51 protein-coding genes and 1 pseudogene are annotated in these 54,797 nt (G+C 45.7%); 32 read left to right on the forward strand and 20 right to left on the reverse strand.

Annotated elements, in window-relative coordinates; genetic code table 11:
* A pseudogene (locus QUB56_RS23660) lies at positions 1–128 on the reverse strand (photosystem II D2 protein (photosystem q(a) protein)); the annotation flags it as partial.
* Positions 129–700: 572 nt separating this feature from the next.
* Here QUB56_RS23660 and QUB56_RS23665 point away from each other — a divergent pair.
* The 8 genes from QUB56_RS23665 (at position 701) to QUB56_RS23700 (ending at position 10,128) form a co-directional block, all read left to right on the forward strand.
* Complete coding sequence (locus QUB56_RS23665) at positions 701–1,267, forward strand: photosystem I assembly protein Ycf4 (RefSeq protein ID WP_332958558.1); 567 nt, start codon at positions 701–703, stop codon at positions 1,265–1,267.
* A gap of 169 nt (positions 1,268–1,436) precedes the next feature.
* Positions 1,437–2,219 (forward strand): peptidylprolyl isomerase, encoded by a 783-nt coding sequence (locus QUB56_RS23670; RefSeq protein WP_445243390.1) that lies wholly within the window; start codon positions 1,437–1,439, stop codon positions 2,217–2,219.
* A 202-nt stretch (positions 2,220–2,421) separates the two neighbouring features.
* The gene (locus QUB56_RS23675) at positions 2,422–3,636 is read left to right on the forward strand and encodes a beta-ketoacyl-ACP synthase (RefSeq protein ID WP_332958560.1); all 1,215 of its coding nucleotides are present in this window, start codon (positions 2,422–2,424) and stop codon (positions 3,634–3,636) included.
* Between the two features lie 337 nt (positions 3,637–3,973).
* On the forward strand, positions 3,974–5,083 hold the full coding sequence (locus QUB56_RS23680) for an ATP-binding protein (RefSeq protein ID WP_332958561.1): 1,110 nt from the start codon (positions 3,974–3,976) through the stop codon (positions 5,081–5,083).
* Positions 5,084–5,266: 183 nt separating this feature from the next.
* Complete coding sequence (mutL, locus tag QUB56_RS23685) at positions 5,267–7,144, forward strand: DNA mismatch repair endonuclease MutL (protein WP_332958562.1); 1,878 nt, start codon at positions 5,267–5,269, stop codon at positions 7,142–7,144.
* A 292-nt stretch (positions 7,145–7,436) separates the two neighbouring features.
* Positions 7,437–8,189 carry an SGNH/GDSL hydrolase family protein gene (locus QUB56_RS23690; RefSeq protein ID WP_332958564.1) on the forward strand — a complete coding sequence of 251 codons (753 nt, stop codon included), beginning with the start codon at positions 7,437–7,439 and terminating at the stop codon, positions 8,187–8,189.
* Positions 8,190–8,323: 134 nt separating this feature from the next.
* Positions 8,324–9,148 carry a transglutaminase family protein gene (locus QUB56_RS23695; protein ID WP_332958565.1) on the forward strand — a complete coding sequence of 275 codons (825 nt, stop codon included), beginning with the start codon at positions 8,324–8,326 and terminating at the stop codon, positions 9,146–9,148.
* Between the two features lie 293 nt (positions 9,149–9,441).
* Entirely contained in the window at positions 9,442–10,128 is a 687-nt protein-coding gene (locus tag QUB56_RS23700) for an alpha/beta hydrolase (protein ID WP_332958567.1), read from the forward strand.
* 122 nt (positions 10,129–10,250) lie between these two features.
* Here QUB56_RS23700 and QUB56_RS23705 read toward each other — a convergent pair whose 3' ends face one another.
* Entirely contained in the window at positions 10,251–10,715 is a 465-nt protein-coding gene (locus QUB56_RS23705; protein WP_332958568.1) for an SRPBCC family protein, read from the reverse strand.
* Between the two features lie 147 nt (positions 10,716–10,862).
* On the opposite strand from QUB56_RS23705, the gene QUB56_RS23710 reads away from it, so the two are divergent.
* From QUB56_RS23710 to QUB56_RS23720, 3 genes are all read left to right on the forward strand, one after another.
* Complete coding sequence (locus QUB56_RS23710) at positions 10,863–11,912, forward strand: transposase (protein ID WP_332958569.1); 1,050 nt, start codon at positions 10,863–10,865, stop codon at positions 11,910–11,912.
* Positions 11,913–12,165: 253 nt separating this feature from the next.
* Positions 12,166–13,842 carry a mechanosensitive ion channel gene (locus QUB56_RS23715; protein WP_332958570.1) on the forward strand — a complete coding sequence of 559 codons (1,677 nt, stop codon included), beginning with the start codon at positions 12,166–12,168 and terminating at the stop codon, positions 13,840–13,842.
* A gap of 153 nt (positions 13,843–13,995) precedes the next feature.
* Complete coding sequence (locus QUB56_RS23720) at positions 13,996–14,757, forward strand: Uma2 family endonuclease (RefSeq protein ID WP_332958571.1); 762 nt, start codon at positions 13,996–13,998, stop codon at positions 14,755–14,757.
* Positions 14,758–14,783: 26 nt separating this feature from the next.
* On the opposite strand, the gene QUB56_RS23725 is transcribed toward QUB56_RS23720, so the two are convergent.
* From QUB56_RS23725 to QUB56_RS23745, 5 genes are all read right to left on the reverse strand, one after another.
* Positions 14,784–17,426 carry a polynucleotide kinase-phosphatase gene (locus QUB56_RS23725; RefSeq protein ID WP_332958572.1) on the reverse strand — a complete coding sequence of 881 codons (2,643 nt, stop codon included), beginning with the start codon at positions 17,424–17,426 and terminating at the stop codon, positions 14,784–14,786.
* Positions 17,427–17,617: 191 nt separating this feature from the next.
* Complete coding sequence (locus QUB56_RS23730; RefSeq protein WP_332958574.1) at positions 17,618–17,941, reverse strand: type II toxin-antitoxin system PemK/MazF family toxin; 324 nt, start codon at positions 17,939–17,941, stop codon at positions 17,618–17,620.
* Positions 17,935–18,195, reverse strand: a complete 261-nt coding sequence (locus tag QUB56_RS23735) for an AbrB/MazE/SpoVT family DNA-binding domain-containing protein (protein WP_332958575.1) — start codon at positions 18,193–18,195, stop codon at positions 17,935–17,937. The genes QUB56_RS23730 and QUB56_RS23735 overlap by 7 nt, the downstream gene beginning before the upstream one ends.
* A gap of 60 nt (positions 18,196–18,255) precedes the next feature.
* A complete protein-coding gene (locus tag QUB56_RS23740) occupies positions 18,256–19,656 on the reverse strand; it encodes a 3' terminal RNA ribose 2'-O-methyltransferase Hen1 (RefSeq protein WP_332958576.1) in 1,401 nt (466 codons plus the stop codon).
* Positions 19,657–19,736: 80 nt separating this feature from the next.
* Complete coding sequence (locus QUB56_RS23745; RefSeq protein WP_332958577.1) at positions 19,737–21,188, reverse strand: GTP-binding protein; 1,452 nt, start codon at positions 21,186–21,188, stop codon at positions 19,737–19,739.
* A 528-nt stretch (positions 21,189–21,716) separates the two neighbouring features.
* Here QUB56_RS23745 and QUB56_RS23750 point away from each other — a divergent pair.
* The 3 genes from QUB56_RS23750 to QUB56_RS23760 all read left to right on the forward strand — a co-directional run bounded on the left by QUB56_RS23750 (position 21,717) and on the right by QUB56_RS23760 (position 23,180).
* Positions 21,717–22,547: a CPBP family intramembrane glutamic endopeptidase gene (locus tag QUB56_RS23750; protein WP_332958578.1), complete on the forward strand. Its 831-nt coding sequence runs from the start codon at positions 21,717–21,719 to the stop codon at positions 22,545–22,547.
* A gap of 92 nt (positions 22,548–22,639) precedes the next feature.
* A complete protein-coding gene (locus tag QUB56_RS23755) occupies positions 22,640–22,858 on the forward strand; it encodes a DUF433 domain-containing protein (protein WP_332958580.1) in 219 nt (72 codons plus the stop codon).
* Between the two features lies 1 nt (position 22,859).
* The gene (locus QUB56_RS23760; protein ID WP_293190105.1) at positions 22,860–23,180 is read left to right on the forward strand and encodes a DUF5615 family PIN-like protein; all 321 of its coding nucleotides are present in this window, start codon (positions 22,860–22,862) and stop codon (positions 23,178–23,180) included.
* A 278-nt stretch (positions 23,181–23,458) separates the two neighbouring features.
* On the opposite strand, the gene QUB56_RS23765 is transcribed toward QUB56_RS23760, so the two are convergent.
* Positions 23,459–25,408: a bifunctional serine/threonine-protein kinase/formylglycine-generating enzyme family protein gene (locus QUB56_RS23765; RefSeq protein ID WP_332958581.1), complete on the reverse strand. Its 1,950-nt coding sequence runs from the start codon at positions 25,406–25,408 to the stop codon at positions 23,459–23,461.
* Positions 25,409–25,464: 56 nt separating this feature from the next.
* Here QUB56_RS23765 and QUB56_RS23770 point away from each other — a divergent pair, with 56 nt between their 5' ends.
* Positions 25,465–25,776: an S-layer protein gene (locus tag QUB56_RS23770; protein WP_332958582.1), complete on the forward strand. Its 312-nt coding sequence runs from the start codon at positions 25,465–25,467 to the stop codon at positions 25,774–25,776.
* Positions 25,777–25,913: 137 nt separating this feature from the next.
* On the opposite strand, the gene QUB56_RS23775 is transcribed toward QUB56_RS23770, so the two are convergent.
* From QUB56_RS23775 to psbH, 4 genes are all read right to left on the reverse strand, one after another.
* Positions 25,914–26,180 (reverse strand): DUF3146 family protein, encoded by a 267-nt coding sequence (locus QUB56_RS23775; protein ID WP_332958583.1) that lies wholly within the window; start codon positions 26,178–26,180, stop codon positions 25,914–25,916.
* Entirely contained in the window at positions 26,177–26,839 is a 663-nt protein-coding gene (pth, locus tag QUB56_RS23780) for an aminoacyl-tRNA hydrolase (protein WP_332958584.1), read from the reverse strand. Before pth ends, QUB56_RS23775 begins: the two co-directional genes overlap by 4 nt.
* Entirely contained in the window at positions 26,840–27,100 is a 261-nt protein-coding gene (locus tag QUB56_RS23785; protein ID WP_332958585.1) for a TatA/E family twin arginine-targeting protein translocase, read from the reverse strand.
* A gap of 151 nt (positions 27,101–27,251) precedes the next feature.
* Positions 27,252–27,455, reverse strand: a complete 204-nt coding sequence (gene psbH, locus QUB56_RS23790) for a photosystem II reaction center phosphoprotein PsbH (RefSeq protein WP_006633692.1) — start codon at positions 27,453–27,455, stop codon at positions 27,252–27,254.
* A 212-nt stretch (positions 27,456–27,667) separates the two neighbouring features.
* On the opposite strand from psbH, the gene psbN reads away from it, so the two are divergent.
* The 13 genes from psbN to QUB56_RS23855 all read left to right on the forward strand — a co-directional run bounded on the left by psbN (position 27,668) and on the right by QUB56_RS23855 (position 38,654).
* Entirely contained in the window at positions 27,668–27,799 is a 132-nt protein-coding gene (gene psbN, locus QUB56_RS23795; RefSeq protein WP_332958587.1) for a photosystem II reaction center protein PsbN, read from the forward strand.
* Positions 27,780–27,977 (forward strand): hypothetical protein, encoded by a 198-nt coding sequence (locus QUB56_RS23800; RefSeq protein WP_332958588.1) that lies wholly within the window; start codon positions 27,780–27,782, stop codon positions 27,975–27,977. Before psbN ends, QUB56_RS23800 begins: the two co-directional genes overlap by 20 nt.
* Positions 27,978–28,225: 248 nt before the next feature.
* Positions 28,226–29,326, forward strand: coding sequence for a chorismate synthase (gene aroC, locus QUB56_RS23805; protein WP_332958589.1), 1,101 nt, complete (start codon positions 28,226–28,228; stop codon positions 29,324–29,326).
* A gap of 1 nt (position 29,327) precedes the next feature.
* On the forward strand, positions 29,328–30,239 hold the full coding sequence (locus tag QUB56_RS23810; RefSeq protein WP_172189691.1) for an MBL fold metallo-hydrolase: 912 nt from the start codon (positions 29,328–29,330) through the stop codon (positions 30,237–30,239).
* A gap of 391 nt (positions 30,240–30,630) precedes the next feature.
* Positions 30,631–31,557: an RNA-guided endonuclease TnpB family protein gene (locus QUB56_RS23815; RefSeq protein WP_332958590.1), complete on the forward strand. Its 927-nt coding sequence runs from the start codon at positions 30,631–30,633 to the stop codon at positions 31,555–31,557.
* Positions 31,558–31,615: 58 nt separating this feature from the next.
* Positions 31,616–31,747 carry a zinc ribbon domain-containing protein gene (locus QUB56_RS23820; RefSeq protein ID WP_332958591.1) on the forward strand — a complete coding sequence of 44 codons (132 nt, stop codon included), beginning with the start codon at positions 31,616–31,618 and terminating at the stop codon, positions 31,745–31,747.
* Positions 31,748–32,132: 385 nt separating this feature from the next.
* Positions 32,133–33,179, forward strand: coding sequence for a hypothetical protein (locus QUB56_RS23825; protein WP_332958592.1), 1,047 nt, complete (start codon positions 32,133–32,135; stop codon positions 33,177–33,179).
* 1,072 nt (positions 33,180–34,251) lie between these two features.
* Complete coding sequence (locus tag QUB56_RS23830; RefSeq protein WP_332958593.1) at positions 34,252–34,845, forward strand: class II aldolase/adducin family protein; 594 nt, start codon at positions 34,252–34,254, stop codon at positions 34,843–34,845.
* A gap of 267 nt (positions 34,846–35,112) precedes the next feature.
* Complete coding sequence (locus tag QUB56_RS23835; protein ID WP_332958594.1) at positions 35,113–35,667, forward strand: Npun_F5560 family protein; 555 nt, start codon at positions 35,113–35,115, stop codon at positions 35,665–35,667.
* Complete coding sequence (locus tag QUB56_RS23840) at positions 35,660–36,310, forward strand: hypothetical protein (protein ID WP_332958595.1); 651 nt, start codon at positions 35,660–35,662, stop codon at positions 36,308–36,310. The genes QUB56_RS23835 and QUB56_RS23840 overlap by 8 nt, the downstream gene beginning before the upstream one ends.
* 874 nt (positions 36,311–37,184) lie before the next feature.
* Entirely contained in the window at positions 37,185–37,808 is a 624-nt protein-coding gene (locus QUB56_RS23845) for a DedA family protein (protein ID WP_332958596.1), read from the forward strand.
* A 251-nt stretch (positions 37,809–38,059) separates the two neighbouring features.
* A complete protein-coding gene (locus QUB56_RS23850; protein ID WP_332958597.1) occupies positions 38,060–38,260 on the forward strand; it encodes a hypothetical protein in 201 nt (66 codons plus the stop codon).
* On the forward strand, positions 38,244–38,654 hold the full coding sequence (locus QUB56_RS23855) for a hypothetical protein (protein ID WP_332958599.1): 411 nt from the start codon (positions 38,244–38,246) through the stop codon (positions 38,652–38,654). Before QUB56_RS23850 ends, QUB56_RS23855 begins: the two co-directional genes overlap by 17 nt.
* Positions 38,655–38,774: 120 nt before the next feature.
* Here QUB56_RS23855 and QUB56_RS23860 read toward each other — a convergent pair whose 3' ends face one another.
* On the reverse strand, positions 38,775–39,737 hold the full coding sequence (locus QUB56_RS23860; RefSeq protein ID WP_332958601.1) for a hypothetical protein: 963 nt from the start codon (positions 39,735–39,737) through the stop codon (positions 38,775–38,777).
* Between the two features lie 170 nt (positions 39,738–39,907).
* Positions 39,908–40,348, reverse strand: a complete 441-nt coding sequence (locus QUB56_RS23865; protein ID WP_332958602.1) for a hypothetical protein — start codon at positions 40,346–40,348, stop codon at positions 39,908–39,910.
* 159 nt (positions 40,349–40,507) lie between these two features.
* On the opposite strand from QUB56_RS23865, the gene QUB56_RS23870 reads away from it, so the two are divergent.
* Complete coding sequence (locus tag QUB56_RS23870; protein ID WP_332958603.1) at positions 40,508–41,287, forward strand: pentapeptide repeat-containing protein; 780 nt, start codon at positions 40,508–40,510, stop codon at positions 41,285–41,287.
* A gap of 16 nt (positions 41,288–41,303) precedes the next feature.
* On the opposite strand, the gene QUB56_RS23875 is transcribed toward QUB56_RS23870, so the two are convergent.
* The 3 genes from QUB56_RS23875 to QUB56_RS23885 form a co-directional block, all read right to left on the reverse strand.
* A complete protein-coding gene (locus QUB56_RS23875) occupies positions 41,304–41,648 on the reverse strand; it encodes a type II toxin-antitoxin system RelE/ParE family toxin (RefSeq protein ID WP_332958605.1) in 345 nt (114 codons plus the stop codon).
* Between the two features lie 12 nt (positions 41,649–41,660).
* Positions 41,661–41,939 carry a type II toxin-antitoxin system Phd/YefM family antitoxin gene (locus tag QUB56_RS23880; protein WP_332958606.1) on the reverse strand — a complete coding sequence of 93 codons (279 nt, stop codon included), beginning with the start codon at positions 41,937–41,939 and terminating at the stop codon, positions 41,661–41,663.
* A gap of 174 nt (positions 41,940–42,113) precedes the next feature.
* Entirely contained in the window at positions 42,114–43,316 is a 1,203-nt protein-coding gene (locus QUB56_RS23885) for an argininosuccinate synthase (RefSeq protein ID WP_332958607.1), read from the reverse strand.
* A gap of 381 nt (positions 43,317–43,697) precedes the next feature.
* Here QUB56_RS23885 and QUB56_RS23890 point away from each other — a divergent pair, with 381 nt between their 5' ends.
* The 3 genes from QUB56_RS23890 (at position 43,698) to argZ (ending at position 51,007) form a co-directional block, all read left to right on the forward strand.
* Complete coding sequence (locus tag QUB56_RS23890) at positions 43,698–44,636, forward strand: glycosyltransferase (protein ID WP_332958608.1); 939 nt, start codon at positions 43,698–43,700, stop codon at positions 44,634–44,636.
* A gap of 609 nt (positions 44,637–45,245) precedes the next feature.
* A complete protein-coding gene (locus QUB56_RS23895; protein ID WP_332958609.1) occupies positions 45,246–48,398 on the forward strand; it encodes a PAS domain-containing protein in 3,153 nt (1,050 codons plus the stop codon).
* Between the two features lie 494 nt (positions 48,399–48,892).
* Positions 48,893–51,007 carry a bifunctional arginine dihydrolase/ornithine cyclodeaminase gene (gene argZ, locus QUB56_RS23900; protein ID WP_332958610.1) on the forward strand — a complete coding sequence of 705 codons (2,115 nt, stop codon included), beginning with the start codon at positions 48,893–48,895 and terminating at the stop codon, positions 51,005–51,007.
* A gap of 458 nt (positions 51,008–51,465) precedes the next feature.
* Here argZ and QUB56_RS23905 read toward each other — a convergent pair whose 3' ends face one another.
* The 3 genes from QUB56_RS23905 to QUB56_RS23915 all read right to left on the reverse strand — a co-directional run bounded on the left by QUB56_RS23905 (position 51,466) and on the right by QUB56_RS23915 (position 53,674).
* Positions 51,466–51,732, reverse strand: a complete 267-nt coding sequence (locus QUB56_RS23905; RefSeq protein ID WP_332958612.1) for a hypothetical protein — start codon at positions 51,730–51,732, stop codon at positions 51,466–51,468.
* 150 nt (positions 51,733–51,882) lie between these two features.
* Positions 51,883–52,074 carry a hypothetical protein gene (locus tag QUB56_RS23910; RefSeq protein ID WP_332958613.1) on the reverse strand — a complete coding sequence of 64 codons (192 nt, stop codon included), beginning with the start codon at positions 52,072–52,074 and terminating at the stop codon, positions 51,883–51,885.
* A gap of 925 nt (positions 52,075–52,999) precedes the next feature.
* Positions 53,000–53,674: a transposase gene (locus QUB56_RS23915; RefSeq protein ID WP_332958615.1), complete on the reverse strand. Its 675-nt coding sequence runs from the start codon at positions 53,672–53,674 to the stop codon at positions 53,000–53,002.
* Between the last annotated feature and the right edge of the window lie 1,123 nt (positions 53,675–54,797).

Genomic DNA, 54,797 nt, shown 5'->3' on the forward strand with positions numbered 1-54,797 from the left:
AGGTAGGCGCAGGGGAATAGCAGGATGCCAGACCAGCCTACGAAGACGAACCGATCGCGTTTGAGCCAGTCGTCGAGTACATCAAAGATGCCTCTTTCGTTCTGGGCGCGTCCGACTGCGATTGTCATAAAAAAAACTGGGTAAGTGGGAAACGAGCGTGTCTTCCGACCTGAAAGGAAAACAAGGCGGCGATTTCAATCGCCTTGAATTTTTCCCCTTTCGGGGTTGGAGGGGTATGGTTGATCCTCCGATGAGGTATGGTTGCCTCAGTCTCCCTTGCGGGGTAATGTTCGCCTCGACCTGGTTATAAAGGCTTGTTAGACCTGCGACACTGTTTCAGTGACTTTAAAACTGTTTAATCGCAGGTGACAGAGCCCAAAACTGGCGTCGCATTCGCCGGTGTCGTGACCTCAATAACGTCTCCTCTTGCGAGGGGTCTGGTCAGAACAGCTTGCAATTTCTTACAAGCTCAGTGGCCTTAGCCCTTAGTTCCTGACTGCGGTAAAATCCTTTTGCTTGTTAAAAAACTAAGGTTTCTAATTAAACTTAACATAAGTATATATTAGAAGTTCAGAATTTTTCAACATAATTAGCAGAAGTTGATACACAATGCCGATCGGTCGGTCGCGAGATCGTCAGCGAACCGTGACGCTCGGTGGGCTACTTGAATTAAAATTTGGCTTTAAGGCTGTTTAGTTTTATGACTGCAAAAACAACGACCTCGATCGATCCTGTCCTGCGCTACCAGGTTTTGGGCTCCCGCCGCTTCAGCAATTTCTGGTGGGGGACGATTGTCAGCATTGGAGGGACTGGTTTCCTGCTGTCGGGCCTTTCCAGCTACTTGCACGTGAACCTGCTGCCTTTTGCTGACCCGACTCAGCTTGTTTTCATCCCCCAAGGCATTGCGATGGGTTTCTACGGTGTCTGCGGCGTGCTGTTGGCGCTTTACCTGTGGCTGACTATTCTCCTTGATGTCGGCGGCGGTTACAACGAGTTCGATCGACAAACAGGTAACATTCGGATCTTTCGCTGGGGTTTTCCCGGCAAAAACCGCAAGCTTGATTTTACCTGCAAGATATCGGACGTGCAATCTGTGCGGGTGGACATTAAAGAAGGTCTCAATCCCCGCCGCAGTATTTATCTTAAGCTCAAAGACCGCCGTCAGTTTCCCCTGACTAGAGTCGGACAGCCGATTGCTTTGTCTGAAGTGGAAAATCAAGCGGCCGAATTGGCTCGATTTTTGCAAGTTCCCCTAGAAGGGCTTTAGGGATTTTTGATTTTTGATTGGTAAGGTCTCGTATGGTGCGCAATGCGCACCAATTCTATCAATATTGGGTGAGCACGAAGCGGTGCAAATTATCCCTGGTAAAGCGATAAATCTAGGGTGCGCATTGCGCACCTTACGTCATTGAATGAAAGTGAAAGTGAAAATACAAATGCAAATGCAAATCAAAATTCAGCGGTGGTTGTTCTCACTTTTAATAATTGGTGCGTTGTTTGTTGGGGGATGCGGTAGTTCCCCGGCTGCAAACTCCACTCCGACAGGGAATCCGGCGGGTGAAAGCATTTCTTTGTCTCCGTCTCCGTCTCCGGCTGTGGTAGCGGCGAGTTCGCAATTTAGCAATTTGCCACGCTTGGAAGGAAAAGCAACGGTGGTGATGACGGTTAAAGGTGCTCCTATTACGATCGAACTCGACGGCACAAATGCTCCAATTACTGCGGGCAATTTTGTCGATTTGGTTCAGAAGAAAGTCTACGACGGGCTGGTATTTCACCGAGTCGTGCGGGAACCTCAGCCTTTTGTAGTTCAGGGCGGCGACCCCCAGGGTAAAGACCCTAAATTCCCTGCGGCGCGGCTGGGAACTGGCGGTTTTATTGACCCGAAAACTTCTGCAGAACGCAGGATTCCTCTGGAAATTAAAGTTAAAGGTGCTGCAAATCCGACTTACAGCGCGACGCTACAAGAAGCTGGAATTAAAGAGAAACCCGTGTTGATACACAGTCGCGGGGCTGTGGCTATGGCTCGATCGCAGAGCCCTGATTCGGCTTCTTCTCAGTTTTACTTTACTTTGACTGATGTGCCGTTTTTGGACGGCAGCTATGCGGTTTTTGGGTACGTGAAGCAAGGGATGGATGTTGTTGATAAGATTGAAGCGGGCGATCGCATTGATTCGGCTACTGTTACTCAGGGTTTGGAAAATTTTAAGGCTGCTAGCTGAAGGTAGTCAACCAATTTTGGATTTGGGATTTTAGATTTTAGATTATCCCGGCGGGATCGATCCGATGGCTTGTAAATTCGGGATTTGAGATAAGGGAATTGGATTTTAGATTTTAGATTATCCCTTTTTAATCCCAAATCTAAAATCGTCTAGCCTGAGTCTTCTTTTAATCCAAAATCTAAAATCTAAAATCGGCTTAGGTATGGATATTGTTGTTACTGGAATTGGTCTTGTTTCGGCTTTAGGCCCTCTGGAAACGAGCTGGAAAAGACTGCTGTCTGGAGAATCGGGAATCGAGGAGAATCAACCTTTTTTAGAACTTGAACGGCGACCTTTGGCTTTAATTGGCACAAAACCTGCCGATTTAATAACTTTAATTCGGCAGATTTTAGCAGATGCTTTGCAAGATGCTAATTTGAGTTTGCCTTTGCCTGATTGCGGGATTGCGATCGGTTCTAGCCGAGGTTTCCAGGCAAATTTGGAACAATTGGCTAGCGTTGGCATTCGGCATTCGGCAGAAGAAAGAGGGCATTCGGCAGAAGAAAGCGGGAAGAAGAAAGAGGGAAGGACATTACCGATTTCAGATTACCAATTACGGATTCCCGATTCTCAATTCGTGAATTTTTTGCCTCACATGGGGGCGATGGCGGCGGCGAGGGCTATTGGCTCGACGGGGCCGGTGCTGGCGCCGATGGCTGCTTGTGCGACGGGCCTACAGTCGATAGCCCGTGCTGTTGATTTAATCCGCACTGGTGAGTGTCAGCGGGCGATCGCAGGTGCTGTGGAAGCGCCAATTACACCGCTGACTGTGGCTGGATTTAACCGGATGGGTGCTTTGGCAAACGCTGGGTGCTATCCCTTTGATGAAAATCGGGAAGGCTTTGTACTCGGTGAAGGCGGGGCTTTATTTGTATTAGAATCGGCAGAGTTGGCAAGCCGTCGCGGCGCTAAAATTTACGGTCGAGTTTCCGGTTTTGGCTTGACAAATGATGCTTGTCATGTTAATGCGCCGACTCTGGGAGGGAAAAGTGCGATCGCGGCGGTAAATCAATGTTTGAAACGCAGCAATTTAGCCGCAGTTGATATAGATTTTATTCATGCTCACGGTACTGCAACGGAGTTAAATGACCGACACGAAGCACTGTTAATTCAGAAATTGTTTCACCCCAGAGTTGCTGTTAGTTCGACTAAGGGGGCTACGGGTCATACTTTGGGAGCTTCGGGAGCTTTGGGCGCGGCTTTTTGTTTGATGAGTATTAAATATCAGATGTTGCCACCTGGCGCGGGAATGAAAAAACCGGCGTTTGAATTAGATTTTGTGCGCTGTGCGCGATCGGCTATTGTGAGAAATGCGGTTTGTTTGAGTTTTGGCTTTGGCGGGCAGAATGCTGCGATAGTTTTATCTGCCGAGCGTTAATTTTTGCCAACTCGGTCGATCGGCATTTAAATTGCACCATCTCTCTACAGTTAAAATTTTGTGGGGCGGGCCCTCCGGCTCGTCGGCCCCTCCAATTTAAATCAGAAAACAGTACCATATTTATGTATTTTAGTCAATTAGCTGAGAAATTTGGCGATCTTGCTGGTGCTGCTGTCCTAGTCGGGCTCTGCATCCCGACGCTGATCCTTGCGTCAAAGCCCGGGAGGCTAGAAAATAGAGGCAGATTAAAGCAGTATTGTATTTTATTAACGCACCGATGCTTATAAGCGAAAATTGAAGAAAGAAACTGTTTAAATTAAGCCTTAGGTATTTTCACATGGATCTGGCATCTCATCGATTTATGTCTTATTTTGAACCAGAGCAAGCTGCTCACCTTTGCCAAATAGCTATATTGGAGAGTTGTGATGAGGAAACGCTGGTTTTTGAAGAAGGAGAAAAAGCCGATTGTTTATATCTAGTTTTATCAGGTGAAGTCGAGTTTAGCAAGCGCATTGAAAACAATCAATATCAAACTATCGCTGTCGCTAAGGCCGACGCTTATTTTGGCGAACTCGGAGTTTTAGACGGCGAGCCTCGCAGTGCTAGAGCTGTGGCAGTTGCCGGCTCGACTTTTGCAAAAATAGATCGCGAAGAACTGATAAAAACTCTCCAGTCTGCTAAAGGTAGTTCGGTACTGGAAATGTTTAGTTTCATTATTCAAAAATTGCGGGATACCACGGACCAATATGTTGGCCAGTTCGTCCACAAACAAAAAATGGTATTGGTAGGAGAAATGGTGAGCACAATTATTCACGATTTTAAAAGTCCTTTTACGGGAATTAAACTTTCCAGCGAAATGCTAAAAGAAATGCACCCGGATGAGGAAAGTCAGGAGTGGTGCGAACTTATTCAATTGCAGGTTCAGCGAATGTTGGGGATGGCTGAAGAAGTATTAGAATTTTCGCGCGGCAATTCTGTATTAAATAAAAAACCCGTTAATCTAATCCAGACTTTGCAGCAGTTTGAAAAGTTGAACAGAGTTTATTTTCAGGCGGCAAAAGTAGATTTGGTTGTACGGGTAACAGAAGTGATAGTCGAAGCGGATGAAAATAAGATTTTGCGCGTTTTGCAAAATTTAGTTGGGAATGCTGTTGAAGCTTTTAGCGGGCGCGGAGGTCTGGTAGAGATTGCTGTGACGCAAAGTGAGGAGTGGGCAGAAATTACCATTTACGATAACGGGCCGGGCATTCCCAACGAAATTAAGGAAAAGTTATTTGAACCTTTTGTGACTTATGGCAAGCGGACTGGTACTGGGTTGGGAACGGCGATTGCTAAGTCGATTGTTGATGCTCACAAAGGGGAAATTACTTATGAGTCGGAGGAGAACAAAGGCACAACTTTTTACATCCGCTTGCCGAAAATTAGGGCTTTAGCAGAGCAAGTTTAATTAGGTAGGCAGATATATACGATTGACTTTCTCACCCTTGCCTCAGAAACTGGGTTTATGAGTATATCTTCTGTTACCAAACAATATTTTTCTAAGAAACCGGGTTGAAAAGCGTAAGTCCTAATACTGTGTAGCGATTTGCAGAATCAAGTAGAATTGAATTAACGCAACGCTAAAAATCTGATGCCAGTTACTATTCAAACCTTACCCACAGAAGTTATCGATTTAATTGCCGCAGGCGAAGTGATTGACTCGATCGCCTCCGCGGTACGAGAATTAGTTGAAAATTCTCTGGATGCTGGCGCAACTCGCATCGTTGTTTCAGTCTGGCCCGAACAGTGGCGGGTGCAAGTTGCAGATAATGGTACAGGAATGGATCTGGAAAATTTGCAGCAGGCCGCTTCGCCTCACAGTACGAGCAAAATTACCACTGAAGCTGACCTTTACAAAATTGCTACTTTGGGATTTCGCGGGGAAGCTTTGCACAGTTTAGCTCAGTTGGGCTGTTTGGAGGTTTTGAGCCGATCGAATGATTTGGGATTGGGCGATTTTTGGGAAAATCGAGAGTCGGCGCCAAACCCCCCCAGCTCATCATTGTTAAAGGGGGGAATCCAAAATGCTCGATCGGGCTGGCGGGTGGTTTACAATAACGCAGGCGAAGCTGTGGAGGTGGAAACAGCGGCGATCGCTCCGGGTACGGTGGTGACTGTTGATAATTTGTTTGGCAATTGGCCTGTGCGTCGCAGTTTTTTGTCGGCGGCACAGCAAATGCGATCGATACAATCAATCCTTCAGCAAATTGCTATTTGTCACCCACACGTTAATTGGCAGTTGCGCCAAGGAAATACCCCTTGTTTGCACGTAACTCCTGGTAGCACAGCAGAACATATTTTACCTCAATTTGTGCGCGGCGTGCGAGCGAGCGATTTGCAGTATTTAAAGTTAGATTTGCCGGCGAGTCCTGAAAATCAGAAAGCAGCAAATTTATTGGTAGAAACTCAACTTGTTGGATCGGCAATTAATCACAATTACCAATTACCGCTTGCCAGTTCCCAATTCCAAATGCCTAATTCCCAGTTTTTAGAATTAGTAATTGGTTTGCCCGATCGCTGTCACCGCAGACGGCCGGATTGGGTGAAGGTGGGGGTGAACCGGCGAGTTGTGCGATCGCCCGAATTAGAGCAAACTATTCTCAGCGCCTTTGCTCGTACTTGTCCGCGCGATCGCTACCCCGTGTGTTTTGTTCACCTGCAAATCTCCCCCCTGTCCATCGACTGGAACCGCCACCCGGCTAAAGTTGAAATTTATCTGCACGATCCGAGTTTTTGGCAAGCACAAGTTAGCGCGGCAATTGCTCGTGCTTTGCATTTAAACGATGAAGTTTTGCCGCCTGCCCCAATTCCCGATCGAGTGGGAAAATTACTGAAGGCATCGGAACAAAAAAGTGCTTACAGTGTCGGGATTTCGGCTGGGCAGAATCATAAAGGTGCCGAACCGGAAAAAGCTAATCAAATAGGATTGATGGAATTGAGGGCGATCGCTCAAGTTCACAATACTTACATTGTTGCCGAACATTCCAGCGGTATGTGGTTGGTGGAACAACACATCGCTCACGAGCGCGTTTTGTACGAGCAATTGTGCGCGGCTTGGCAGCTAAAATCTATCGAAAAACCCGTGATTCTCAGTCAATTATCTGCGCTGCAAATTGAAAATTTATCCCGCTTGGGTTTGTCCGTAGAAACTTTTGGCGAACAGCTATGGGCCGCCCGCGAAGTTCCTGAGTTGTTAGCCGATCGCGATGACTGTGCGGATGCGCTTTTTGAACTCAGTAAGGTCGCAGATTTGCAAGCTGCTCAAGTTGCTACTGCTTGTCGCAGCGCTATGCGCAACGGTACTCCTTTGAGTCTTTCCCAAATGCAAAATTTGTTGGATGAATGGCAGCAAACTCGCAATCCGCGCACTTGTCCTCACGGCCGCCCTATCTATTTTGCTTTGGAAGAATCGACTCTGGCTCGGATTTTTCGCCGCAGTTGGGTGATTGGTAAAAGTCACGGGATTTGAAAGTTAAAAGTTAAGCTGTAAGGTGCGATTTATATACAGGAATGTTTTTTTGAACCGCAGAGGGCGCAGAGGACGCAGAGAGGAAGAGATGAGAGATGTTTGTGGGTTGAGGCTTTTAATGACCAAGAATTTCAAAGGTGGTACCCGCCACGTGATTTATCCGTGGAATCAATCCCTTTTCGAAAATCGAAAATCCTCAAGAAAGAGCATTTATCCGTGGCGTCAATCTAAAATCTCAAATTTCAAATCTAAAATCGATTGACTGTACAACTAGATATTAGGGCATGAAAATATGAGAAATATTGTTGTTTTATCGATTGTTTTGAATGTTATTTTGCTATCTGTTATTTTGATTTATGCAGGTAAGCGTGGCTATTTGGGCAGAACTTTGGTAATGGCTAATGCCAATTATTTAGAACTGCCAACTGACACGCTAAGTTCTCAGTCTTGGTGGCAAGATGAGGTACAATATCAAGTTGCTGTGACTCAGAACTCTCGGATAAAAACTTGTTTTTTGGGGGATTCGATCACTTCGATGCTGGGAAATACTCTGGGTGACAATTCTTTCAATTTTGCGATCGGCGGGATGAGTGCGATTTCTCAGTTGGAACAGCTTAAGTTTTTAACGGCTGCTAAGGTTAAGTGCGATCGAGCGATTATTGCGCTCGGTACAAATGATGCTATTTATAAAACTATGGACGAGCATTTTCTCAAAAATATGCAGCAAGTAATCGGGATTGTTAAGAATGAGCTGGGGGCGAAACAGGTGGTTTTGCTTCCGGCTTTTTACTCGACTTTTGAAGCCAGCCGCGATGTCAGTATGGCGGCTCCTATCAACAGAGTCGATCGGTTTAATCAGTTGATTCGTCAAGTTGCTGTTGTCGAAAAGTTATCTGTTGATGATGCAGCCGTGCAGCCGTTATTTGAGGGCAAAGCTTTGAAGGCTAATTTGACATCGGATGGCGTTCACCTCAATCTCGATGGCAAAAAAATCTATCGTGAAGGTTTATTAAAGATAGTGGCTGATTTAGATAGAAAAAATTAAAGTATATTATTATTGAAATAATCTACTTTTTTTCATTTTTTTTAGCAACAGGCGAGATGCCTGTTCCCCAAAAAAAAATTGCCTGTTCATGATATTGCTACAAAATGTCAATAAAAATCAAATAAATCATAAATATGGATTTTCCCAGAGCGCGACAACTCTTTTATCAAGAAATAAATCAGCCGGATGGCTCGATTGACCTGGCGAAAGCTGCCCTTTACATGGCTTTGGAAGAATATCCAAATTTAGAGCCCGAGGAGTATCTCAACGCTCTCGACACGATCGCAGATGAAGTGCGCTCGCGCCTGCCGGCACAGAATTATCCGCTGCGGATCATTCAAAGTATTAACAGCTATTTATACGGAGAGTTGCAGTTTGCGGGCAATGATGCGGATTATTACGACCCCCGCAATAGCTTTTTGAATGAAGTGATCGATCGGCGTACTGGTATTCCCATCTCTTTATCTTTGGTTTATTTGGAGGTTGCTAAGCGGATTGATTTTCCGATGGTCGGAATTGGGATGCCGGGACATTTTTTAATTAGACCCGATTTTGAAGAGGCTGGCATTTTTGTTGATGCGTTTAACGGCGGCGAGATATTATTTCCTGAAGATTGTCAAGCCAGACTTTCTCAAATTTACGGTCAACCTATGGAGTTGCAGCCGGCTTTTCTCGCTCCGGTACGTCCCCGGCACTTGTTGGGGCGAATGCTGGGAAATCTGAAGGCGATTTACTTGCAACAGCGAGATGCTTTGAGGGTGCTTTTGGCGATCGAACGGATTTTGCTGCTGTTTCCCGAGGCCCTAGGGGAACGGCGCGATCGCGGAATTCTCTACTATCAACTTGGCCGCTTGGTAGAGGCGCGCCACGATTTGGAACTATACCTGAGAAATGCTCCGAATGCTCCTGATGCTGCTACAATTCGCCAATTGGTCGATGGGATCGATCGGGATATGTGAACTTAAATTCGCTATATATCGCACACTATAAGAGGTGAAAGCGACACTTAATAAACGGCTGCCCCACGGGCCCATGTCGCTTTTATAAGTTTTGCAAAGCTTTATAAAATTGTCAAATATCATAATTTAACATAGAAATAATCAATTAACACCTATCTTTTGATAGGTTAAATTTGCTTGACAGGACTGTAAAATCATAGGTCATTTACGGAAATCCCCAGTCCGCTTTCCCAACTGATACCTGCAGAGACGATCGATCGAAAAAGTATTTTGACCTCAAGAGGCACAAACCCATGAATTTTCAGTTTCCACAACGTTATCTCAACGGAATGCAACCGCAGTCAGCCCATTTAACCACAAGAATGTCAAAGTCTTTATCATTAGGTTTGGCGCTTTTGCTGGGAACAAGTGCAGTATTTCTGAGCAGTGGCAAAGCTTTGGCGTTAGACAATGTTACCGTAAAATACGGTGCTATTGACGTAACATTACCTATGAACGACTTGCAAAGCTTGGCACAAACCGGCAAAGCATCATCTCAACTGCAAAGCGTTCTGAGTCTTGCGAAACAAACTCCCGAGTCGATGCGCGAAATATTAACGCGAGAAGTGCCTTTAGATTCCCAATTAGTAGGGCGGTTGGCAAATACTTATTTTGGGGAACTTGTTTTCAAACAATTGGGCGAGGTTGCTTATACGCCGGCAACTCGGACTCAAAGCGCGTCGGCACTGCGCGATGCTTTAGTTGCAGCTTCCAAAGATGGCAAAATATCACTGGTGGAAGTGATGCAAAATTACACCCCTGCGGCCTTAGAAGTTGACGGGAATCAAGCTATGGCTATCTACCAGCGAGTGATTAAAGACGTGCAAGATTTGCAAGCTATGTATCAGAATTCCCCGGCTTTGCAAAGTACGGCTGGTCAAGCTATTAATTCGGCGAGACAAGCGATTTGTCAGCCCAATCCATCGGGAATGTCGAAGTAAATAACTGAAGTTGCAGGGAATTGGTAATTGGGAATTGGGAATTGGTGCTTTTTTTCCTTTGAGTTCTGAGTTTTCAGCTATTACCAATTACTCATTACCCATTACCAATTACCCATGATCCATTACCCATTACCCATTTTTTGAGAGAGTTGCTCGGCTACCCGCTTAAGTCGGCGCAGTTGGTCTTTCATATCTTTCTGCGTCCAAGGGGCTGCAAAGTTATTGAAACCAAATCTAATTAAACGATTGGGAATTTGAAATTCAAAGCGGTTAATTAAGAGAGTTCCCTGGATTTGGGGCTGGCATTCCCAACGATCGCATCCTTTGAAAAATCCGTCAAACCCCCACACAATTAAACCGGGTTGTCGCTCCAACACCACACTCTCTAAAGTGGGTTGCAAAACCGGAATTTTTATGATAAATAAGCTGCGACTTCCTACAGCAGTATCCCATTCGCCCTCGGGATCGCAACGCAGCAGGGGATTGAGCCACTTGTGCATCAAAGTGCGATCGACTATACACCGCTCGACCAAGGTAGCAGCAGCGCGAATTTCAATGGATTGCTCGAAAACTTGACGAATTGACATGAGAACCTGCAACAACGAGGGTATTACAAAACTTTGTTTACTTTATAGTCCTTTATTTACTTGTACCGTCAATTTTTCCAGAAATTAAAAGATTGACACACTCATAAATACAGTGTATCATCTTGAATTAAAGTATATATACCGATTATGCAGTTAGTCAAAAGGCACGTCATTAAACCAAATCATAGGTTTTATCGAGAAGCCGATAGACTGTCTTGGCTGTGCAAAAATCTTTACAATAGCGCTAACTACATCTACCGTCAAAACTTTTTCGCCAGCCAACAAACAAACGCTCTGGCTGTCGATCGCGGGTTCAAAACAAGTCCTGATTACAAAGCACTGCCCGCAAAGGTAGCACAAAGCACGCTCGGCTTACTCCTAAAAGCAGGGACTAGCTACGATCGGGCGGTGCGAAACTATCAGGAAGACCCAACTAAATTTAAAGCCGCACCGAAAATCCCTCATTATAAAGGTTCGCGAGATCGAAAAAGAGAAGAGGGACGCTATGTAGTTGTATTTAATTGTCAAGCGGTCCGCAAAAGAGCCTTTAAAAAAGGATACGCTCGCCCCTCTGGGACTAATATTTGGTTGCCCTCAAAAGTCACCTCGATTCTGGAAATCCGCATTGTTCCCAAGGTAGGTTGTTATGTTGTCGAGGTGGTCTATGAAAAGTTAGAACAGCCTTTACAAGTTAATCAGAGGGTAGCGGCAGATTTAGGATTAAACAATCTGGCAACATTAACCTACAATGTTCCTGGGCTAGTACCGACAATCTTCGACGGACGGGCGGTTAAGTCAACCAATCAATACTGCAATCAAGTTTCATCGGTATTGAAATCATTGCTGCCCGCCGCCCAAAAAACCAGTATAAAACTCGCAAAATTGTGGCACAAGCGTAACTGTAAAGTGGATTACTACCTCCACATGACGAGTTCCGCAATTATTAAAGAACTCGTCAATCATCAAATTGGCTTGCTGGCTATAGGCTGGAAACAGGATTTCAAAGATGGGATTAAGACGGGCAAGGTTAACAATCAAAATTTTGCCTGCATTCCCCATCGCCGATTCGTGCAAATGTTGCAGTACAAAGGACAAATTGTGGGAATTAAAGTTGTGTTAGTAGAGGAGAGGAGAGTTACACATCCAAATGTTCAGCCTGGGATTGGGAACCAATCCAACAACATTCCGACTACATAGGCAGTAAAGTAAAAAGAGGATTGTTCAAAACCAAAACAGGACGCTTCATAAATGCCGATGTAAACGGTTCTTTGAATATTGGTCCAAAAGCTGTCGAAGATGGTTTATCCCTAATTCGAGAGAGGGTTTTGTAGTTAGCCCAGTACGATTAAAAGCGTACAAACATTAAATTTAGATGATGTCTAGATTTTTTGGAACTATTATTAAAGTTTCGTCTTTTCCCTGTCAAATCTGACGTTAACCCGAGAAAAAAATGAATGAAACTTGGCAAGAGATAACTCAACCGATATCGGATCCAATAGCGGCTTTGTCCGATCGCATTTTGGCACAAGCCCAGTCCGGGAATCCGCTGACAGATGCGGAACGCGGATTTAACAATTTCATTCAGGGATCAAACCTGGAAAATCTCCTCTGGGCCGTCGGTATCCTGCTAGTTGGCTTGATAGTATCAGCCCTCGTCTCATCTGTAGTGGGGGGATTGCTCAAGAAGACTACGATCGACAACCGACTGGCTGCTTGGATTACCGGCCGCCCGGAGGGGGGACCAGGAGCCCCGCAAGTGGAAAAATGGATTTCCGCAGCGGTATTCTGGATCATTTTTATCTTTTTCCTGGTTGCCTTTTTCAACCGGCTCAATCTAACGGCCGTCTCGCAACCGCTCAATACTTTTCTCAATCAAATAGCGAATTTCTTGCCGAAGTTGGCCGCCGCGCTAATTTGGTTGGGGATTGCTTGGGTGTTGGCAACAGTCGCCAAAATGGCCGTATCGCGAGTGATGCGGACTTTTAGCGTGGACGAGCGCTTGAATCAGGAGGTGGGCACTGCGCCTACGGAGCGCCCTTTGCTGCTGAGCGATACTGTGGCGAATGCGCTGTACTGGTTCATCTTTCTGCTGTTTTTGCCGCTGATTCTGGAAGCGCTGCAATTGCAGCAGGCTCTGCTGCCTGTTAATAATTTGCTCAACCAAATTCTGGCGGCAATTCCGAAAATTCTGGAAGCTGTGCTGATTGGGTTTGTGGGCTGGCTGCTGGCTATGGTGGTGCGGCGGATTGTCACGAATCTGTTGGCTGCTGCTGGGGCGGACGGTTTGGGCGCTCGGTTTGGAATTTCGCGGAGTACGGGCGGACAATCGCTGTCGTGGATTGTCGGGACGATCGTCTATGTTTTGATTTTGATTCCAACGGCGATCGCAGCTCTCAACGCTTTGGACATTCAGGCGATTTCCCAGCCTGCAGTCGCGATGCTCAACGACATTTTGAGCGCGGTTCCCAAAATCTTCACGGCAGGGCTAATTCTGGCGGTTGCTTACATTTTGGGGCGTTGGGTAGGCGATTTGGTGACTAATATCCTGAGGGGAATTGGCTTTAACAATGTCTTTTCTTGGTTGGGAGTGCAGCCGAAGCAGCCGCTTCGGCTAACGCCGAGTTCGATCGATCCGGACGCAACAGTTCTTCAGGAACCGGAACTTCCGGCGCGCACGCCTTCGGAATTTGTCGGCATTGTGGTGCAGGTGGGCATCATGCTGTTTGCTGTGGTGGCGGCTACCGACGTGCTGCGGATTCCAGCGCTGACGGCGATTGTCAGCGGTATTGTCCTGGTTGCAGGTAGGGTGCTTTCGGGCTTGGTGGTATTTGCGATCGGCTTGTATTTGGCGAATCTGGCCTTTAGCTTGATTGCCAGCTCTGGAACTCGCCAAGCGCGGCTTTTGGGCCAAGCGGCTCGGATCGCAATTATTGCCTTTGTTTCGGCCTTGGCGCTGCAACAAATGGGCATTGGCAGCGATATTGTGAATTTGGCTTTCGGGCTGCTGCTCGGGGCGATCGCAGTTGGCATTGCTCTAGCTTTTGGTTTGGGCGGGCGCGAGATTGCGGCCGACCAAATTCGCGAATGGTTAGCGTCGTTTAAACAAGATAAGACGCCGCGTTTGTAACTCTATAAAAAGGCGTTTGCACTTGACAAACGCCTTTTTTTTGTCAGTTGTCAGTTGTCAATTGTCATTCAAGACGGTCAGAATTTTCTCAGTCATCGTTTTTTTAGAGCTAGTGCTACAATCGAATTAGCGAGAACTAAGGAGGCTTAAACTGTGACAGTTTTAACTTCTATCGAACAAGAAGAAATTGAATATCCCAGCAGCGACGGAGAACCGATGGCGGAAAGCGACATCACGCGCGATTACATGACTTACGGCGTGGAAGCTCTGAAGCTGCACTTTCAAGGGCGATCGGATGTCTACGTGTCAGCAAATTCTTTGGTTTATTACGAAGAAGGTAACAAAGCAGCAGTAGTTGCTCCCGATATCTATGTAGTATTTGGAGTCAGAAAACGCCAGAGAGATAACTACAAAATCTGGAAAGAAGCAGGGATAGCACCGCAGTTTGTCTTAGAAATAACATCTGAAACAACTCAAGATGTAGACCAAGAAACCAAACCAGAAACTTATCGAAGTTTGGGAGTAAAGGAATACTTTCAGTACGATCCGTCTGGGGATTATCTGAATCCGATACTGCAAGGAGTGCGTTTAGTCAACAACCAGTACGAGCCGATTCCCGTCAATAATATCGCCTTCGATTCGCTGTGGCTGTACAGCGAAGTATTGGGACTGGAATTGCACTTAGTCTCTGGAGAATTGAGGTTTAGAAATCCTCAAACAGGAGAGTTTCTGAAGACTTACCAGCAATCTGAACAAGCACGGCTGGCGGCGGAACAAGCACAAATGGCGGCAGAATCAGCCTTACGATCGCTCGTTTCTCAACTGTTAAATTCGGGCATGAATTTAGAACAAGTCGCACAAATGATGAATTTATCGACATTGGAAGTACAGCGATTAGTAGGAGGAAATGAATGAGCGATCGCCTGCTTTCTACCTTCAGATTACAGCCTCGGATCGACAGGTTCGCTCTCCATCGCTAAAACTCCGAAAACGCACTCGTGAACTCGTCTCAATGGAGCACCCGCAACAAATCTCTCCAATGCTTCTACACCGAGAGCAAACTCTCGCAACGCCAAAGAACGCTTGCCGGAAAGTCCGCGCGATCGCAATCTTTCTAAATTTGCAGGCAAAGAATATTCCTGACCGTAAATAATTCGCAAATACTCTTTTCCGCGACATTTTACCGCAGGCTGTACGAGTCCTTTGCTATTTTTCACAATAAAATCCATTGGTTTAACAACCATTCCTTCGCCTCCCCCCGCCGTCAGTTTTTCCCACCATTGAATCCCCGCCAATTGGCTGTCAACATCGGCAATTTCAACTATTTTGTATTCAGTAGCTAACAGAAATTCAGGGTCAGCTTGACAAATTTGTGAAATCTGTTCCATGTGCCAACAGTGATTTTTGTCAGTGTGAACTGTTCCCTCGGTTGCCAAGATGTGGAAAGGCGCTAATTTGAGGTCCAAGAGCGATTTCACTGGCCAGCAGTAGCGCTGGTAGGCCTTAACATAGCGATCGGCTAGTTCGGCTCGCTCTTGGTAGCTGGTTAGCAAAGAATTAATTTCAACTCCCCGCTGGTTTGCCTGTTCTAAGTTCTTAATCGCCTCCGCAAACCCGTGACGAGATGCTGTTCCCACGGGGGCGTATTGCTCTTTCAATAAACCTTGTGCTTTGGCTGACCAAGGCATTAATTCGCAGTCCAAACACACCCAATCCGTTTGAAATTTTTCCCAAAAATTGCTCGCAGTGAGAGCGACATTTACTCGCGCTAAAAATTCTCTTTCTAAGGTAGAATGATCGAAAAAATGCCGTCCCGTGCGGGTGTAGCAAATGCCCATACTCTCGCTGAGAATGCCAAAGCGGCGTAAAGCTGCCGGTGCGTCGCGGCAAACAATCGCAACTGCACGGGAACCCATGTGCTTTTCTTCGCACACAACTGTCGATATGCCCTGCTGTTGGTAGTAGCTAAATGCTTCGGCTGGATGTTCTAAAAGTCCTGGTTCGTTGGAGGTAGCAGCGGGAGACATTGTGGGCGGTAAATAAATCAGCCATTTGGGATTGGCTGCAAACCGACTCATTACTTCTAGGGCTGCGATCGCATTTTCTTCTTTAATCGTAATGTTACGTTGCAGGCGAGTTGAAATAATGCGTTTTCCGAGTACGTCGCTAATGTCCAGTACGTCATCAAACTGCTGTTGGGCGGTGAGATTCACGGCCGCCAAACCGCTATTGATAACGGGTGAATTCATGTCTTTATTGTTAAGTGGAGTGGGGCTGTCTTGAAAGGAGATCGGTTTGGCAGGTTCGCAGTAAATTCTAGCAGCAGGAACGCTGACAAATTCTCTTTCGGGATACCGCAAAGCTGTTAGTTTGCCCCCGAAAACGCAGCCGGTGTCAATATCAACAGTATTGTTCAACCATTCTGTTTCGGGAACGGGGGTGTGTCCGTAAACAACCGCTGCCTGACCTCGATATTCGGCGGCCCAATTGTAGCGGACGGGCAAGCCGAATTCATCGATTTCGCCAGTTGTTTCTCCGTACAAGGCGAAATCTCGAATGCGGCGCGATGCGCGTCCCTGAAATTCAGCTTTCATCCCGGCGTGGGCGACGACTAATTTTCCGCCATCGAGGACGTAATGCCCAGTCAAACTATCTAAAAATTGGCTAATTTCTCCTACTGCTGATTCGCGCGATTCATCGGGTAAAGCGGCAATTTCTGCTAAGGTTTGTTCGAGTCCGTGGTTGATTTTGACATTTTTGCCGCTGAGTTTTCGCAGCAGTTTGATGTCGTGATTTCCAGGCACGCACAAAGCTGTTTCTGCGAGTACCATGTTTCGCACGAGTTTGAGGGTGTCGAGAATGCGCGGGCCCCGATCGACCAAATCGCCCAAAAACACGGCTTTACGCCCTTCTGGGTGCGCGTAGGTGGGAAAATTCCCCAAATTGGATTCGCTGGATTTTTCGATAATTTGATAGCCCAACTGTTGCAGCAATTGTTCCAATTCGTCGCAGCATCCGTGAACGTCGCCGATGATGTCAAAAGGGCCGCAGTCGCCTTTGCGGTTGTTCCACAGCGGTTGTCTTTCGACTTCCACCGCCTCGATTTCCTCTGGGGAACGGAGGACGTAAACGTAGCGAAATCCTTCGCGATCGAGATTTCGGAGCGATTTGCGCAAACTTTGGACGTGCCGCCGAACTACGTGATTTCCAAAATTGCGGTTTGGACGTTGTTGATTGCGATCGGCACACAATTTTTCTGGCAAATCTAGCACAATAGCAACCAAAAAGCAATGGTATTTTCGGGCTAATTCCACCAAATATTTGCGGCTTTCCGGCTGAACATTGGTGGCATCAATCACAGTTAGCTTACCTGCGGCCAGACGTTTAGCAGCGATTAAATGCAATACTTCAAAAGCATCAGCGGTCGCCGCTTGATTGTTTTCGTCATCGGAAACCAGACCCCGGCAGTAATCCGAGGAAATGATTTCTGTAGGTAGGAAATGCTGCTGCGCAAAGGTGGATTTGCCGGAACCGGATGCACCGATGAGAACGACTAAAGATAGTTCTGGAAGCGTAATTTTCATTGTTTAATAACATAGATTTTTTACTCGTTACTCGTTACCAGGATATTCCTGGTAACGCAGATCCAGAGGCTCTGCCTCGAATTCTCATCGAACGAAAGCGAGGCAGAGCCTCTGGGCATCGGTTCCCAGGAATATCCTGGAAGTTAAACGACTAGGGATAGTTCTGGAAGCGTAATTTTCATTTAATATTATTATTCAGCAAACATCTCTACCAAAGTATCTAAAACTTCTTTTTGTTCGTCAGCGCTGATTTGACCGAGATATTTAACTAATCGATTTTTGTCAAATGTCCGCATTTGATCGAGGACGATTTGCCCATCTTTGCCTTGAAAATGACAAACTATGCGGCTGGGATATGGTTGCCCCTTCGTTGTCATTGGAGCAATGATGACAGTGGCAATGCGCTTATTCATCTCATCTGGTGAAATCACCAAACAAGGTCTAGTTTTCTGAATTTCACTGCCAACAGTAGGATCAAGGTTAACTAAAAAAACATCAAAACGTTTGATTACCATTGCCACTCAAGCTCTTCCCACTCCGTAGTGGTGACATCATCAAGAAGGATATCATCATGTTGCTCTGCCATTTTTGCGAACGCTTCCTCCCAGCCGGCACGCGGTTTTGGGGCTGCACGAATGACGATTCGATCGCCGTGAACTTCGATTTCTACTGCTTCGCTAATACCAATTTGCTCTAACAAAGATTTGGGAATGCGAATGCCCTGAGAACTGTCAATTTCAACGATCTGGGTTTGAATAGATTTACTCATAGCGTCAGCCGGCATTTTTCCAAGTTTAACTATATTGTAAGCACAAACAGACTGTGGGTATTATTTGCACTGGGCGAAAATTGCCATTTGCGTAGGCGAACCTACTTCTAAATCTTCAGTTCCCACACAACGAAACTCTACCCGACAGCCAAACCGTTCGGCAACCCCATTCGCCCAAGTCTGAAACTCTGCCCTTGTCCACTCAAAGCGGTGATCCCGGTGGCGAAATTTGCCCGCCGGCAAGTTTTCAAACCTAACGTTATATTCAATATTTGGAGTTGTGACGATCGCACTTTTGGGTCGGATAAATTCAAACAAAACCCGTTCAAAAGCAGCTAACCGTTCTAAATCCAGATGTTCGATCACTTCAATTACCGCCGCCGCATCAAAACCACTCAAGCGGCTGTCCCGATAAATCAGCGAACTTTGAATTAGTTGAATCCGAGATTGCTGTGCGGGAGACAATCGATCTATCTGCAAACGTTCCCTGGCAAGTTCCAAGGCCCGAAAGGACACATCGACGCCTGTAATTTGTTCGATCGAGCTTTCTTGCAAAAGCAGTTTCAGCAGTTTTCCCTCACCGCAGCCCAAATCTACCACTCGCTTAGCACCACTTTGCTTTAAAACCTCCGCCACAGCTTCCAAACGCTGTTCGTTCAAGCTAATTCGCTGTTCTAAAACTTCCTCTTCTTGCTGATGAGAAACTTCGACATCCTCAGGGTCGATATCAGCTTCTTCTGCTAACTGTGCCACAGCAATGCGCGTCAGACGGCGCTGGCGTTTCAGATAGCGGTTAGCAATTTGTTCGCGCGCCGGATGCGCGTTCAACCAACCTTCGCCGTGACGCAATAACTTCTCGATTTCATCATCGCCCACCCAATAATGTTTATCGTCATCCAACACGGGAATTAGCACGTAAAGATGGCTTAACAAATCCGCCAAACGGACTGTATTTTGCAGTTCCACAGAAAAGTAAGGACTCGCGCCCCACTCGGGAAATTGCTCGTCAAGAATCAGGGGTTTTGCTGCGACTTGATAGCCAAGCGGCTCAAACATTTGCCGCAGGAACTTCTCGCCACCGCGACAGGGCAAAACCGCCAGATTAACTGTCAAAGGAATAGCTGTTTCTGCGAGTTCTGGGCGGTCTTTGCAGCGACCGGATAGAGCTGTACTAAAGACTTTGGCGAGGGCGACAGACAGAAACGAAGAGGCAACGTAGGGGCGATCGTTCACGTATTGTTCCAGAGGGCGATCGCCCGATTTCGACTTGCCCCGCACCAAACCAACCGGATCGACATCTAAGAGTAAAGCCGCCGTGCACCTTTCTGCATTTGCCTCTGGATAAAACACGCTGGCTTGCCCGAAAGTCATCGGAAAGGATTGATGGCGATCGGGATGTTTGTGCAGCAAATAACCCAAATCTGTAGCAGGTACGCGAGTTGTAGAGATGGTTAATAACATAAGCTATTAATTTTTTAAATTATCTGCGTTTATCTGTGTTTATCTGCTTTATATCTGCGGTCAAATAATTACCAAAACAATCAATGAAATTTCTGTTTTTCCACACTTCCCAAATCCAACTTAGCCCGCAACTCTTCCTTAATCCGATTTAAAATAGAATCCTCATCCAAAGAAGACAAAATCTTGCTCACCACAGCCTTTGGCCCATCATCTCCCCAAGAAGCACCATTAGCCAAATAAGCCTTAGTAACTTGACCGATACCGTAGGAAGAAACCCCCGCGATCGCAGCTTGCGTCGCCGCCACAGACAAATAAGGCCCTAAAGCCAAACCCCCCGTCGCCGGCGTCGCCAAACCCAACAATCCTTTCAACGAGCTCAAACCAAAATTAGCCAACAATTCGCCCGCAGTAATTCCCCCCATACTAATCGCAATCTTTTGCAGCAATTCCACCGCGCCCGCTTCCGTCATCGCAATGCCGTAAACTTTAGATAAAGTTAATATCATCACCACATCAATTACCGCACCGCTAAGAATATCAACTACAGTAATTGGATTAAGTGCGATCGCCACCGATTTCGTCATTACCGCGTTCCAGATAATGCGATTAGCCGCGTCATCTCGAATCTCCATTTTTCGCTGCACCAACTGCTCGTTAATATCCCCCGCACATAGCATCGTATTCAGCGCGACCAAAGATTTGCCTTCTCGGTCTAAAATCTCCAAAATCTTTAATTTTAAATCTTGCACTTGTGGCAAACTGCGAGTCATTTGCACGCCCATACTTCCGTCGGGACGGCGCACCGCCCTCGCCGTCAAAGGCGAAGCCGCCGCCATCACAATTTCATCTGGAGACAACAATTCTCTGACGCGATCGTCTCGAATTTTATGATAAATTGCCAGCCTGTCTGCATCAGGATACTGGTCAATTTTATTAAACACTAATAACATCGGTTTTCCGGCTTCCCGCAACTGCGAAAGTGCTGCGTATTCCACCTTTGTAATGTCGCCAGCAACTACAAACAAAATCAAATCTGCTTGTTTAGCAACGCGGCGGGCTAAAAGTTCGCGAGTTTCGCCGTCAACTTCATCTATTCCCGGAGTGTCGATTAATTCAACTTGCGACAAACGGTAAATAACTGGCGAAAGTCTATCGGGCAAATTCTCATCAATTCCCTCTCCGACATCCCACTGGCCGATAGTCGTCGTGCGAGTCACCCCGTGAGTCGGGCCAGTTTCAAACACATTTTGACCTAGCAGCGCGTTCAAAACCGAAGATTTTCCCCTTCCCACCATCCCAAACACAGCTATTTGCACGCAAGCGCGCTCTAGCTTGTCGAGCATTTTCTCCAACCCGCCAATTTCCGGCTCAAGTCCAGTTCGCTCTTGAACTGTCAAGTCGAGATTTTCTACTATATCTCGCAGAGCATCTTTAGCGTGGCGCAGGTTGAGTTCTGCCTGAATGTCTGCGAAGCTTAAAATTGTGTCATCTAATTCGCGATCGACATTTGAAAAATCCGAGGCTTCAGTCATCAAAACTATGGGTTTGAAACCCCGTCCTTTTAGGACGGCTTTACATTGAGTGGAATCCCCTTGCGGGGTTGGGGAGGTATGGTTGCCTCCCCGTCGGGATATGGTTGTCCCGTTCTCCTTGCGGAGTAAAGTTAGCTTCGCCAATGTTTAGTGAGCTTGTTAGGCTAAAAGCACTGTTCCAGTGACCTTAGAACTGTTTAACTTTCAGCGACAGAGCAAGGAACTAGCTACGCATTCCAGGGTGTCGTGACTCAAAAAACGTAGTCCGCCAAGGACTTAGGCTGGTCAGGATGGCTTTCTAGATTTCTCTTTCAAGCCTTATGCCTTTAGGCTAAGGTTCCTGACTTAAAGTTTCAACCGATATGATGCCATTCTAGCTTTTTCCGTCTGCTTTGTACATTAGGGCTACGGCAATGGCGTGTTTATAATCCGGGTAGGGAGACAGCAATGCTGTGTCCTAATCCGGGTAGGGAGACAGCAATGCTGTGTCCCTACAGATATCATGTAAAACCTGTTTAATTTACAACAATGATTAACCGCCTCCAAATCATAGCCAGTTATCCATTTCCTTTACGTGTAATAATTTTCCTATTAATCTTGCTAGCAATTTGGCTGCCGCTAGCAGCACCAATTTATCTCTTAGTTAAAGATAGCAACCTTGCAACTATTCTGACAATGGGATTGTTGTTTACTGAGTTTCTGTTTCTAGTGCCGCGCTGGGGAAAACAGGTTTACGGACAAACCCAATTACTCAAAAGTTACGGTTTAATCAATACGCGAAAAAACGGTTTTGAGCTTTTAATCGGATTGGCGATCGGGCTTTTGCTCACTTTCAGCTTATTTGCGGTGCAAGGGCTGTTCGGCTTAGTCGCGTGGCAAAATTCTGATAATTTGCCGAGAATCATCGCAGAAGGGCTATTAAGCGCCCTTGGAGTCGGTTTTGCCGAGGAGTTGGTATTCCGTGGTTGGTTGCTGGACGAGTTGCAGCGGGATTACAATTATAAAATATCTTTGTGGGCGAATAGCCTGGTGTTTGCCCTATCTCATTTTATCAAACCTGTTGCGGCTATGCTGGGGAGTTGGCCGCAGTTTCCGGGGTTGTTGTTGCTGGGTTTGAGTCTGGTTTGGGGTAAAAGATCGCGCCAAAATCGCCTCGGTTTGTCGATCGGGCTTCATGCAGGTTTAGTCTGGGGATATTACATAATTAACATCGGGCAGTTAGTGCGATATTCGGCATCTGTTCCCGACTGGGTGACAGGAGTTAACGGCAATCCGCTAGCTGGGGCCGTGGGGCTGTTGTTTTTGAGTGTCTTGGCTTTGGGAATGCGAAAAATGTCTGAACATTCCAAAGGTTTGTAATATATCCATAAAGTGCATCGCTGGTAGGGGCGGTGCCCCCGTGCCCGCCCTGATTTTTAGCAGAGCAACGCACCCTACAACTACTTAGGCTTATGTCTCAAAATTTTCAGATGATTAGCATTTCTGGTGAAATCATGGGCGGAACTCCTGTTTTTATTGGCACTAGGGTTCCTGTCCAAACACTTTTTGACTATTTAGAAGCCGGAGAGTCAATTGATGATTTTTTAGATGGATTCCCAACTGTAACTAGGGAGCAAGTAATTGCTCTGTTGGAAGTTCTTAGAAAACAATTGATCGCGATGGTGGCGTAGAATGAAGCTGATATTGGATGAGTGTATCGATCGCAGATTGGCAAAAGAGTTTGTGGGCTATGAGGTAAAAACAGTTCCACAGATGGGATGGGCAGGAATTAAAAATGGTCAACTTCTGGCTCTAGTAGAGGCAGAGTTTGATGTTTTTATTACGGTCGATCGCAACTTGTCATTTCAGCAAAATCTGCCACAGTTTAACATTGCTGTGGTTGTTTTGCAGGCTTCCTCTAACCGCTTGGCAGATTTGAAGCCGGTGGTGCCGAATATTTTGGCGATTTTAGCTAACGTAGTTAAAGGTCAAGCTACGGTTGTTAGTGCGTAAGGGCTATCGTTGCATCAACTCAATTTTGTAAAACAGAATAAAAGCATTGACAAAGTGACAGTGATTTTCCCAAACAAAACTTACGCACAGGTGGCCAGAAACCGGGTTTTTTGACGATAATCGTTCGCTGTACTCCACAGAAAGAGTAAAAAACCCGGTTTCTTTGTCGGGAGTGCATCTAGGAGTGCCAAAAATAAATCGAGTCACCAGAGACGACCAAAAAAGTGAAAAAGAAAAAAGAGTAAAGAGCAAAAGGGCAAAAGAGCAAAGAAGAGTCCTCACAGAGAAGACGGGGAGGAAGGGACAGCCAAAGCAACCGCTACACGAAAACCCCTGCTGCTGAACGAGTGGCCCGCAGAGCAGGGGTAGCGGAAGGCCGCACGGCAAATGACCGCATTGTCCATCCACGAACCTCCACGCAGCACTCGCCTATCAGATCCACTTGTTTCCCAAGCACTTCCGTCAGTCGGTGCACCGTTATAATCATCGTGCCCAACATCTTGACACCATTCCCAGACATTCCCGTGCATATCGTAAAGTCCAAAGCTATTAGGCGTAAAACGACCCACAGCAGTTGTTTTTTCACGATAGATTCCCTTCGGTGCAGCACCGTAAGGATAATTGCCACGATAATTAACTAAATTCGGGGTAACTGTTTCCCCAAAATAAAATGGAGTAGTTGTCCCAGCGCGACAAGCATATTCCCACTCCGCCTCACTAGGAAGGCGATAGCTGCTACCCGTCTTCTGAGATAATCTGGCACAAAATTCAACGGCATCATACCAAGAAACCCTTTCTACAGGTCGGTTTTTACCTATGAAGCCAGAAGGGTCAGGATCAAGGTCATACTGGATTTTAGGCAAATTAGCTACTGCTGCCCACTGTGCTTGAGTAATCGGGTATTTTCCCAGAAAAAACGGTTTGATTGTCACCTGATGTTGAGGTATTTCATTGTCACGACTTTGTGCTTCACTTCTTGCAGGTGCACCCATTTTGAAGCTGCCTTTGGGGATAGAAACCATTTCTAAAGTAACGCCATTGGCGATAGTTTCTGTAAAAACCTGTGCTTGACTTTGGCTGCGCTTGGTGATTTCCCCCTTATAATTCACTCTCACCGTTTCAAATTGAACTGTTTTTAGGGGATTTGACAATACTTTTACAGGTTGAGGCGATTTGTTCCCCAAACTTTGATACACAGTTGGTGTTGGTGGCGGTGGCGGTGTTGGTGGCGGTGTTGGTGGCGGTGTTGGTGGCGGTGGTGTTGGTGTTGGTGGCGGTGGTGTTGGCGGTGGTGTTGGTGTTGGTGTCGGTGGTGTTGGTGTTGGTGTTGGTGTTGGTGTTGGTGTCGGTGGTGTTGGCGGTGGTGTTGGTGTTGGTGTCGGTGGTGTTGGTGTTGGTGTCGGAGGCGGCGACAAAGATAAAATTGCTTGCAATGCTTGCTCTGCATTTTGATAGCGCTGACTGAAATGGTCGCGCACCATTTTATCTAACACATTTGCTAAATAATTGCTAACTTGCGCTTGATTTCGCCAAATAACTTCTCCCGTCTGCGGATCTTGTGGTAAGGTATCAGGAGGTTGACCAGTCAATGCTTGAATCCCAATCATCCCCACTGCATAAATATCGCTACACAGTTTAGGTTTGCCGTTCGCTTGTTCGCTGGGCATATAACCCGAAGTACCAATGCCAACGGTGAAGCGAGTTTGTCCTTGAGCATTAACAACCATTGTGCTAATTTCCTTGACAGCGCCAAAGTCAATCAAGACAATTTTACCATCTTGGCGACGCATTAAATTATCAGGTTTAAGATCGCGATGAATCACCTTTTGCCGATGAACAATTGCTAAAATTTCTAAGATATTGTGCAATAATGTAATAGTATATGATTCGCTTAATTTTTTACCTGGAATCAGTTCTTTCGTAAGGTCGTGTCCGGCGATAAAATCTTGCACCAAATAAAATTCCCCCTTTTCCTCAAAGTGGGCGGAAAGCTTGGGGATTTGGTCGTGTAGACTACCCAATTTATACAGAGTTTGGGCTTCCGTCTCGAATAAGCGTTTGGCAATTAGTAAAAGGTCAGGGTCAGCGTTTTGCGGTTTAAGATGTTTGACAACGCACTGGGGATGTCCGGGTAAGTCTAAATCTTTGGCTAGGTAGGTGTGACCAAAACCGCCTTTCCCCAAGAATTTGATAATTTGATAACGATGGCGGAGGGTACGACCCAGCATAGTTTTCAGGGAATGCAGTGGAAGTTAGGATCTATTGTCGCACAAGAGGAAATTAGATGCTTAAACTCAGAATCGTTTCCACAATTATACTGCTAGTTAGTGCCAGTTGTTCATCTCCCGCACAGGCGCAAAATCCCGCACCAATAAAGCAAAATAACTCTTTAGTTCAAGTCCAGCCAACCCGCGAACAAATTCTCAATGCTTGCGTGCAAAATCGCGCGGAAACTCTGCCAAATCCTTTTACCGACGTGCCATCAAATCACTGGGCTTACAAAGCTGTTTTGACGATGTATTATTGCGGCGCTTACCGAGAAGCAACGCCACCTACTTTAATTCAAGAATTGCTGCAATCAACACAAACACATTGATCATCCCGAATTTCATCTGCGTTAATCCGCGTTCATCTGCGGTAAAAAAAACAAAAACCGCAGATGTAAGGCAGATAAACACAGATAAACGCAGATAATTTCAAGATAATTTGGGAATGAGTGCAAGAGGTATATTTTTAAAACTCAGCCCGAACCGTAAACGAATAATCCCCACCAGGTTCAAGCTGATAATCCCACTTTTCCAGAAAGCGGTGCAGCGGTTCCTGAATCAATGCCCTACCCTGAGAAGGTTCAAGTATCAGTGTTTTTTCTGACGTGAAACGCCACTGAAACTGCCACTCAAAATTGCCGGCAGTCACTTCACCCTCAATCGTGCCTTTTTGCCAAGATTGGCCAGTAACCCGGACATATGCAGTTGTTTCAGGCAAACGTCTCGAACTCACCTTTTTGTTTCCGCGTTTGTTTCTGCAATTGTGCGACTATTGTAAAGACTCATGGCTTTTTCTACTCCTTGGTGCAGACTTAGTTCCACAGCTTCTACAACCAGTTTAAGCACTTTCTCTACTAACTGACTTTCCTCTGAGGAAAATTTTCCTAACACAAAGGAAATCGTATCTTTCTCATTTTTAGCAGCATCGTTTTGAGGTTTGCCGATGCCAATCCGCAAGCGGGGAAATTTGTCTGTGCCCAAATGAGAAATTGTCGATTTCATGCCGTTGTGTCCGCCGGCAGAACCGGCAAGCCGCATTCTCAATTTCCCGATCGGCAAATCCATATCATCGTATACTATTAATACCGACTCCGCAGGTATTTTGTACCAATCCGTCGCTGCCCGAATCGATTGGCCCGACAGATTCATGTAAGTAAGCGGTTTCAGCAAGCGGATTTTCTGTCCCCGCGGCCGGTTTCCCTCGCCAAATATGCCTTGAAATTTGCGATTTTCCGACAGGGAAATCTGCCAAGATTTAGCCAAGGCATCGACAGCATTAAAGCCTATGTTGTGTCGGGTGCGATCGTATTTCGGTTCGGGATTTCCCAACCCAACTATTAGCTGGGGAATTACTAACTCCGCTGGTGTTTCCGACTTCTGAGTGTTGTTCATTTAAGTGTCTGTGCTATCTTCCTTGGGCTTCGCCGCCGCGAGTTTTTCAGTTTCCGGTTTGCTGCTAGTGGCTGCTGCTTCTTCTAGCTGCTTGGCTTCCCGCGTGAATTCCGACTCAAACTCCCGCGAAGCGTCTTGAAAGCCCCGAATTGCTTTCCCCATACTCCTGCCGATTTCAGGTAATTTTTTCGGACCGAATACTAATAGGGCGATCGTAAAAATAACTGCCATTTCCGGCAAACCAATGCCAAAAATATTCATGGTTTTTCTCCTGCAATTTGTTTAGTTAATTACTATTTATTTAGGTAAAAAGTAATCGGAAGGGGTAAGGAAAAACGGGAAAACTTAGCTTTTACCCTTTCTCCTCAACCCTCAGCTTTTACTTTTAGCCTTACTGTTTTGCGATCAAATTTTAGCGGCCGAGACTCGACCAATCCACATCCACATTCTCCAGAATCAGCGAAGAGTTGTAGATTTGCAAAATAATCAACAAGAACACGAAAAACAGTCCAATGAACACGCTCATCAATAGCGTGGTTCCCCAGCCGGGGGCTACCTTGCCGTATTCTGAGTTAAGGGGTTTGAGTATATCTCCTAACCAAGTCCGTTGTGCCATAAGTCACCTGCAATGAATCTCTACAGAAAAGTTTGACATATTTCTACCGCTAATTGCGATCGCAATTTCTCAGAAATGCGGCAAGGCGACTGGGATTCGGGGGAGTGGGGGTTGGCTGTCATACCGTAGTGCGCCTAAAATCACTAGACTTTCAGACGGATTGTTATTTTTTGTAATATTATAGAGTGGAGCACTCATAATAGATCAAAAATATGGAACCCGCAGCAGTTCTCGGCATTTCTCTCGGTATGTGTCTGGTGGCAATCACTGGTTTCTCGATATACACGGCTTTCGGTCCTCCCTCTAAGGAATTGAGAGATCCTTTTGAAGAACACGAAGACTAAAGAAGAAGAAAGTTCGGCAACGGAATTGGTAACGGATGGAAGGAAGAAGTCCGAGGGAAGTCGTCCGAGGGAAGTCGTCGGAGGGACTATTTTCACAATTCCCCCCCCCTGGGCCACTCGGACACTCTCCATCGGGGGCAGGCACTCTCGGCATCGCCCCTACAAAACCTCTCTCTGACCGAAAGCATCCAGGATACAAGCCCCCGGATTCATCCGTCCAGAAATAAAAAACCTGTATCCGATGAAACTTGCCCGCCGAATTTATCCGTGGGGTCAATGCTTCAATTCTTTAATCTCAAATCTAAAATCTAAAATCGATAGACTCTCCGAGTCAATGCTATCTTCGTCAAAAACACAGTAAATCTATATTTGAAAAATCTATCTCCCAGTTAAAGTAAAAATTATAAAGTTTCAGGCAAAAGCATAATGGGCAATACCTTTGGGCATTTATTTCGGATATCGACATTTGGGGAATCTCACGGCGGCGGTGTGGGAGTAGTAATTGACGGTTGCCCGCCCCTGGTGTCGATAGACGCATCGTTCATTCAAGCCGAACTAGATCGCCGCCGCCCCGGCCAAAGCAAAATTACGACACCTCGCAAAGAAGCAGATACGTGCGAAATTCTGTCGGGGGTGTTTGAAGGCAAAACTTTGGGAACGCCGATCGCAATTTTAGTCCGGAATCAAGACACTCGCCCCCAAGATTACGGTGAAATGGCGACTACCTACCGCCCTTCCCACGCTGATGCTACCTATGATGCTAAGTACGGAATTCGTAACTGGCAAGGCGGAGGTCGAAGTTCGGCGAGGGAAACAATAGGTAGAGTAGCAGCAGGGGCGATCGCTAAAAAAATTCTCTCTCAAGCAGCAGGAGTCTCCATAGTTGGCTACGTCAAACGCATCAAAGACTTAGAAGGTGTCGCCGACCCGGACACTGTTACCTTAGAACAAGTAGAAAGCAACATCGTCCGCTGTCCAGATGCCGAATGTGCCGAAAGAATGATTGAACTGATCGAAAAAGTTCGCGATAGCGGAGATTCGATCGGCGGTGTAGTCGAATGCGTCGCCCGCAACGTACCCAAAGGGCTGGGAATGCCCGTATTCGACAAACTCGAAGCCGACTTGGCCAAAGCCATCATGTCCTTGCCCGCCAGCAAAGGCTTTGAAATTGGTTCGGGCTTTGCCGGGACTCGACTCTTGGGCAGCGAACACAATGATGAATACTATACTGATGAACAGGGGGCAATTCGTACAGTGACGAATCGCTCCGGTGGAATTCAGGGTGGCATTGCTAACGGTGAAAATATCATTTTGCGGGCGGCCTTCAAGCCAACTGCGACAATTCGCCAGCAGCAGCGTACAGTAACCCGAGAGGGATCAGAAACGCTTCTGGCTGCAAAAGGACGGCACGACCCTTGCGTTTTGCCAAGAGCTGTGCCAATGGTGGAAGCAATGGTAGCTTTAGTGTTGTGCGACCATCTGCTGCGCCATCACGGACAATGTGGAACCTTAAAGCCTGAATTTTAAAATGGAAATCAGCTTGTCCTCTGTAGCGGCAACTCCCGTTGATTGCCCTCAACCCTCCGAAGCAATAAAAGGTATAGATGATTTTGTAGTACAGTTCTGGGGCGTGCGGGGCAGTGTGCCGACACCCGGAGAGGAAACAGTTCGCTACGGTGGCAATACTTCTTGTTTGGAAATGCGAGTTGGTGGAAAACGCTTGATTTTTGACGGCGGAACTGGCTTGCGGATGCTGGGAGACCAGTTGGTGCAAGAAATGCCCGTGCAAGCTTATATGTTTTTTACTCACTATCACTGGGATCACATTCAAGGATTCCCGCTGTTCGCCCCAGCTTTTATTCGGGGCAATAGCTTTGATATTTACGGGGCGACTCCGCCGGATGGAGAGTGCATGAAAAGGCACTTTGTGGAACGGGTGCTGCACTCGAATTCGCCGGTGCCGCTGATGGGTTTGCAGGCAGATTTGAATTTCTACGAACTCAATCACAACCAGACGATGATGCTGGATGATATTGAGATTAGGACGGGTTCTCTGAATCACCCCAATACTGCTATGGGATATCGGGTGACTTGGCAGGGACGATCTGTTGTTTACTGTTCGGATACCGAACATTTTCCCGATCGGCTAGATGAGAATGTCTACAATTTAGCCCTCGACGCTGACGTGCTCATTTACGACGCGATGTACACAGACGAGGAATATCACAACCCCAAGTCTCCGAAGGTGGGTTGGGGACATTCGACTTGGCAGGAAGCCGTGAGAATGGCTAAGGAGGCCCGGGTGAAACGAGTGGTGATTTTTCACCACGATCCGGCTCACACTGACGATTTTCTCGATCGCATCGCCGAAGACGTGCAAATCGCTTTTCCGAAGGCTGTCATGGCCCGCGAGGGTCTGATTTTGCCGATCGGCTTCTGAACCTTCCCCCTTGTGAGCTCGATCGAACCATCAACCGATCGAACCATAATTGTTATGTGAATATGTGGATCTGGTCTCGCGCCCAGATTCACAATTTTTTTTAATATGCAGCAAACTCTTAACCGCATGGTATAATTCTTGATTGTTAAGTTTTTAGGCAGAGTATTTAAGGTTTTTTTTATTGTTCAACCGCGTCCCCAAGACGCCAAGACGTAAGATAATTGGAGTGCAACTAAATCGCCAAATACTTTGCTAAACTTACTCATAGTTAATCTTTACAGGAATTTTTCCCTGTGGAAAGTTGCCGATTTGGGAAAATTAGTTGGAGTGTTAAATAAGTCGAGGCATCGAAACTGTACCCCATCAAACACAACTTTAGGTAGGTCTAAGTATGTTTGCTATCAAACGAGCACTCAAATTAAATAATAGAGAAGCGACCTTGATGGCGAAACACGCAGGATTGAGGCGGGTTGTCTTCTCCCTGGGATTGAGTCTTCGGACTCAGAGGCATGGCAGCGTCAAGCTTTCCGACTCGAAAGTGATTAACGATCTCAATAAAGTTTTGACAAATCCTATCAAAAAACAACCGGGATTTGCTGGAATGAATCAATTGTCTAGCCGAGTATACCAAAACGCATTAATTGATTTAAAAGATGCTTTTAATCGGTATCGCTCATCCAAGTGGGGCCATCCCACATTCGCTAGTCGTCTAGATGGTCAATCATTTACAGTAGATTCGTCCAGCCCTCTTGTTGTAATGAATGCAGGGAATAGGATTAAGATTCCTACACTAGGGACATTCCAACGTCATGAACCACTGGCAGGTGGTTTTGTTGCCCAGACTTTTGCCATATCAAAAGAAGGAAGTCGTTGGTTTGTCTCATTCTGTGTTGATGCGGAACGCTTACCAGTCCAGCAACTTCAGGAATCTGTAGGTAGAGATTTGGGAATTAGAGCCTTTGCTACCCTCAGCGAAGCCGAAGGGTCAAACCATCAAGTTTTTGATGCACCCAAGCCGTTAAAGCAAGCGAAAACCAAGCTAGCAATATTACAACGTAAAGCTTCAAGACAAGGAAAAGGCTCTAAGAACCAGCGCAAAACCTACAATAACATTAGTCGGATTCACTCGCGGATAGCGGGCATTCGTAAGGAGTTTTTACGGAAGTTGACAACTCGCACAGTTAAAAATTTTAAACTGATTAAGATTGGAGACTTGAGTGTGAAAAGGATGATGGCTAATCATAAACTTAGCTGGGCAAGCTCTGACCTTGGCTTTTATGAATTCAGGCGTCAACTTGAATATAAGTGCAAGATGTAGGGAGCGAATTTAGTGCTGGTAGCTCGAGGGTTTCCTAGCTCTAAAACTTGCTCAAACTGTGGCAGCAAGCAAGATATGCCACCCTCGCATTAGGACTTACGATTGTCCTGATTGTGGCAGATCGATGGACCGTGATTTGAACGCCAGTATCAACATTTTGAACTGGGAACCCTCCGCGATCGGGGGATAGCCTACTTATCTTGGGATAGCCGACTACCCAACAGCGTAGGAATTAAACACTAATTATCTAAAGAAAACTTTGGGTAAGTTTAGAGAGGTTTTATGAAGCAGGATTGCCAAGGGCGAAAAGGTGACAGTTTTGAATGTCAACAAACACGGCGAGGCGAGGAGATCGCAGGCCTGAGTGCTAGTCTGATGCCAGTAGACTTCCAGAAGCCTTGTTACAGATTAATTATTAAGCACAAAAACTGAAGTTATAGCTCCGATCAAATAAAAGCGCGATCAGTTGTTTCGGCTCATGAATATTGACAACTCTGAAAAGCTAATAGCTTTTCGCTACAAGCTGAGAAATTTTTCAGCAGTCAATTTGACTAACAAGAAAGAAACGATCGCTCTTGGGTTTGACAGTAGCAGCAGCAAGCGAACGTTATGACTTGACTATCAAAATGGGAAATTTACGTTTTAGATCTTCAGCAAATCAATACAGATGGATTGCCTTAGGCAGTTTTGCTGTAATTATGGGTATTTCAGGCGCCCTGGCCTACCGCCTCGCCCCGCCCCCCGGATTCATGGCTCAAGGCACTCTCACTTCTAATAATCCGCCAGTCAAATTTTCGACCACTGGCACGACAATTCTCAAGCAGGGAGAGCAACTTACCCCGGAGGTTCTCCTAGCAGATAATGTGGTCAAAGCAGTGGCAGATGCAGTTAAGCTACCGCCCCAGCAAGTTCGACAAAATGCTAGTGTCAAAATTTCTAAGCCGGAACAACCCCTAGAGATTGTTGTTGGTTATCGCTCGCCCGATCAGCAGCAAGCAATCCAAACGGCGGATATGTTGATGAAGGGCATGGTTGAAAAAAGCCGCCTGATTAACAGATATCGGTGGCAATCTGTCAATCAGTCGCTCAACCAACGCTTGGCACAAGTCACTCAAGACCTGAAACAAGCTCAGCAAAAACTCGACCAATACGAAAGAGAGCGCGCTCGCCTGTTGCAGCAAATGAAGCTACAGCAAGACTTTTACAACAAAACTCAGCTTGCAATGGCGGATACGCAAGCGTCGGAAAAAGAAATGGTCAGCAGTTTCGCCACCGCTACAGCGCCACAAATTGTGGCGACGCCCACGAGCGATCCGACAGTGCCTCTGATTTTGGGAATTGGCCTGCTGTTGGCGATTTTGGTCAGTCGCGGTTTGATTCCTTCGGTGGCGGATTGGAGATACAAAGCCGCTTTTCAACGAGAAGAGAGCGACAGGCTCCAAAGTGCTTTGTACCGACTGATCAAAGAAGGTCGCGGCGAAATCACTCTGGTGCGGTTTGCGATGGAGACGCGGCTGTCGCCTGATGTCGCTCAGCGTTTTTTGAACGAACAAGCTGAAGTTTTTAATGCCAATTGCGAAATTAAAGACGACGGCAGCATCTTGTATCACTTCCACATTTAAAGGGCTGCGGGCGATCGCGCTCCACAGAAGATTTTAGCCGATCGGGCCATCACTGCTCGATCGGCTTGTTTTTTGATTAATAGGGCTTATCTGCTTTGTAAAACTTATCTAAACTTATCCACAATCCTCTTTAGATAAATTACTGTTTACTGACAACGCTGTTGGGTAGACGGCTCATCCCAAGATAAGTAAGCTATCCCCCGAGCGCCAAACGTTCTCAACTAAAGAGAACACTGCCTGCGATCGGTAGTCAACTTACCTAAAGTAAATAAGTATAGTCAAGTAAGGATAACTTTTTGCCACTTAAGTCTTACTCAAATTTGGTCGATCGACCATCCCGCTCTCGGTCAGCGCGGCTTTACTGGATCTATAACTGATTCTACTACTAGAGATTTTGGTGAACCCGCCGACGCGAGCTGGCGTTGCGGTGATTTTACCCGACATGATATTACGCTCATCAACCCAGTTGATGAGCTTGTAGGGTGCCCCGGAGCTAAAAATTGCTCGCTCGACAGAGGTGTGGACGACCGTAGATCGCCCGATTTTGCAAGTTTTGTCCAAGACTGGCTAATAAATATTTTATTTTTTTATTCCGCTCGCTTAAATATATGTATAATCATAAAGATAATTAAAGGAAGGGTTGCTTTTTAACTAAGTTACGTGGTAAAGAGGTACTTGATAGTTAAGTCATTCTTAAGCCGTAAATCAGCTCAGTATAAATAAATTAGTCTAGAGCGATAACTTGTTCAGGGATGTGATGTAGTTTCACCTCAGAAACTCGATCGGGCAAGAGCCTGGAACCAAACTCCCCTACTGAAACCGTGCGTTTTCAAATAGAACTTTTGCAATTACCTAGAGGCCTTACCCTGATGTTGGGAATAATTTGTTCTTCTTTCGTAGCTTACTTTTTGCTAATGTCGATCGCTAATTACGGCGACAATGGACTGTAGGGGAGTTTTCTCACTCATGCACGCCCGACATAAAGCAGCAGGCAAAAAAAAGCAGTTTGACAACTTCGATTAAGCCTTAGCTTGGGCAGTGTGAGTCGTGTCCGCGATCGGCAGGAAAATAGATGGATGAAGGAGTCGTTAAGTACCGCTGTGACTGGGAAGAGGCAGACCCTGTAGCAGCCGGGAACATAGCAGATTTGATGACCTGGCGCGAAAGGCTCCACTCTTGGGGATTAATTGGCGTATACGAAAATGGCATCGGGTTTGGGAACGTCAGCGTCAGGCTCGGCAATTCTTGCCAATTCGTAATTTCGGGAACCCAGACTGCACACTTGAGGGATATGGGACCAGAATCCTACTGTACTGTTACCGAATTTAACTTAGAACAAAATTTCCTCGGCTGCCGGGGCCCCGTACAAGCTTCGTCGGAGTCCCTGACTCACGCTGCCCTGTACCTTCACAGAGAGGATGTGGGCGGGATAATTCACGTCCACAACCCTAAGCTATGGCAGCAACTGCTGTTTAAGATTCCTACTACTAGAAAAGAAATACCTTACGGCACTCCCCAGATGGCCTTAGAAATGTTTAGACTTTTTGAGGAGGAGAATTTGGCCGATCGCAAAATTCTGGCGATGGCCGGTCACGAGGACGGCATTATCTGTTTTGGCCGCACCTTGGACGAAGCTGGCAAAGTGCTTTCGGCTGTGATTGGTTAGACCTGAGATCTGGCAATATTCTCAGAAAAAGCTAAGAAACCTGGTTTATTGACAAAAAACCGAGGATTTGAGGTCGGTGTGTGGCAAGAAACTAAGATGATGACGTGGATGCTTGATGTGAGTTAGACTGAGCTTTACCGCGGACATCTGGCCGAAGAGCTCGATTTAGCGTAACGGGTTCCAAACTTTTGAACTGACTCTTGCCTCTGCGGTAAGGGAAAGATATTTTTAAAGAAACACATTCTATAGTAAAAGCTGAGAGTCATCGTGAACCAGAGTAAACTTGTAAGCTCAAAAGAACTGCAATCAGAGGTATCTCGTCTCACCGAAGAGCTGCAAATGCGCGACCAATTGGTGCAGCAGTTGTCTCAAGAACTTTTCAGGCTGGTGAAGGGAAATTCGAGTTTTGTGCCGCCGCCGTCCGTTTCCGATCGCAACCAGGCTCAATTGCAGGCAATGCGGGAACAACTCCAAGCTGTTGAAGAACAGGTGAGTTTTTATCAAGAACAAATCGCGGAACGGGATGCTGAGGTTTACCAACTGCGGCAGTCGGTGCAAGAATTGACCGATCGCTCTCGGATGCTAGAACAAGTGGTTCAGGAATTGCCGGGGGTTTACCGCCAGAAGTTTGCCGAGCGGATCGAGCCGATTAAGGAAAAATTGGATCAGCTGCAAAAGGAAAATCGCCAGTTGCACACAGAGTTGCAAAGCGTAACTTACCGTCTCGCTGTGCGCAGCCGCAAGGCTAAGGGCTTGGATTTGCCCAGCGTCGATGAAACGGACGATCGCGGCATTCAAATGCCGAGCTTTGGCAATGTCTGAGGTTTTGATTGTCGCGGGCGGCGAGAAAGGCCCGGCCGCAAGTCTCAAGGCTGCGATCGCTCAATCTAATCCTTTAACTCAAGTCAATATCTGTGGGGTTTCTGAACTCAATTCTGGCGCGATCTCACCGGGTGATGCGCTCGTTTGTCCTTTGACGCTGGATCTGCCAGAAAATCTGGTTTTTCCGGCTCAAGATGTGTTTCGATTTTGCGGCAATGTTTCGGCGGCGCGCGATCGAGTGGCTCAGGAGTTGCTTTTTCCCGTCGGCGAGGGCAATTTTTGGCTGCCTGTGGTGTTGACGGCAAAGGGGCCACTGTATGCTGAGGCGATCGGTGCTGCTGCTTCTAAGCAGTCTGGCGCCTTGAGTTACTCTCAACCGGTGCATTTGTCGGATCTTTGGCGGCAGCAGTTGTATGAGTTGGCTTACGGCTTGCTGAATCTTTTAAATGCGCCGCCGACGACTTATTTGATGCAGTTCGGCTTCCTAGGGGAAAGGATTTGTTTCGATCGACTTTGGCCTTTTCCGGCTGCACCTGCGATCGCTTCTGTCGGCGTTCAACTGCCGGATTTGTTTCTCTGTCATTGGTATTGCTTGACAAATCAGCCTATTTATGATATTCAAATTTGCTCTGCGGTTACTTGAAGTCTATAGGAAATTTGAGATTTGAGATTTGCTCTCTGGAGATGATTTTTTTCAAGCAACTACAGCCGGAGTTTCAGCGGAGATAATTTGGTCGAAACTGTCGAAGATTTCCCAGAGTTAGTAGAGTTGAGTAATTTTAAATATTAGCTTGACTGTTGCCCAGAGGTTGCAGTTGACGACGCGGCATCCCCGGTGGCGGAGGGCGTTGAGTCCGCCGACTAAGGAATGAGAATTAAATAACTTACAATTTGATGGTTCTTGTGGGATGGGCGTCCCGCCCGTCTTTTCTGGACGGGCGGGACGCCCATCCCACTTTCAAGAGTGTAAATTATTTAATTCGCGATCCTAAGGGGCAGAGCCCGGAAGTGTCGATAAAATCTACGGCGGCCATGTCTATTACCCAGAGTTTGTGGCATCGGACACAATCTCGGCTAGCTGTTGCAGGAGGAGGCTGCGGGCTTGGGAGTCGAGGCAGTTTTGAGGCTAAAGGATGATGTGTTGCTTGAAGTTGGAAAATTCCATAGCAGTTATCCTACGATCGTAAAGTATGAATAAGTGAGTTGAGTTGCTGATTCTGTTGAAAGAATCAGGGGATTTCAGCTAAGGTTTGAGGAAGGACGATCGCCCGAGGTGGGAATCGGTGGGGAGAGCCGTTGTGATAAATTTAGTAGGAAAACTGACCGCGCGATCGCGCGCAAGGCAACCGCAACAATTCTCTATTAATCTAGTATCCCTGAAAGGCTGATTTTTAGTTGGCAAGCGCGATCGCCAATCTAATGGGTTTTTCCTCACAGCGAAAGATTGCAGTATTGCCTGAATCAAGCCAATATATAAAAGTATTGAGCTTTGCAAAAGTTTACGAAGGCAGCATCCAATGTCTTTTGAGTTTTTATCGCTAGAGACTATTCAGAAATTTGCCCATGATTACGGCTATTGGGCAATATTTCTGGGCATTTTACTGGAAAATCTGGGAATTCCTCTCCCAGGTGAGACTATTACGATTGCTGGCGGGTTTTTAGCTGGTAGCGGGGAACTGAATTACTGGTTTGTGCTCGCCAGTGCGATCGGCGGTGCGACTGTGGGCGGAAATTTCGGTTATGCGATCGGCAGATACGGCGGCTGGCCACTGCTGCTGAAGCTGGGAAAATTTTTCCGCTTTCAGGAAGAAAAACTGTTTGACTTAAAAGCACAGTTTAGCCAAAATGCAGCTAAAGCTGTATTTTTGGGCCGTTTCATTGCACTGCTGCGAATTTTTGCTAGCCCCCTAGCGGGTATTGCAGAAATGCCTTTTTGGAAATTTTCGCTGTTCAACATTCTCGGTGCTGCCAGTTGGGCATCTGTAATGGTTAGTTTATCCTACTTCTTGGGACAAGTTGTGTCTTTGGAGAAGTTGGTAGCTTGGGCTGCTCAATTTGCGGTATTGGCTTTGCTGTTAGCAGTTGCTTGGATTGTAATTCCTATTTGGTTGGAGTCGCGCAATTTGGACAAGACTAAGTAAGATTGGTGCTTAGGCTTTTTGCAAGAGTTCTGGATTTTCTGTTTTTAACCGCAGATGAACGCAAATTAACGCAGATGTTATCTATTTTTGCAAAAAGTCTAATGATTGTCGATCGCCTATTAATAAGTCTGGACTGAAGTCCTCAAAATCATCAAGTTGGTAGGGAGAACTTCTGTCCTCAAACTCATTTGTGACAATTTAAAGAGAAGGCAGTATAACTAGGCTGCGGCGTTCAATTCCAAGGTGGTAAAATGTCCGGAACTGACCCGTCCCAGAAAAAGCGATTTACAAAACCGGCGACCCCTCCAGATAAATGCGCCGAAATGGCTAAAAAATACGGCTGGGATTATCAGAGATTTATTCCTAATAACGACCCTGTTTTGAAGGTAGACTGCGAGTTTGTAGGAGAAGAGATTAACTTTCAGGAGTTGTGGTATGACCACCAAGATTAACTCGATAAAATGCAAGCCAACACTGAAGATTTACCGCACTGACGGTGCACAGGCTGGATGGGAAAAAAGACTCGATGCCATAGGTTCGGGTACTTACTTGCTGCACGAAGAAATGGATTATTCCAGAAACCGAACTCTCCCTAAAATTGGCGATCGCCTGGGAGAGTCTAAACGTTTCGCAGACGGAGAAATTTACCACCGCCAAAGCGATTGGTTAGTCGCAAAAGTACAGTCATATCCTGGTGTTGGCGAAGACTGTGACTGGGATGAAATCATCCTCTGCTACTGCCAGTTTGAGCCAATAGAGTCTAAGTGGGAGAGAGTCGCTACTTTGGAGGAAATTGTAGCGCAACAAGTAGCTAAAGATACGGGTTTGGAGGTAGTTAAGGGTTGAGCGATTCCCTGCGGGATAGCTTCGCACGCGCGTACTTGACAAACCTCGATCGCCCTCTGTCAGAGAATGCTGAGAAAAAGAAGGGCGATCGTAATTATTAGCACATTATATACTGTAGTTTCACGGAGCAGACATAGTAAGAGTGTAATTGGTTTCTCTAGCTTTTAACCGCACAACAACAATGTAATTACCTGCTCCCAACTCTTTTTTAATTATTCCTGGCTTTGAGTTATAAGCAGATATGTATTCCAGAGTATATCCAATTACTTCTGTTTCCTTTCGCTCTGAATATAAAGACATTTCTACTTCGCTATTAACGCCAGTCAAAGACAGACTAATGCTGCTAGGATTGGCTAGTTGGAAGCGGTAAAATTGTTCTCGATTATTTAAGCTAATACTGCCATTCTTGGGGAAAGGTTTTGCGTCCAAATAACCCAAATTTTGAATTAGACTTGTATTGTTAACAATTTGAAGTAAATATTGAGTGTCTCTAGCTTTCATTTTAACAACAGCAATGTAGCTGCCCACACCCAATTCTCTTACAATTCTTCCTGTTTTTGACTTAAAAGCAGATATATTTTCAAGTGTATATTGAATTACTCCAGTGCCATCTTTATCGGAATATAGATAAATTTCAACTTCGCTGTTAACGCCATCTAAAAACAGGCTTATGTTACTGGGATTATCTATCTTAAAACGGTAATGATTCTCTGGATTACTAGATGTGACACTACCAGGAAAGATGCAAGAACCATCGAGAGATCCAATGTTTACGGTACTGCCATTTGGCTCTTTTATGCAAGAGTTATCCTCAGCAGATGGTTTTACAGGGGAAGGAGGTAGTGATGCTGTCGGTGAAGTTCCCTTTGTAGGGAAAGGATTAAGGATAGGCGATGGAGAAGACTCAGGATTTGATTTAGTAGAAGGAGGAGGTGTTGTTTGTGTTGGAAGTGGAAAACGAAGTGACGAACCTACTATTACCAGTGCTATAATTGCTAATATAACCACACCAAATAAACCAATTACTAATTGCCCCATTTTTTCATCACTACCTTTTTGTTTTTTTATAACGCGTGATTTCATTCAGTAGAATGAGGAGGTGTTGTCTGTGTTGGAAGTGACAAACTAAGTGGTGAAGCTACTATTACCAGTGCTATAATTCCTAATATAACCAGACCCAATAAACCAATTACTAACTTGCCCAGATCGTCATCACGATCTTTTTGGATTTTTTGGCTCTCGGGTGGATTCAGTCAGTGGATGTTAATTCCACCATAAACATTCCCCGTAATATTAGTTTTAATTTCTTTAATTTCCTCTGCTATCTTCCCAAAGTTCTGGACACTTGGTGGCTGAGACTGAAGTGCATTCGTCAAAGCTTTAACGTCAGCAGCCAGTTTTGCATCTGTACTTACTGCTGTATCTACTTCCTCCACAGCTTTAGCGACTTCCGGCTCTTTCATGACTGCTTCTAACTCACCAACTGCTTTGCTATAATTTAAGGGCTGCTTTTGAGATAGCTCTATAGCCTTTGCGGTACTTGGCGACTTGATTTTAAGCAGTGATAGCAACTTATCAGCTTTCTCAACGACTAGCTCACCTAGCTTTTCAGTAGCCTTCTCTGTGGCTGTCTCCGTGGCTTTGACTAATACTAAAGTTGCGATCGCCCCGGCTGTCAATGTTACAGGTTCCATATAAAATTCATTAGTTTTTTAAACTATAGCGACTTAATAGCAGCTTCAACAGTGAGAAAAAGTAATAAAAAAGTAATCAAAAAGTAAGATTGGTTCTCTGTTGCGGTACAATCTGTACTAATCCTACCTTAACGCTCCGCTAGTAAGGGAGTTTAACACATGACCGTTGACGAAGCAATAACGATCGCAGAAACAGCCCTCAACTACGATCGCCTCAACAAAATTCAAGAGATAGTGTTTCGTCAATCCTGGGAAGGACAGTCTTATAAAGAAATTGCAGCCAGCACTGAATATGAATATGATTATATCAAAGATGCTGGTGCTAAACTATGGAAACTACTTTCAACAGCACTCGAAGAAAAAGTTAAAAAAGATAATCTCAAATCTGTCTTAAAGCGATATTTACGGCGGAGTCAAGTGAATCTACAGCGAAATCTAACAATAGAAGTCAACCTCAGCGGCGCAAATCTCAGCGGTGCAAACTTAAGTGGCGCTAGATTATTCGCAAACTTAAATGAAGCTGATTATGGTCAAGCAGATTTAAATAAAATAATAACCGCTGAAAGTGAAACTGAATTATCTAACTCCGAAAACGAAATTGACTGGAACGGTTTTTGCTTTCACTCCGACGCACAAGTGAAAATTGCCGAAACGCTCGATCGCACTTCCACCCTCTTCATCCCCAACTCCCAACTCCGACTCGCAACACCCGCAGGGAGACAAAACCAACAAGCTGACTTTCTGATCTTCCACCAAAACAAGCTAGGGATACTGAAAATTGACCGTGAATTATCCCATCCAAACACAACCGAAGATGAAAAGTGCGGGCTTTTGATAGATTCTGGCATCACTCTTGTCAAACATTACGACGCTACCCGATGCAGCGAACAACCGGATCTAGTTGTGCAGGAGTTTTTGGAAATATTGAGTCAGGCATAGGTAGGAAAGAGCGCGATTATTCATCGTCGCTTTCTGACTCTAGCATCATCTCTACTAACAGTCGCATCGTTACTGTGTAAACATCTCGTTTATCTCCTTCTTTGCGCCGTCCTATTCCCACTACTATAACTACCACTTTATCTTGTACAATTTGATAAATAATTCGGTAACGCTGACCTACGGCACGGATGCTTCGATAGCCAGTCAACTCTTCTGATAAAGCTTTCCCTTGCTTTTCTGGCTCGTGCTTAAGTTTCTCCAATCTTGCTAAAAGTAATTGTTGCTCCCGCCGATCTTTAATTTCACCAAATAGTTGCCGCGCTTGTGCAGTCAAAATAACTTGATATTCTACAGGATCCATTTTTCATTGCTGTCAAAGTTTTAAATCTGCTTTTAACTGCTGTAAGTCTATTGTTTCTCCCCTCTGAGCTTGTTGAATCCCGCATCGCAACTGGGCCATAAACTCGCGATCTGAGAGAATTTCTATGGTTTCTAACAGAGACTCAAATTGTTTAAAACTGAGCGCAATGATTGCCGGTTTCCCATCCTTAGTAATGATAGCTGGCTCTGATGCTAAGTCCTCGGGCCACTTTGGCAGTTGTTGTTGCGCTTCTGTAATTGTCAGGTATTTTCGCATATTTGCAGGAGTCAAGTTTTATACTTATTATAGCATGGTTAATCCAGCACAATATCTTCGCTAGCAATCATTTAGCAAATAAGGTGCGCACTGCGCACCCTATTCTTAGCCCGCGCACCATCCGGACTTTCTTTGTGTAGACCCGAATTCGATTTGACAGGTTAACATCGGGTTTTTAATCCGATTTTACTAACCCCTATTTTTCTCCGACCAAATGCGGGTCGGTAGTCCCCAAACATAGACAAACCCTTCGGCCGCCTTGTGGTCGAATTCGTCCTCTGCGCCGTAAGTTGCTAAGTCGAAACTGTACAGCGAATTTTCGGATTTGCGCCCCACAATTGTGGCATTTCCTTTGAATAGTTTGAGTCGCACAGTTCCAGTTACTCGCTTTTGCGTGTCCTGAATAAATGCGTCTAAAGCTGTTTTTAAAGGGTTGTACCAAAGGCCGTTGTAAATCATTTGGCTGTAGGTTTCTTCGATGCCTCGCTTGTATCGCGTTACATCTGCTGTCAGCGTCAAACTTTCTAAGTCCCGGTGCGCGTGCATCAAAACTAAAATCGCTGGTGTTTCGTAAATTTCCCGCGATTTAATCCCGACTACCCGGTTTTCTATCATGTCGATGCGCCCGACTCCATGATTTCCAACTATTTCGTTGAGTTGGGAAATTAAGGCGACTGGTGATAACTCTTTGCCGTTCAAACTGATAGGATTTCCGCACTCGAAACCGATTTCAACATATTCGGGTGTCTCGGGAGTTTTCTCGATCGCCTTTGTCATCAAATACACCTCTTCCGGCGGTTCCGCCCAAGGATCTTCGAGGATTCCGGCTTCAATTGCCATTCCCAATAAGTTGCGATCGATACTGTAAGGCGAAGACTTCTTGACAGGCGACGGAATGCCGCATCTCTCGCCGTATGCGATCGTTTCCTCCCGGCTCATTTTCCACTCCCGCGCTGGTGCTAAAATCTTAATCTTGGGATTTAGCGCGCCGATCGACACATCGAACCGTACCTGATCGTTTCCTTTACCTGTGCAACCGTGGGCGATCGCATCTGCACCGTATTTTTGGGCAGCTTCTACTAACAATTTAGCAATCAGCGGGCGAGCCAGGGCAGTCGAAAGGGGATAACGGTTTTCGTAAAGTGCGTTAGCTTGAATCGCTGGAAACGCATAGTCTTTGACAAATTCTGCGGTAGCATCAATAACTAAAGATTCCGAAGCACCGGATGCTAAAGCTTTTTTGCGGATCGGTTCTAATTCGTCTCCCTGTCCCAAATCCGCGGCCAGAGTAATTACTTCTTCAACACCCCACTCGTTTTTGAGGTAAGGAATGCAGACGGAGGTATCGACTCCGCCGGAATATGCTAGGACAACTTTTTTAGCGCGACTCATTGGTATTTACATCCTGAATTTAACTGACATCTTGCACCCGCTGTGAATCAGCCTTTTAGGGGCGGGTAAGATGCCCACCCCACAATAAAATTAAATTTTTGTGGCACAGGCATCTTGCCTCTTCGGGAGAATAGTGTAAGATGCCTGCCCCACAATAAAATTAAATTTTTGTGGAACAGGCCGGAAAGCCTGTTCTGGAGAATGGTGCAAGATGTGATATTTAACCGACTTTTCATTATGCACCTAATTGAGATCGATTCTTGTCAGAAAGAGTACAGATTTATATATTCTTTTTTTGCTAAACTTTGCTATTTCCCCGAGGAGTTGCTGCGAAAAATCTGCTACCGTGGGATACGGTAACTGTGGCGATGGGGAAAAGCCGTGTTTTTTAGTGTTGTGATTCCGACGTACAATCGTAAACCGATTTTGGCAAAATGTCTACTGGCTTTGGAAAATCAGCAGTTCGGTGAGATTGTCAGAGAGTATGAAGTAATTGTCGTGGACGACGGTTCGACGGACGGGACGCTGGAGTGGTTGGTGGCAAATGCTGACTTGTTGCCTCATGTGCGATCGATCGCCCAATGTCACCAAGGCCCCGCCGCTGCCCGGAATTTGGGCGTTGAAGATGCTAAGGGCGATACGATTATTTTTATTGACAGCGATTTGGTGGTAACGGAGCATTTTTTGCAAGCACATGCAGATGCTTTGCTACAGGGTTACAAAGATACTAATGCGGTTTTTACCTACGGCAGCGTGATTAATACTTGCAATTTCGACAATCCTACTTCGGAACCTTACAAAATAACTGATTTTTCGGCTGCTTATTTTGCTACGGGAAATGTGGGCATCGCCCGCCACTGGCTGCTAGCTGCTGGACTCTTTGACACTCGCTTTCAACTGTACGGATGGGAAGATTTAGAATTGGGTGTCAGGTTGAAAAAATTAGGTTTGAAACTGATTAAATGTCCGGCTGCTGTCGGGTATCACTGGCATCCACCTTTTAGTTTAGAGCAAGTTCCCGGCATGATTGACCGAGAAATTCAGCGCGGGAGAATGGGAGTTTTGTTTTATCAAAAACACCCAAGTTGGGAAGTACGGATGATGATTCAAATGACTTTTTTGCACCAAATACTGTGGGGAGTTTTATCCTTGGGCGGGATGCTGAACGAGCGGACGATGACTCCTTTTTTGCAGTGGTTGATTGACCGAGGCAAGCCGCAGTTAGCTTTAGAAATTGCTCGAATTTTTCTGAATTGGTATAACGTGAAAGCCGTGTACGCCGCTTGCCGGGAATTGCCGGCTCAGACAAAGATACCATAAATCAGCCCGACGGCGCAACTAAAATATAAGATATTCTAGGAGTTTTTCAGAGCGCATTGGTGTCAACTTAAGCTCAAATTTAGTAACGGTATACTGTTTGACAATTATGGGTATATCGCCCTAGCTCTGCTTAAGAAGGGGGGTACAAGAGCGATCGAAGTCCTCATCAATAAGGGAGATGCAAGGGAGCTCAAGAATTGGATATAAACCCGAGAGACAAAGGATTTTAGTTTTAAGTTGACACGAATGGTCAGGGCTGGTTTAGTTGCCGTTTCGAGTAAGTGTATCTACTGAAAAACACAACCCCGAGCCCCCCGGTAAATGCACGCAAAACCGGGTTCTAGACACTGTAAAAGTTTTACTTTTAATAAAAAGTTGCTTGCTTAGCCTGTGATTTGAGAAATCTCGCCTGTTTTCTCGCTCTGCTGCGATAATTTTATCCGCAAATATTTTTAAACGAGCCTTATTTTTGATATAATGACAGATAATTTAGAGGTATGCTATTATAGCCGCTAGTTATGCGGATTTTTCTGAGAGTATTAGGTACAAGTGGTAAATGCCTTTAACAATATTCCCAGATACAAAATTTGAATAGTTCGAGGATCTGCTGTGAATACAACTGACGATACAAATCCAAGACTAGAAACACTTACGCTTCAAAACACTGCCTTACAAGAAAATATTTTAATGGTGGACGACCACCCAGAAAACTTGCGTCTTTTATACCAGCTTTTGTCTAAGCGCGGATATAAAGTGCGGCCGACACGGGATGGCAAATTGGCTCTCAAATTTGCTCTGTCGAATCCACCGGATTTGATTTTGCTGGACATCATGATGCCCGGTATGGATGGCTATCAAGTCTGCGAACAGCTAAAAGCTTGTCCGGAAACTAAAGATATTCCTGTGATTTTTATCAGTGCTTTAAATGAAGTATTTGATAAAGTCAAAGCTTTTTCTGTGGGGGGGGTAGACTACATTAGTAAACCGTTTGAAATAGCAGAAGTGGTGGCCCGCGTCGAAAATCAAATGCTGCTCAGTCGGCTTTCTAAGGAAGTTGTAGCAAAAAATGCGCGACTGCAAGCAGAAATAGAAGAACGCAAGCGGATCGAAGCAGAACTCCGAGACAGCCAACGCTGGCTGTCTGCAGTAATTCAAACAAATCCTAATCTTTTGTATGTTTACGATTTGATAGAACAGCGAACTGTGTATATCAACCGCGAAATCTATAGCGATATTGGCTACAGCATTGAAGAAACACAGCAGATGGCAGGAGCATTTCTTCCTAACTTCCTACACCCTGACGATTTGCCGGGATTCTCAGAACATATCAGCAGGATTGAGACAGCAAAAGATGGTGAAAACTTTGAGTTTGAGTACCGAATTCAGCACAAAAACGGTGAATGTAGCTGGTTTTTGAGCCGGGATACCGTGTTTGCCAGAACAGCGGATGACAAACCTTGGAAAATCCTGGGAACGGCTACTGAAATTAGCGATCGCAAACAAGCAGAACTCGAACTTAAAACAGCTTTAGCTGCTTTGGAACGGCAAATTAAGCAAAAATTTCTCCTAGAAACAATTACTCTGGAAATTCGCTACAGCTTACACCAGGATCAAGTTTTTCAAACAGCAGCGGCCCAAATAGGCAGAATTTTTAATGTCGATTGCTGCTTGATTCACGCCTACACAGAACACCAAATTCCCCGCATTTCTAAGGTAGCTGAGTACAGAAAGACTGGGTTACAATTACTTTTAGATGTAGAAATTCCCGTAGAGGACAATCGTCACACTCAGTTTTTATTGTCCCAAGATCAACCTGTAGTTTATGACGATGTTTTTGCCGAGCCCCTGCTAGAAAACGTCAGAGATTTGTACTGTCAAATAGGTTTGAAGTCGATGCTCTCCATCCGCACTTCCTACCAGGGAAAAGCCAACGGAATGATCTGCTTGCACCAGTACCATCGCCCCCGCCACTGGACGGAAGATGAGATCGGATTATTGAAAACTGTGGCGGCACAAATGGGAATTGCCAGAGCTCAAGCCAATCTTCTCGAACAAGATAAACAACAGCGACTTAAACTTCAACAAAGCGAAGCTAGTCTAGCAGCAGCCCAGAAAATTGCCCATATCGGCAGTTGGGAATTTGATGTCGTCACACATAAATTTACTTGGTCAGAAGAAGTATTCCGCATTTTTGGTCTTGACTCAGCCGCACCTGAACCGACATTTGCCAAACTTTTACAGATGTGTCATCCCGAGGACAGAGACTTGTTCCAACAAACTTTCACCCAGGCTATCTCACAAGGAATTTCCTATAAAAAAGAATTCCGATTTTTGCATAAGAGCGGTCAAATACTCTACGTGGAAGAAAGGGGAGAAGCTGTTTTTAACGAAACCCGAGAAGTAATCAAACTGTTGGGAACCGTTATGGATATTAGCGAGCGAAAACAAGCCGAAGCAGCTTTGCTTCTTAGTGAAGAACGTTTTTATCTGGCATTGGAAGGCAGTGCGATGGGATTGTGGGATTGGAATCTTGCCACGGGAGAAGTCTATTTTAATCCGCGGTGGAAAACGATGCTGGGATATGAAGTAGAGGAGGTAGAAAATAGTTTCGCAGCCTGGGAGCAACTGCTACATCCCGAGGATTTGGGTCCGGCTATAGCAGCGCTAAAGGCTCACCTAGAAGGCAAAGAGCCGACTTACGAAAAGGAATTTCGGATGCTGACAAAATCCGGCGAGTGGAAGTGGATTTTGACTCAAGCGAAGGTGATGGAACGCGACGCTTCGGGAAATCCTTTGCGGATGACGGGCACGCATATTGATATTAGCGATCGCAAACAAGCCGAAGCAGCTTTGCTTCTTAGCGAACAGCGAGAACGAGAAAAAGCGCAACAGCTAGAACAAACTCTGGAAGACTTAAAAAAGGCTCAATCCCAGCTCATTCAAGCCGAAAAAATGTCAAGTATCGGGCAAATGGTAGCGGGAGTTGCTCACGAAATTAATAACCCGGTCAGCTTCATCTACGGCAATATTATTCCCGCCAGACAGTACGCTCGCGATTTGGTAAATGTGATCGAACTCTACCAGCAACACTATCCCCAACCAGTTCCCGAAATTGCCCAAGAATTGGCAGGACTCGAAGTAGATTTTATCGCTGAGGATTTTCCGAGAATGCTGGGTTCAATGGAACAAGGTGCTAACCGAATTAAGCAGATCGTGTTGTCTTTGCGAAACTTTTCGAGACTCGACGAAACAGAGCGCAAAGTAATAGACATTCATGAAGGGATAGAGAGCACTTTGGTTATTTTGCAGCACCGATTGCAGTCACAGGTCAAACGTGGAGAAATTCAAGTTATTAAAAATTACGGCGAACTGCCAAAACTCGAGTGTTATCCGGCTCAATTAAACCAGGTATTTATGAATTTACTGTCGAATGCGATCGACGCTGTGGAAGAGTCATCAGCAAACTGTACTTGCAAAGTTCACCAAATTCGCATTACTACGGAAGTCAGCAGAGAAAATCAAGTGTGCGTGCGGATTTCTGACACTGGTCCCGGTATCTGTCCCGAAGTTCAGTCAAGGATGTTTGACCCGTTTTTTACTACAAAACCTGTGGGTAGGGGCACTGGTTTGGGGTTGTCGATTAGTTACCAAATTGTGAAAGATACCCACGGCGGTAAGTTGGAGTGTCATTCAGAAGTTGGCCGGGGAACAGAATTTGCGATCGAACTGCCGATTTCGCAAAAGTTGAAAGTTAAAAGTTAGGATAAGCTGTTATATCATTTCCGGTTACACCGTCCGTGATGTTGACTGTTGACGGTTGACGCCGTGAACAGTCAACAGTGAACAGTCAACAGTGAACTCGAATTTACTATTCCGATGCTAAGGGATTTGATATTATGTCATGTCCGGTAAATTAACCGTAATTATTGTAGGGGCCTGTGAGCCAACAATCTATAATAATAGACGAGCTTAAACCCGCCCCGACCTTCAGATTGGCGGCAATTCAACGGAGCTGGTATTAATCGTCTATCTGAACCTATTGTAGGGTGCGTCATAACCTGAAATTTTCTCCCGTATTTCCTGCGCTCGGTCTGTGATTTAGTGTTATTTCATCTTAAGCGTGATATAATAAAAAGTTAGCCTTAAAAGGCTCCAGACGTTCCGCTCCTAAAATTAGTAGTGGATATTACAGTTGCTCTTATACAAACTCTGTCAACATACGTCTGCTGTAGCTTCTACCACATTTTTACTGAATTATGACTGACTCAATTCGCTTCCTCATGTGCGCTCCCGACCACTACGATGTAGACTACGTGATTAATCCGTGGATGGAGGGAAATGTCCATAAATCATCGCGCGATCGCGCCGTCGAACAGTGGGAAAAACTCTACCACGTTCTCAAAGACAACGCGGTGGTAGACCTCGTACCGCCGGCAAAAGGCTGGCCGGATATGGTGTTCACCGCCAACGCAGGCTTACTTTTAGGCAATACCTTCGTCCTCAGCCGTTTCTATCACAAAGAACGCCAAGGCGAAGAACCCTATTTCAAAGCATGGTTTGAAAGCAAAGGTTTCACCGTGCACGAACTCCCGAAAGACTTGCCGTTTGAGGGCGCTGGCGATGCTTTGCTCGATCGCGAAGGACGCTGGTTGTGGGCCGGATACGGCTTCCGTTCCGAACTCGACTCGCACCCGTTACTAGCAAAATGGCTCAACATTGAAGTGCTTTCGCTGCGTTTAGTTGACGAACGTTTCTATCACCTAGACACCTGTTTTTGTCCTCTGACAGGCGGCTATTTGCTCTACTACCCAGCCGCATTTGATTCCTACTCAAACCGCTTAATTGAAATGCGGGTCCCCCCAGAAAAACGCATTGCCATTGAAGAAGCAGATGCCGCTAACTTTGCCTGCAATGCCGTCAATATTGACAAAATTGTGGTAATGAACAAAATTAGCGAAGCCTTGAAAACGCGCATCACTAATGTCGGTTTTCAAGTAATTGAAACGCCGATGAGCGAATTTCTGAAAGCGGGCGGCGCCTGTAAGTGTTTGACGCTGCGGGTAACGGAACCGGTGCAAGAAGAGCGCTCGGCAAACGTGATGGTAGAAAGCCGCACAATTCGCATGGAAGGTCACTTGCTCGATGCTGGTTTAATCAGTCGCGCTTTAGACTTAATTATCGAAAACGGCGGCAGTTTCCAAGTGCTCAATTTCAATTTAGGAGAGCAGCGACAAAGCACATCCAGTGCAGACGTTAAAGTTTCGGCTCCTTCCCACGATGTGATGGAAGAAATCATGGGACTGCTGATTGACTTGGGTGCAGTTCCCCCGCCGCAAGAGATTTGCGACGCTATTTTAGAACCGGTACTGCAAGATGGCGTCGCCCCGGACGACTTTTATGTGAGTACGATTTATCCCACAGAAGTGCGGGTAAATAATCAGTGGGTGAAAGTGCAAAATCAGCGGATGGACGGTGCAGTTGCTATTACTGAAACTGCTGACGGTCCAGTAGCTAAATGCAAATTACTGCGAGATTTAAAAGTAGGAGAAAAAGTCGTTGTAGATGTAGTGGGTATCCGCACCATCCGCAAAACAGAATCGCGGGAACAGCGCAATTCTCAAGAATTCAGCTTTATGTCTGGCAGCGTTTCTAGCGAGCGCCGCGTAGAATTGGTCGTGGAACAAGTAGCGTGGGAATTGCGCCAAATTCGCGATCGCGGTGGCAAAGTTGTAGTTACGGCGGGGCCTGTTGTTATCCACACCGGCGGTGGCGACCATTTAGCGCACTTAATTCGTGAAGGTTACGTACAAGCGCTGTTAGGTGGAAATGCGATCGCGGTTCACGACATGGAACAATCGAATATGGGAACCTCTTTAGGGGTTGACATGAAACGCGGTATTGCTGTGCGCGGCGGACACCGGCACCACTTGAAAATAATTAACGCTGTGCGGCGTTACGGGAGTATTGCAAAAGCTGTTGAAGCAGGCCTGGTTACTAACGGTGTGATGTATGAGTGCGTAAAGAACAACATACCGTTTTCTCTTGCCGGTTCGATCCGCGATGACGGACCGCTTCCCGACACGCAAATGGATTTAGTTAAGGCTCAAGAAGAATATAGTGAGCTGTTACGGGGTGCGGATATGGTGTTAATGCTGTCGTCTATGCTGCACTCAATTGGTGTGGGAAATATGACGCCGGCTGGTGTGAAGATGGTCTGTGTGGACATTAATCCGGCGGTGGTGACGAAATTGAGCGATCGGGGTTCGATCGAATCTACGGGAGTTGTTACCGATGTGGGATTATTCCTAAGTTTGTTGGTGAATCAATTAAATAAATTGACCAGCCGCCATCACGCAAATCAAGCTGTTTAGGATGTGTTTTCAAACGCGGAGCTCCCCCCCAGCCCCCCTTAAAAAGGGGGGAGCAACAGTATCAAGTTAGACTGTAGGGTGCGCAGTGCGCACCTTACTGCACAAAGTGTCATATCAATTCCGGCTGCACCGGAATGATATAGCTTTGGTTTTTGGCCACCAATGGAAACAAGTAATCCCTTTAATCAAAGAAGATTGTTTCATCAGAACTTGGCAACGTTGAAATAATACCTCTTCTAATTCATCAAGATTTTGAAATGACCCATTGGCAATTGGTTCATTTACCAACGGCCAGAGACGCTCGGCTGGTTGTAATTCTGGAGAATGGGATGGCATAAATTCCAAGTGTAGACATAAGAGGGACTCGAACTTGTGGACTGGTATGCCAAAGAGCTTGGTCAATAGTTAATATGATGTGTTTGTCTTTACCTACTTCAAATTCAGGCGGCAAAATCTTCTCAAACTAAGTTAAAAAGCTCTATGTTAACTTTTGGGAGAATCCAAAAGTATGTTTCTGGCGTTGACGGGTGTACAAAACCATACAACCATAGCCATTGATATCGCCAATTTACGTTGGCTATGGGCTGCTCCCCATAGCCAACCCAAACTCGCCGAATTATTGGCTTTAATCCCAGACGATGCTCATCCATTCCCCACACTTCTACTGCTGCTAATGGATACTGCTGTTGAATTCGTTTAGCTGGCGCTCTCCGTTTTTTTTCCAAGCTTCTTGGACTTCAAGGTCAGCAAGGTCGTGTTCCGGTCTGGGTATCCGTAAGCGAAACTCCAACTTGCCGTAGATAGTCCCAACCCCTTTGTACGCTGACTGGACGTAAGAGTAAATTACTGATCCACTCAGTCACTTTACGACTGTTCTATAATCCTCCATCAGCGGGAGGAGTTGGTAAAGTTTGCTTCATTTGTGCTTGTTCCACAATAGACAGTAAAGGTTGAGTGCCCGGATGTTGATGACGTTTGTCTTTCAACCCATTAGCACCTAATTGATTGTAACGACGAACGCGCGCGATAGATCGAGTTACGGCAGTAACCCGTGATATTCGCGACATCTTCTGTAACTCGTCGAGTTGCCAAGAGCCAAATTATTTGGTAGCGTGTCCGTTCAATTGGGTAGGTATGCTTGACGATAAAGTTTAGACAACGGGCGAGGGGGTTTGAGGAGGCTCTAACTTTAGACGTTTAGGCATAACTTGTCCTCGTTGCACTCTTGACGCCCTTTCAGTATATCATTCCGGTGCAACCGGAATTGATATCATTGCATTATCTCCCTCATTGTCATTGCGAGGAACGAAGCAATCGCCTTAACTCAAAATCATCTCCCTCATTGTCACTGCCAGAAAGCAATCGCGTTGACTCCAATCAATCTCCCTCATTGTCATTGCCAGAAAGCAATCGCATTGACTCAAATCAATCTCCCTCATTGTCATTGCGAAGAACGAAGCAATCGCATTGACTCAAATACAAATAACTGTCTCTAAGCGTGTAGGGTGCGCATTGCGCAGCTTACAAAGTCGATAATTTAGCGCGTAGGCTTTTCTAAATCTGGTGGATGTGGCAGATCGTAAAGTCAAAAAATGACTGTAGGTGAAGCTCGCGCCATCGCTAAATATGCGAACAACAATGATGGCTTTTTTTTTACACAATCCACGTCTATTCAGGCAAAGAAAATTGGTAATTACTACAAACGATCGCGCTATAGGATGCAATGCAGCCATAATTGCGAGTAAAGCAACACTAAGAAATTATACGGATAGGTTTTGCTCGCAGGCATACAGGCATGACGGGGTGACAACCCCGTCAGAACACTGATATAATCAAGGACATAGCCCTCATACCCCTCTGAAAGAATGGTAGTTTGTTTCCCCTGATTTTCATTAATTGAGTAATAATTTATTGACAAAATTCCATACCAATTAGCCAACATTGACCATATAATCCTATCCAAAAACTACTATGACGACCTATTGAGCGCCCCTATTCAGTTAACCTGCCCACATATTTTTCTACTCCCATCGTCTTGATTTTTTGACATAGAATTACAGCAGAATTATAAGCAAAAGCTATCAATAATATCAAAGGGTTTAAACGCTGATTATTAGCAGGGCTTCTTTCTAAATAGTAGCCACCGCTTTTACAATCTTTAAACATCGTTTCAATGCCATTGCGACACTTAAAAGTATCAATTGACTGCTTGAAAGTGCCGACATTAGTCAAAAGATACCAAGCTTTATCCTCCTGTTTTCCTTGATATTTACCTCGCCAATAACCAGCAATATCAAAAGTCCCAAGTCCTTTTTGTTTGGTAAACTTTACATCTGACAAATAAAAGCTTGTTCCTGGCAGTAAGCCCAGGTCTGACAAGAGGATATAATCAGAATTTTCTGATTGAATATATCGCCCTTGTTTTACTCTAAGAATAAACTTCACTTGCTTGTTACAGAGCCAGGATGCCAACTTGACACTACCAAATTCCCGTGAAGCGAAGCTATCCCGAAGGGAATCGCCTAACACGATCGCTTCATAATCGGACAGTAACTCTAAAACAGGAGTAATTAGAGCTTGTTGTTCGCAGATATTACTACATCCCCTCTTGTCTAATAGTCGCCAGTATAAGGGGATACTTCGTTTTTCCCAGACCAGACTGAGCATAAATACGTTGTGCGCTCGCCCGAAGAGTGCGATCGATTGCAAGCTTCAAAGGTTTTGATTTCTTAAATTTGGCTTTTAAGATTTCTTTGACAAGCGGAAACCACAGACTTTCTATGTTGAAGCAGTCTAATTTGAGAAATCTTTGCAGACTACGCCTCCGTCTCTCAAATTGAATTGGATAGGGCATTACAGAAGCGAGCAATTCAATACTAACCTGTCTGTGCCTGGAGCAACAAATCTACCAGGATTTTGAGAGTCAGGTATTCTGCTGGTTTGAGTTGTTTTTCTAGATGGTTTTGGTAAAATTGAGGAAACATAATTAACAGATGGGGCCACTTATAGCGGTTCTCAAAAAAGTGAGGTATGCCCTATGCCCACGGAGGCCTATGCCCTATGCCCACGGAGGCTTATGCCCAGTCGTACCTCAGATGAGAGCTCGAAAGGCTATAATAATTTCGACCCCATCTTTTTTGAGGTGCGAGTTGCGTAAATCCGCCACCAGTGCGGGTTTTGACGGGGTTGTCACCCCGTCAGCATACAGGCTCTACGCACGCATTCTATAAGTAGGGCACCCTGCACCCTACTGTATTGCTTCGCTAACGATCGCGGTCGTCAAAATTAGATTATTTTATAATATCAATTCCGGCTGCGCCGGAATGATATCAAATCCGCGCTTCGAAAGTCGGGCGTAAAGTCGAATCCGGAGACCAAAAAATAATTCGCGCAATTTTCAGTTTTTTGACTCACAGTCAACCGTCAACCGTCAACCGTCAACAATCACGGACGGTGCAACCGGAATCCATATAACTGGCAAATTTCAGTCGGTTTCCACAGAACTTACCCCTGCAGGCATAGCCCCGTGAGCGACAATAGTCTACATTGCCTATCTTCTTACAATTTTATTCTTGAAGCTTTATTCTATGCAGCTTCATATTAAATTGGTATTAAGGATTAGAGGGTTTCTCGGATCTTGGCTTAAAAGGGCGCAAGGAAATGTGAGAAATCGACCTGTTATAATTTTATGTTCAGAAGGAGAAAGCCATGTCGGCTCTCCTGAGTTTATGGTGTAAAATGTACCTAATAATACATTTACCGTTATGAGCTTCCATCTAGACTATCTATT

This window comes from Microcoleus sp. AR_TQ3_B6 (genome assembly GCF_036702785.1).
Lineage (GTDB): Bacteria > Cyanobacteriota > Cyanobacteriia > Cyanobacteriales > Microcoleaceae > Microcoleus.

Coding starts and splice junctions, on each gene's coding strand:
- QUB56_RS23665 (WP_332958558.1), top strand. CDS start 701: ATGACTGCAAAAACAACGACCTCGATCGATCCTGTCCTGCGCTACCAG.
- QUB56_RS23670 (WP_445243390.1), top strand. CDS start 1,437: ATGCAAATGCAAATCAAAATTCAGCGGTGGTTGTTCTCACTTTTAATA.
- QUB56_RS23675 (WP_332958560.1), top strand. CDS start 2,422: ATGGATATTGTTGTTACTGGAATTGGTCTTGTTTCGGCTTTAGGCCCT.
- QUB56_RS23680 (WP_332958561.1), top strand. CDS start 3,974: ATGGATCTGGCATCTCATCGATTTATGTCTTATTTTGAACCAGAGCAA.
- mutL (WP_332958562.1), top strand. CDS start 5,267: ATGCCAGTTACTATTCAAACCTTACCCACAGAAGTTATCGATTTAATT.
- QUB56_RS23690 (WP_332958564.1), top strand. CDS start 7,437: ATGAGAAATATTGTTGTTTTATCGATTGTTTTGAATGTTATTTTGCTA.
- QUB56_RS23695 (WP_332958565.1), top strand. CDS start 8,324: ATGGATTTTCCCAGAGCGCGACAACTCTTTTATCAAGAAATAAATCAG.
- QUB56_RS23700 (WP_332958567.1), top strand. CDS start 9,442: ATGAATTTTCAGTTTCCACAACGTTATCTCAACGGAATGCAACCGCAG.
- QUB56_RS23705 (WP_332958568.1), bottom strand. CDS start 10,715: ATGTCAATTCGTCAAGTTTTCGAGCAATCCATTGAAATTCGCGCTGCT.
- QUB56_RS23710 (WP_332958569.1), top strand. CDS start 10,863: ATGCAGTTAGTCAAAAGGCACGTCATTAAACCAAATCATAGGTTTTAT.
- QUB56_RS23715 (WP_332958570.1), top strand. CDS start 12,166: ATGAATGAAACTTGGCAAGAGATAACTCAACCGATATCGGATCCAATA.
- QUB56_RS23725 (WP_332958572.1), bottom strand. CDS start 17,426: ATGAAAATTACGCTTCCAGAACTATCTTTAGTCGTTCTCATCGGTGCA.
- QUB56_RS23730 (WP_332958574.1), bottom strand. CDS start 17,941: ATGGTAATCAAACGTTTTGATGTTTTTTTAGTTAACCTTGATCCTACT.
- QUB56_RS23735 (WP_332958575.1), bottom strand. CDS start 18,195: ATGAGTAAATCTATTCAAACCCAGATCGTTGAAATTGACAGTTCTCAG.
- QUB56_RS23740 (WP_332958576.1), bottom strand. CDS start 19,656: ATGTTATTAACCATCTCTACAACTCGCGTACCTGCTACAGATTTGGGT.
- QUB56_RS23745 (WP_332958577.1), bottom strand. CDS start 21,188: ATGACTGAAGCCTCGGATTTTTCAAATGTCGATCGCGAATTAGATGAC.
- QUB56_RS23750 (WP_332958578.1), top strand. CDS start 21,717: ATGATTAACCGCCTCCAAATCATAGCCAGTTATCCATTTCCTTTACGT.
- QUB56_RS23755 (WP_332958580.1), top strand. CDS start 22,640: ATGTCTCAAAATTTTCAGATGATTAGCATTTCTGGTGAAATCATGGGC.
- QUB56_RS23760 (WP_293190105.1), top strand. CDS start 22,860: ATGAAGCTGATATTGGATGAGTGTATCGATCGCAGATTGGCAAAAGAG.
- QUB56_RS23765 (WP_332958581.1), bottom strand. CDS start 25,408: ATGCTGGGTCGTACCCTCCGCCATCGTTATCAAATTATCAAATTCTTG.
- QUB56_RS23770 (WP_332958582.1), top strand. CDS start 25,465: ATGCTTAAACTCAGAATCGTTTCCACAATTATACTGCTAGTTAGTGCC.
- pth (WP_332958584.1), bottom strand. CDS start 26,839: ATGAACAACACTCAGAAGTCGGAAACACCAGCGGAGTTAGTAATTCCC.
- QUB56_RS23785 (WP_332958585.1), bottom strand. CDS start 27,100: ATGAATATTTTTGGCATTGGTTTGCCGGAAATGGCAGTTATTTTTACG.
- psbH (WP_006633692.1), bottom strand. CDS start 27,455: ATGGCACAACGGACTTGGTTAGGAGATATACTCAAACCCCTTAACTCA.
- psbN (WP_332958587.1), top strand. CDS start 27,668: ATGGAACCCGCAGCAGTTCTCGGCATTTCTCTCGGTATGTGTCTGGTG.
- aroC (WP_332958589.1), top strand. CDS start 28,226: ATGGGCAATACCTTTGGGCATTTATTTCGGATATCGACATTTGGGGAA.
- QUB56_RS23810 (WP_172189691.1), top strand. CDS start 29,328: ATGGAAATCAGCTTGTCCTCTGTAGCGGCAACTCCCGTTGATTGCCCT.
- QUB56_RS23815 (WP_332958590.1), top strand. CDS start 30,631: ATGTTTGCTATCAAACGAGCACTCAAATTAAATAATAGAGAAGCGACC.
- QUB56_RS23830 (WP_332958593.1), top strand. CDS start 34,252: ATGGATGAAGGAGTCGTTAAGTACCGCTGTGACTGGGAAGAGGCAGAC.
- QUB56_RS23840 (WP_332958595.1), top strand. CDS start 35,660: ATGTCTGAGGTTTTGATTGTCGCGGGCGGCGAGAAAGGCCCGGCCGCA.
- QUB56_RS23845 (WP_332958596.1), top strand. CDS start 37,185: ATGTCTTTTGAGTTTTTATCGCTAGAGACTATTCAGAAATTTGCCCAT.
- QUB56_RS23850 (WP_332958597.1), top strand. CDS start 38,060: ATGTCCGGAACTGACCCGTCCCAGAAAAAGCGATTTACAAAACCGGCG.
- QUB56_RS23855 (WP_332958599.1), top strand. CDS start 38,244: ATGACCACCAAGATTAACTCGATAAAATGCAAGCCAACACTGAAGATT.
- QUB56_RS23860 (WP_332958601.1), bottom strand. CDS start 39,737: ATGAAATCACGCGTTATAAAAAAACAAAAAGGTAGTGATGAAAAAATG.
- QUB56_RS23865 (WP_332958602.1), bottom strand. CDS start 40,348: ATGGAACCTGTAACATTGACAGCCGGGGCGATCGCAACTTTAGTATTA.
- QUB56_RS23870 (WP_332958603.1), top strand. CDS start 40,508: ATGACCGTTGACGAAGCAATAACGATCGCAGAAACAGCCCTCAACTAC.
- QUB56_RS23875 (WP_332958605.1), bottom strand. CDS start 41,648: ATGGATCCTGTAGAATATCAAGTTATTTTGACTGCACAAGCGCGGCAA.
- QUB56_RS23885 (WP_332958607.1), bottom strand. CDS start 43,316: ATGAGTCGCGCTAAAAAAGTTGTCCTAGCATATTCCGGCGGAGTCGAT.
- argZ (WP_332958610.1), top strand. CDS start 48,893: ATGACTGACTCAATTCGCTTCCTCATGTGCGCTCCCGACCACTACGAT.
- QUB56_RS23910 (WP_332958613.1), bottom strand. CDS start 52,074: ATGTCGCGAATATCACGGGTTACTGCCGTAACTCGATCTATCGCGCGC.
- QUB56_RS23915 (WP_332958615.1), bottom strand. CDS start 53,674: ATGCTCAGTCTGGTCTGGGAAAAACGAAGTATCCCCTTATACTGGCGA.